54 protein-coding genes and 1 tRNA gene are annotated in these 56417 nt (G+C 48.2%); 27 read left to right on the forward strand and 28 right to left on the reverse strand.

The features are described from left to right. Window positions 1–423: 423 nt before the first annotated feature. Entirely contained in the window at window positions 424–3063 is a 2640-nt protein-coding gene (locus AC3WQT_RS19745; protein ID WP_492706297.1) for an alpha-1,6-glucosidase domain-containing protein, read from the reverse strand. 412 nt (window positions 3064–3475) lie between these two features. Here AC3WQT_RS19745 and AC3WQT_RS19750 point away from each other — a divergent pair, with 412 nt between their 5' ends. Beyond that, window positions 3476–4510: a glucokinase gene (locus AC3WQT_RS19750; protein ID WP_492706298.1), complete on the forward strand. Its 1035-nt coding sequence runs from the start codon at window positions 3476–3478 to the stop codon at window positions 4508–4510. Window positions 4511–4573: 63 nt separating this feature from the next. After that, window positions 4574–6208 carry an alpha-amylase family glycosyl hydrolase gene (locus tag AC3WQT_RS19755; RefSeq protein WP_492706300.1) on the forward strand — a complete coding sequence of 545 codons (1635 nt, stop codon included), beginning with the start codon at window positions 4574–4576 and terminating at the stop codon, window positions 6206–6208. Window positions 6209–6300: 92 nt separating this feature from the next. Here the strand turns inward: AC3WQT_RS19755 and AC3WQT_RS19760 are convergent, their stop codons facing one another. The 4 genes from AC3WQT_RS19760 to AC3WQT_RS19775 form a co-directional block, all read right to left on the reverse strand. Further along, window positions 6301–7362, reverse strand: coding sequence for a zeta toxin family protein (locus tag AC3WQT_RS19760; protein ID WP_492706302.1), 1062 nt, complete (start codon window positions 7360–7362; stop codon window positions 6301–6303). After that, entirely contained in the window at window positions 7359–7661 is a 303-nt protein-coding gene (locus tag AC3WQT_RS19765) for a hypothetical protein (RefSeq protein ID WP_492706303.1), read from the reverse strand. The genes AC3WQT_RS19760 and AC3WQT_RS19765 overlap by 4 nt, the downstream gene beginning before the upstream one ends. A gap of 160 nt (window positions 7662–7821) precedes the next feature. Next, complete coding sequence (gene ftrA / locus AC3WQT_RS19770) at window positions 7822–8778, reverse strand: transcriptional regulator FtrA (RefSeq protein WP_492706304.1); 957 nt, start codon at window positions 8776–8778, stop codon at window positions 7822–7824. 43 nt (window positions 8779–8821) lie between these two features. After that, window positions 8822–10102 carry an NAD(P)/FAD-dependent oxidoreductase gene (locus AC3WQT_RS19775; protein ID WP_492706306.1) on the reverse strand — a complete coding sequence of 427 codons (1281 nt, stop codon included), beginning with the start codon at window positions 10100–10102 and terminating at the stop codon, window positions 8822–8824. A gap of 294 nt (window positions 10103–10396) precedes the next feature. Here AC3WQT_RS19775 and AC3WQT_RS19780 point away from each other — a divergent pair, with 294 nt between their 5' ends. Both AC3WQT_RS19780 and AC3WQT_RS19785 read left to right on the forward strand, forming a co-directional pair. Beyond that, window positions 10397–10633, forward strand: a complete 237-nt coding sequence (locus AC3WQT_RS19780) for a DUF2798 domain-containing protein (RefSeq protein ID WP_492706308.1) — start codon at window positions 10397–10399, stop codon at window positions 10631–10633. A gap of 251 nt (window positions 10634–10884) precedes the next feature. After that, a complete protein-coding gene (locus tag AC3WQT_RS19785) occupies window positions 10885–11544 on the forward strand; it encodes a hypothetical protein (protein ID WP_492706310.1) in 660 nt (219 codons plus the stop codon). 4 nt (window positions 11545–11548) lie between these two features. Here the strand turns inward: AC3WQT_RS19785 and AC3WQT_RS19790 are convergent, their stop codons facing one another. Further along, window positions 11549–11869 carry a metalloregulator ArsR/SmtB family transcription factor gene (locus AC3WQT_RS19790; protein WP_492706312.1) on the reverse strand — a complete coding sequence of 107 codons (321 nt, stop codon included), beginning with the start codon at window positions 11867–11869 and terminating at the stop codon, window positions 11549–11551. A 172-nt stretch (window positions 11870–12041) separates the two neighbouring features. On the opposite strand from AC3WQT_RS19790, the gene AC3WQT_RS19795 reads away from it, so the two are divergent. After that, the gene (locus AC3WQT_RS19795) at window positions 12042–12410 is read left to right on the forward strand and encodes a thiol-disulfide oxidoreductase DCC family protein (protein ID WP_492706314.1); all 369 of its coding nucleotides are present in this window, start codon (window positions 12042–12044) and stop codon (window positions 12408–12410) included. A 35-nt stretch (window positions 12411–12445) separates the two neighbouring features. Further along, window positions 12446–13171 carry a bifunctional 2-polyprenyl-6-hydroxyphenol methylase/3-demethylubiquinol 3-O-methyltransferase UbiG gene (gene ubiG / locus AC3WQT_RS19800; protein ID WP_492706316.1) on the forward strand — a complete coding sequence of 242 codons (726 nt, stop codon included), beginning with the start codon at window positions 12446–12448 and terminating at the stop codon, window positions 13169–13171. Between the two features lies 1 nt (window position 13172). Here the strand turns inward: ubiG and AC3WQT_RS19805 are convergent, their stop codons facing one another. Further along, on the reverse strand, window positions 13173–13787 hold the full coding sequence (locus AC3WQT_RS19805; RefSeq protein WP_492706318.1) for a DUF4166 domain-containing protein: 615 nt from the start codon (window positions 13785–13787) through the stop codon (window positions 13173–13175). Window positions 13788–14146: 359 nt separating this feature from the next. Between AC3WQT_RS19805 and AC3WQT_RS19810 the strand changes: the two genes are divergently transcribed. After that, window positions 14147–15475, forward strand: a complete 1329-nt coding sequence (locus AC3WQT_RS19810; protein WP_492706320.1) for an MBOAT family O-acyltransferase — start codon at window positions 14147–14149, stop codon at window positions 15473–15475. A 51-nt stretch (window positions 15476–15526) separates the two neighbouring features. Further along, window positions 15527–16729, forward strand: a complete 1203-nt coding sequence (locus AC3WQT_RS19815; protein ID WP_492706322.1) for an alginate O-acetyltransferase AlgX-related protein — start codon at window positions 15527–15529, stop codon at window positions 16727–16729. A 26-nt stretch (window positions 16730–16755) separates the two neighbouring features. On the opposite strand, the gene AC3WQT_RS19820 is transcribed toward AC3WQT_RS19815, so the two are convergent. Beyond that, window positions 16756–17760: an FkbM family methyltransferase gene (locus AC3WQT_RS19820; RefSeq protein ID WP_492706324.1), complete on the reverse strand. Its 1005-nt coding sequence runs from the start codon at window positions 17758–17760 to the stop codon at window positions 16756–16758. Between the two features lie 304 nt (window positions 17761–18064). Here AC3WQT_RS19820 and AC3WQT_RS19825 point away from each other — a divergent pair, with 304 nt between their 5' ends. From AC3WQT_RS19825 to AC3WQT_RS19840, 4 genes are all read left to right on the forward strand, one after another. Then, a complete protein-coding gene (locus AC3WQT_RS19825) occupies window positions 18065–18661 on the forward strand; it encodes a hypothetical protein (RefSeq protein WP_492706326.1) in 597 nt (198 codons plus the stop codon). Between the two features lie 160 nt (window positions 18662–18821). Then, window positions 18822–19136, forward strand: a complete 315-nt coding sequence (locus AC3WQT_RS19830) for a BON domain-containing protein (RefSeq protein WP_492706328.1) — start codon at window positions 18822–18824, stop codon at window positions 19134–19136. Window positions 19137–19546: 410 nt separating this feature from the next. After that, window positions 19547–19729 (forward strand): CsbD family protein, encoded by a 183-nt coding sequence (locus tag AC3WQT_RS19835; protein ID WP_492706823.1) that lies wholly within the window; start codon window positions 19547–19549, stop codon window positions 19727–19729. Between the two features lie 125 nt (window positions 19730–19854). After that, a complete protein-coding gene (locus tag AC3WQT_RS19840) occupies window positions 19855–21078 on the forward strand; it encodes an AI-2E family transporter (protein WP_492706330.1) in 1224 nt (407 codons plus the stop codon). A 122-nt stretch (window positions 21079–21200) separates the two neighbouring features. Here the strand turns inward: AC3WQT_RS19840 and AC3WQT_RS19845 are convergent, their stop codons facing one another. Next, window positions 21201–21665: a glycine zipper 2TM domain-containing protein gene (locus tag AC3WQT_RS19845; RefSeq protein WP_492706332.1), complete on the reverse strand. Its 465-nt coding sequence runs from the start codon at window positions 21663–21665 to the stop codon at window positions 21201–21203. A gap of 453 nt (window positions 21666–22118) precedes the next feature. Here AC3WQT_RS19845 and AC3WQT_RS19850 point away from each other — a divergent pair, with 453 nt between their 5' ends. After that, window positions 22119–22835, forward strand: coding sequence for a Crp/Fnr family transcriptional regulator (locus AC3WQT_RS19850; RefSeq protein ID WP_492706825.1), 717 nt, complete (start codon window positions 22119–22121; stop codon window positions 22833–22835). Window positions 22836–22919: 84 nt separating this feature from the next. On the opposite strand, the gene AC3WQT_RS19855 is transcribed toward AC3WQT_RS19850, so the two are convergent. After that, window positions 22920–24284, reverse strand: a complete 1365-nt coding sequence (locus AC3WQT_RS19855) for a sensor histidine kinase (protein ID WP_492706334.1) — start codon at window positions 24282–24284, stop codon at window positions 22920–22922. Window positions 24285–24624: 340 nt separating this feature from the next. Here AC3WQT_RS19855 and AC3WQT_RS19860 point away from each other — a divergent pair, with 340 nt between their 5' ends. Further along, a complete protein-coding gene (locus tag AC3WQT_RS19860) occupies window positions 24625–25005 on the forward strand; it encodes a response regulator (protein WP_492706336.1) in 381 nt (126 codons plus the stop codon). Window positions 25006–25078: 73 nt separating this feature from the next. On the opposite strand, the gene AC3WQT_RS19865 is transcribed toward AC3WQT_RS19860, so the two are convergent. The 4 genes from AC3WQT_RS19865 to AC3WQT_RS19880 form a co-directional block, all read right to left on the reverse strand. Further along, a complete protein-coding gene (locus AC3WQT_RS19865) occupies window positions 25079–25711 on the reverse strand; it encodes a response regulator (RefSeq protein WP_492706338.1) in 633 nt (210 codons plus the stop codon). A 440-nt stretch (window positions 25712–26151) separates the two neighbouring features. Next, a complete protein-coding gene (locus AC3WQT_RS19870; RefSeq protein ID WP_492706340.1) occupies window positions 26152–26532 on the reverse strand; it encodes a hypothetical protein in 381 nt (126 codons plus the stop codon). Window positions 26533–26617: 85 nt separating this feature from the next. Next, window positions 26618–26821, reverse strand: coding sequence for a hypothetical protein (locus AC3WQT_RS19875; RefSeq protein WP_492706341.1), 204 nt, complete (start codon window positions 26819–26821; stop codon window positions 26618–26620). 74 nt (window positions 26822–26895) lie between these two features. After that, window positions 26896–27111, reverse strand: coding sequence for a hypothetical protein (locus tag AC3WQT_RS19880; RefSeq protein WP_492706343.1), 216 nt, complete (start codon window positions 27109–27111; stop codon window positions 26896–26898). 677 nt (window positions 27112–27788) lie between these two features. On the opposite strand from AC3WQT_RS19880, the gene AC3WQT_RS19885 reads away from it, so the two are divergent. The 7 genes from AC3WQT_RS19885 (at window position 27789) to AC3WQT_RS19915 (ending at window position 32522) form a co-directional block, all read left to right on the forward strand. After that, window positions 27789–28247 (forward strand): PA2169 family four-helix-bundle protein, encoded by a 459-nt coding sequence (locus AC3WQT_RS19885; protein ID WP_492706344.1) that lies wholly within the window; start codon window positions 27789–27791, stop codon window positions 28245–28247. Window positions 28248–28915: 668 nt separating this feature from the next. Beyond that, window positions 28916–29446, forward strand: coding sequence for a cupredoxin domain-containing protein (locus tag AC3WQT_RS19890; RefSeq protein ID WP_492706346.1), 531 nt, complete (start codon window positions 28916–28918; stop codon window positions 29444–29446). A gap of 20 nt (window positions 29447–29466) precedes the next feature. After that, complete coding sequence (locus tag AC3WQT_RS19895) at window positions 29467–29808, forward strand: copper-binding protein (protein WP_492706348.1); 342 nt, start codon at window positions 29467–29469, stop codon at window positions 29806–29808. A 101-nt stretch (window positions 29809–29909) separates the two neighbouring features. Continuing rightward, complete coding sequence (locus AC3WQT_RS19900; protein WP_492706350.1) at window positions 29910–30338, forward strand: YybH family protein; 429 nt, start codon at window positions 29910–29912, stop codon at window positions 30336–30338. A 201-nt stretch (window positions 30339–30539) separates the two neighbouring features. Then, on the forward strand, window positions 30540–31160 hold the full coding sequence (locus AC3WQT_RS19905) for a LemA family protein (RefSeq protein WP_492706352.1): 621 nt from the start codon (window positions 30540–30542) through the stop codon (window positions 31158–31160). Further along, the gene (locus tag AC3WQT_RS19910; RefSeq protein WP_492706354.1) at window positions 31157–32014 is read left to right on the forward strand and encodes a TPM domain-containing protein; all 858 of its coding nucleotides are present in this window, start codon (window positions 31157–31159) and stop codon (window positions 32012–32014) included. The genes AC3WQT_RS19905 and AC3WQT_RS19910 overlap by 4 nt, the downstream gene beginning before the upstream one ends. Before the next feature lies 1 nt (window position 32015). Beyond that, on the forward strand, window positions 32016–32522 hold the full coding sequence (locus AC3WQT_RS19915; protein ID WP_492706356.1) for a TPM domain-containing protein: 507 nt from the start codon (window positions 32016–32018) through the stop codon (window positions 32520–32522). A 30-nt stretch (window positions 32523–32552) separates the two neighbouring features. On the opposite strand, the gene AC3WQT_RS19920 is transcribed toward AC3WQT_RS19915, so the two are convergent. Beyond that, window positions 32553–32987, reverse strand: coding sequence for a DUF2177 family protein (locus tag AC3WQT_RS19920; protein ID WP_492706357.1), 435 nt, complete (start codon window positions 32985–32987; stop codon window positions 32553–32555). A gap of 243 nt (window positions 32988–33230) precedes the next feature. On the opposite strand from AC3WQT_RS19920, the gene AC3WQT_RS19925 reads away from it, so the two are divergent. Next, complete coding sequence (locus tag AC3WQT_RS19925) at window positions 33231–33929, forward strand: hypothetical protein (RefSeq protein WP_492706358.1); 699 nt, start codon at window positions 33231–33233, stop codon at window positions 33927–33929. A gap of 68 nt (window positions 33930–33997) precedes the next feature. Further along, window positions 33998–34744, forward strand: a complete 747-nt coding sequence (locus tag AC3WQT_RS19930) for a substrate-binding periplasmic protein (protein WP_492706360.1) — start codon at window positions 33998–34000, stop codon at window positions 34742–34744. Between the two features lie 216 nt (window positions 34745–34960). Here AC3WQT_RS19930 and AC3WQT_RS19935 read toward each other — a convergent pair whose 3' ends face one another. The 6 genes from AC3WQT_RS19935 to mutL all read right to left on the reverse strand — a co-directional run bounded on the left by AC3WQT_RS19935 (window position 34961) and on the right by mutL (window position 45587). Next, a complete protein-coding gene (locus AC3WQT_RS19935) occupies window positions 34961–35947 on the reverse strand; it encodes a hypothetical protein (RefSeq protein ID WP_492706361.1) in 987 nt (328 codons plus the stop codon). A 119-nt stretch (window positions 35948–36066) separates the two neighbouring features. After that, a complete protein-coding gene (gene avs4 / locus AC3WQT_RS19940) occupies window positions 36067–40764 on the reverse strand; it encodes an AVAST type 4 anti-phage nuclease Avs4 (protein ID WP_492706363.1) in 4698 nt (1565 codons plus the stop codon). Window positions 40765–41205: 441 nt separating this feature from the next. Beyond that, window positions 41206–41282: transfer RNA gene (locus AC3WQT_RS19945), tRNA-Met, on the reverse strand. A gap of 192 nt (window positions 41283–41474) precedes the next feature. Continuing rightward, window positions 41475–42422, reverse strand: coding sequence for a tRNA (adenosine(37)-N6)-dimethylallyltransferase MiaA (gene miaA / locus AC3WQT_RS19950; RefSeq protein ID WP_492706365.1), 948 nt, complete (start codon window positions 42420–42422; stop codon window positions 41475–41477). Beyond that, entirely contained in the window at window positions 42419–43639 is a 1221-nt protein-coding gene (locus tag AC3WQT_RS19955) for a multidrug effflux MFS transporter (RefSeq protein ID WP_492706367.1), read from the reverse strand. Before AC3WQT_RS19955 ends, miaA begins: the two co-directional genes overlap by 4 nt. 34 nt (window positions 43640–43673) lie before the next feature. Further along, window positions 43674–45587: a DNA mismatch repair endonuclease MutL gene (mutL, locus tag AC3WQT_RS19960; RefSeq protein ID WP_492706369.1), complete on the reverse strand. Its 1914-nt coding sequence runs from the start codon at window positions 45585–45587 to the stop codon at window positions 43674–43676. Window positions 45588–45681: 94 nt separating this feature from the next. Between mutL and AC3WQT_RS19965 the strand changes: the two genes are divergently transcribed. Next, a complete protein-coding gene (locus AC3WQT_RS19965) occupies window positions 45682–46335 on the forward strand; it encodes a VTT domain-containing protein (RefSeq protein ID WP_492706370.1) in 654 nt (217 codons plus the stop codon). A gap of 15 nt (window positions 46336–46350) precedes the next feature. Then, on the forward strand, window positions 46351–46698 hold the full coding sequence (locus AC3WQT_RS19970) for a hypothetical protein (RefSeq protein WP_492706372.1): 348 nt from the start codon (window positions 46351–46353) through the stop codon (window positions 46696–46698). Between the two features lie 3 nt (window positions 46699–46701). Here the strand turns inward: AC3WQT_RS19970 and AC3WQT_RS19975 are convergent, their stop codons facing one another. Together AC3WQT_RS19975 and AC3WQT_RS19980 are read right to left on the reverse strand one after the other, a co-directional pair. Next, complete coding sequence (locus tag AC3WQT_RS19975) at window positions 46702–47322, reverse strand: hypothetical protein (RefSeq protein WP_492706373.1); 621 nt, start codon at window positions 47320–47322, stop codon at window positions 46702–46704. Between the two features lie 96 nt (window positions 47323–47418). Continuing rightward, window positions 47419–48042, reverse strand: coding sequence for a LysE family translocator (locus AC3WQT_RS19980; protein WP_492706375.1), 624 nt, complete (start codon window positions 48040–48042; stop codon window positions 47419–47421). 99 nt (window positions 48043–48141) lie between these two features. Here AC3WQT_RS19980 and AC3WQT_RS19985 point away from each other — a divergent pair, with 99 nt between their 5' ends. Beyond that, the gene (locus tag AC3WQT_RS19985; RefSeq protein ID WP_492706377.1) at window positions 48142–49467 is read left to right on the forward strand and encodes an aminotransferase-like domain-containing protein; all 1326 of its coding nucleotides are present in this window, start codon (window positions 48142–48144) and stop codon (window positions 49465–49467) included. A 16-nt stretch (window positions 49468–49483) separates the two neighbouring features. Here the strand turns inward: AC3WQT_RS19985 and AC3WQT_RS19990 are convergent, their stop codons facing one another. Together AC3WQT_RS19990 and tsaE are read right to left on the reverse strand one after the other, a co-directional pair. Continuing rightward, the gene (locus AC3WQT_RS19990) at window positions 49484–50899 is read right to left on the reverse strand and encodes an N-acetylmuramoyl-L-alanine amidase (RefSeq protein WP_492706379.1); all 1416 of its coding nucleotides are present in this window, start codon (window positions 50897–50899) and stop codon (window positions 49484–49486) included. Next, window positions 50863–51348, reverse strand: coding sequence for a tRNA (adenosine(37)-N6)-threonylcarbamoyltransferase complex ATPase subunit type 1 TsaE (gene tsaE, locus AC3WQT_RS19995; protein WP_492706381.1), 486 nt, complete (start codon window positions 51346–51348; stop codon window positions 50863–50865). The genes AC3WQT_RS19990 and tsaE overlap by 37 nt, the downstream gene beginning before the upstream one ends. Before the next feature lie 80 nt (window positions 51349–51428). On the opposite strand from tsaE, the gene queG reads away from it, so the two are divergent. Then, the gene (queG, locus tag AC3WQT_RS20000; protein ID WP_492706383.1) at window positions 51429–52511 is read left to right on the forward strand and encodes a tRNA epoxyqueuosine(34) reductase QueG; all 1083 of its coding nucleotides are present in this window, start codon (window positions 51429–51431) and stop codon (window positions 52509–52511) included. A gap of 331 nt (window positions 52512–52842) precedes the next feature. Here the strand turns inward: queG and AC3WQT_RS20005 are convergent, their stop codons facing one another. From AC3WQT_RS20005 to AC3WQT_RS20015, 3 genes are read right to left on the reverse strand one after another with little or no spacing between them, the layout of a single operon-like run. Beyond that, window positions 52843–53733: an AEC family transporter gene (locus AC3WQT_RS20005; RefSeq protein ID WP_492706385.1), complete on the reverse strand. Its 891-nt coding sequence runs from the start codon at window positions 53731–53733 to the stop codon at window positions 52843–52845. Between the two features lie 6 nt (window positions 53734–53739). Then, window positions 53740–54330, reverse strand: coding sequence for a response regulator transcription factor (locus AC3WQT_RS20010; RefSeq protein WP_492706386.1), 591 nt, complete (start codon window positions 54328–54330; stop codon window positions 53740–53742). A gap of 28 nt (window positions 54331–54358) precedes the next feature. Then, window positions 54359–56347 (reverse strand): sensor histidine kinase, encoded by a 1989-nt coding sequence (locus AC3WQT_RS20015; RefSeq protein WP_492706388.1) that lies wholly within the window; start codon window positions 56345–56347, stop codon window positions 54359–54361. Window positions 56348–56417 lie beyond the last annotated feature (70 nt).

The following is a 56417-nucleotide window of genomic DNA, read 5'->3' on the forward strand; positions in this document are numbered from 1 at the left end:
GTACGTGAAATGCGATAACCAGCCCTAAGCCTATAAACTTCTTCCCCGGCTCTTGCTGGCGATTTGAAAAATCCATTCCGGCTGTCTCCTCGATCTTAGAATATGAAGGCGGTAATAATAACCGCTGTTGGTGTTAAATTTGCGTTTCTTGACTGAAAACTTTTCATATTTTTTGTAGCAAGCATATGAATCCCTTTCCTGGACAATTTGCAGTGCCTGATTTATGTCTCAACATGAGCACCCAGTTTGTATTTCATCGACAAAATAGCTAAGCAATAAGCAATATTTGAACCATGTTAAAGACTCATTCATATAGTAATAAATTACCCATATGAAAAGTTTTGCACTACATGGTGTCTATTGCGCACCATAATCAATATTGCTCTGCTCAAGTCTTGTTCCAAAACAGAGCTTCGCAACCTCCTATTGTCCTACAAAGACTACTGCACTCAGGGCTGGAATCGTAAACCGACCGCTGATATTCTCATACTTCGCTTCTGCTGCAACACGTTTATCTGCTGCTTGTGTAAGCAAATGTGTAGGATGCAATTGATAGTCGCGCTGACTTTGTTCGCCTATCTGTATTGATTGCGTCTGTGGACTGATATTGATGAAGTACATGACTGAATCAAAATTCGCCCCTGCCAATTGCTTGCCATCGAGATGCGCCGCAATCAGCACGGGATTTTGCGCTGCTCCCGTATTATAGAAATGCAGGCGCTGTGCGATATCGGACGCAGTGGATAATCTGAACAGGCTGGAGCTGGCTCTGATCTGCAATAAATCACGGAATTGATCACGACAGTAGGCAATATCTTCGCGCGTCGGTTTAATATTTGCCTGCTTCAGCACGGCCTTGATGTAAGGGTAAAATTGCGCATTGTCTTTTTCTGGCGGTAAGCCAGTGGCAAAATAATTGTCGCCATAACTCCAGTCCAGCCGGTTGAACCAGTCGCCAGAATTGAAGCTATTGCTGTCCATGGATTTCGAGCGCAAGATATCTACGCCAGCATGGTAATAGGCCACGCCCTGACTGAAAGCGGTTGTTGCCAATGCCAAAGCCTGGATGCGGGCGCGGTCCGCGCTGCTGGTATTCAAGGGCAGGCGATAGGCATTGATATCGAACAGGGTCTGGTTATCGTGGTTTTCTACATAGTTGACGACTTCGCCGGGCTGACTGGCATAGCCTGCTGGCTGACCACCATAATCAATCTCCTGTAATTGCCTGGTCTTGCCGTCAAAGGTTTGCATGCTGAAGCTGCGTACTGAGCCTGCCAGGCCCAGCCTTGTCATATCGGCTGCGCGCAAAAGATCCTGTTGTGGCCTGGCTTTGTCTGCCAAGGCATTTGGCATGTGGATCAGGCCATTGATATAACCCTGATTTTTGACTACGCCATCGCCTGCATCACCATGACCGCCACCACGCAAGGCGTCACGTGCGCGGTCGCTGAAGCTGCCTATGCCGCTGCCGTTCAGGGACAGTTGTGATGCCTGAACAAAGCGTTTGCCATCGGCAATTTCACCAAAATTCCATCCCTCACCCAGGAATTGAATCTGGCGTCCGGTTTCTTGCCGCAGCCTGGCTTGCATCTCTTCCATGACTTGTCTGGGTTGATGCCCCATCAGGTCAAAGCGGAAAGAGTCAATTTTGTAATGCTGTGTCCACAAGCTTACGGAATCACTCATGAGCTTGGCCATCATGGTGTTTTCTGTGGCAGTGTTGTCGCAGCAGGTAGAGCGTTCTATCTGTCCAAGCAGGTTCAGGCGCTGGTAATAGCCTGGGACTATACGGTCCAGCACCGAATACCGGGTTTGGCCAGCGCCCGCAGTATGGTTGTAGACCACATCCATGCCCACACGCAGGCCTGCATTATGCAAGGCCATGACCATTTTCCTGAATTCGATGATGCGCTTGCTGCCATCGCTGGCATCGGTCGCATAACTGCCTTCAGGTGCATTGTAGTGATAAGGTTCATAGCCCCAGTTATAGCAATCCTTATCGGCATGCTGCGTAGCCAGTTTTTGTTGCTCTTCACCATCTGCTTTACCCTTGATGGCGGGGGTCTGGCAATGGGCTTCGGACACAGTGGCAAAGTCAAAGACCGGCAGTAAATGGATATCTGTCATGCCGGCTGTGCTCAGCGCCTGCAAATGCTGCATACCATTTGAATGTGCTTCGGTAAAAGCCAGATACTTGCCGCGCCAGGCAGGTTTTACCGTGGCGTCATTAATGGAGAAATCACGTACATGCAATTCATAAACTTGCATATCGGTCTGATTTTTTACTTTATCGCTCAGTTTTTGCTCGTCCCAGCCCCTTGGTTTTAATTTGCCGGAGGATAGATCAGCTATGTAACTGCGCTTTGAATCTGTAGTAAGACTGATGGAGTAGGGATCCGTGACACGATTGCGCACGAGGCCCTGGCCCGGTACGTAAACATCAACCAGGTAAGTGTAGTACTTGCCCGACAAATCAGCCTTATTGCTGGCCTGCCAGACACCGGTATTGGTATCTGATTGCATGGGCAGTATGGCCGTGGCTTTGGCCTTGCCATCCAGATACAGGCAAACCGAGACTCGTTGTGCCGTGGGTGCCCAGACCTTGAATTGTGTCTGAGTTGTTTTAGTAATTGCTGCTTTGCTGATGTTTGCGCCGTAATCATTCAGACTGCCGGCGCTCTTATACAAATCGTCCAGGGCGCCAGCGATTTGCAGGCTGGTGTAATCAAGAACCTGGCCTTCGCTATCTTCTGTAGTGATCACTACTTGCGCTTGCTGCAATGATCGCAGTTGTTGCAGTCCGATATTTGCAAGTTCATATTCTTTGCCGGATCCGATGTAGGCAAAGCGCTTTGCAATGGTGGTGTCCAAAATTTTGTCGGTCTCGGTCAGTGTAAAAGCCTCATCAAAGCCGAATGGCTTGCTGCCTTTGCCTAGTTTGAGTTGCCCGGTTCTCGATGTATAGAGCCTGGTTTTGCTTCCCGCTGTCACGCCTGGCCAGCGTATCAATTTGCTGGAGAGCCAATAGGCGCGCGCTTCTTTTGACATTATTGCAGAAGACATCAATGTGGTTTCGAATGGTTCTCCATTGCATGCCGTAATGGACGTGGCTGGGGCATTGTCGGCACTTGCCTGGGTGGCATAAACCAACAGACTGCACGAGAGCAAAAAGCTGGCGCAGCTTCTTGTATGTGTAATAGCTTGCTCAAAAAACAAAACAGTCTCCTGAGTAAAACAAGTTGCCGAGTTCTGATTTTAGAAAATTTCAGTCACAAAAGTAGTGTGACTACATAATTAAAATCGTGTTTACAGCCAGTTTTACCGGTTTAATTGTGGCTTAAGCCAACATTTTTTTTAATTTTAACTCAATAATCGTAAATTTGTTAGACATGGGCTGTTGATATATGTAGTATTGCTACATAAAATCTGGCCGCGACTTATTATCTTGTATTAGTCAGACTCCGGCGCAAAAAATATGAATGGTGAGATGTTGAGCAATAATCCAAAAAAACCAGACGGTGTTATCCCTCGCTTGTTGGCAGATATAGGCGGTACCAATGCGCGTTTCGCATTGGAAATGCGTAGCCACGAATTTACCGCTATTGCCGTATTGCCATGTAATGCCTACCCCGACCTGCAATCTGCCATTGCGGCCTACTTATCCAGTCCTGAAGTGTTGGCTGTATGTCAGTCGGCAGTCAAAAATGCTGCGATAGCGATAGCTAATCCTGTGGATGGCGATGTAGTGCGCATGACCAATCATCATTGGACTTTTTCCATAGAAGCTTTGCGGCAGGCTGCCGGGTTTGATAATCTGGTGGTCGTCAATGATTTCACTGCATTGGCGATGGCATTGCCACATCTGGCTGCACACGAGCGCGTGCAAATTGGCGGTGGTCAGTCGCAACCCAACCGTGCCATAGGTTTGATAGGCCCAGGCACTGGCCTGGGCGTATCTGGCATCATCCCATCTGGTGCGCACTGGGTGCCTTTATCCAGTGAAGGTGGACATGTGAGTTTTTCTCCCAGTAATGAAATCGAGATTCAAATCTTGCGCCAGGTCTGGAAAGAATATCCGCATGCGTCTGCTGAACGATTGATTTCCGGCATGGGGCTGGAACTGATGTACCGTATCCTGGCGCAAATGGACGAGCATGCAGATGCTGCAGAAATGAATGCCGCCGATATCACCCGCCGTGCACTCGATGGCAGTTGCGCTATCTGTACCCGTACTGTGGAATACTTTTGTGCCATGCTGGGCACGATTGCCGGTAATCTGGCTGTGACTCTTGGTGCGACAGGTGGTGTATATATAGGTGGTGGCATCGTGCCGCGCCTGGGTGATTTTTTTGCACAATCTGCTTTTCGCAAACGCTTTGAAGCGAAAGGCCGCTTTGCCGATTATCTGGCACAAATACCGACTTACCTGATCACGGCAGAGTATCCTGCATTTTTGGGTGTGTCTGCGATATTGAATGAACGTTTGTCCTTGTCAGACAGTGTCGCCTGAAATTTGAAAAGACCTTGCAGCGCAGAGGTCTTGATTTTGCAGTCAAAACGAAAATACAAATCCATGAATAATTTTTTGGAAGTGCAAACAAGTGACTGGTGGCGTGATGCTGTTATTTACCAGGTTTATCCGCGCAGTTTTTCAGACAGCAATGGCGATGGCATAGGTGATTTGCCCGGCATTACTGCGAAACTTGATTACATCGCCAGCCTGGGTGTCGACATCGTCTGGATTTCGCCTTTCTTTACATCGCCGATGAAAGACTTTGGTTATGACGTGGCAGATTATTGCGATGTCGATCCCATCTTTGGTACGCTGGCTGATTTTGATGACTTATTAAAACGTGCGCATGAACTGGGTTTGAAGATCATGATAGACCAGGTCTTGTCGCACTGCTCGGAGCAGCATCCATGGTTTATTGAAAGTCGCAAGAGCCGCGATAATCCCAAGGCCGACTGGTATGTCTGGGCCAATCCCAAGGCAGATGGTTCGCCCCCCAATAACTGGTTATCGGTATTTGGCGGCTCTGCCTGGCAATGGGATGCACGCCGCCGTCAATACTATATGCATAATTTCCTGGTCAGCCAGCCTGACCTGAATTTCCACAATCCTGAAGTGCAGCAGGCGCATCTGGACAATATGCGTTTCTGGTTGCAGCGTGGTGTTGATGGTTTTCGTCTTGATGCCTGCAATTTTCATTTCCATGATCAGGCTTTGCGTGACAATCCACCCAGTCAGGTGCGTGATAACAAAACAGTACAGGACAATAATCCCTACGGCATGCAGGCACACGTCCACGACAAGACGCAGCCGGAAAATCTGGTCTTCCTGGAAAAAATCCGCAGCCTCTTGAATGAATTTGACGCGATCGCCATCGGTGAAGTCGGGGCCGATGATTCCCTGGCTGTCATGGCAGACTACACGGCGGATGGCAATAAACTGCAGATGGCCTATAGCTTTAATTTGCTGACGGCGACGTATTCTGCTGCCTATATACGTCAACAAGTCGAGGAATATGAAGCGCGAGTCAAAGGCGGCTGGGTCTCCTGGTCGGTTGGTAACCATGACTCGGTGCGTGTCATGACACGCTGGGGTGGCGCAGAGGCGACACCTCAATTTGCCAAGATGCTGCTGGTCATGCAGATGGCCTTGAAGGGTACACCTTGTCTGTATCAGGGTGATGAACTGGCACTGACAGAAGCCGACATTGCCTATGAAGATATACAGGATCCCTATGGCATTACTTTCTGGCCAGAATTCAAGGGCCGCGATGGCTGCCGCACGCCCATGCCATGGCAGGCAGATCAGTTAAATGCCGGTTTTAGCACTGGCAAACCCTGGTTGCCAGTGCCGCCTGAACATGCAGCCAATGCGGTTTCTATACAAGATCAAGACGATCATTCCGTGCTGAATTTTGCCCGCAATATTCTGGCCTGGCGCAAGAAATATCCACAACTTAGCAGGGGGGAAATCAGTTTCTTTGATGCCCCCGAACCTGTATTGGCGATATGCCGTGATCTGGCTGGTCGCAATAGTTTGCTGGCAGCATTCAATCTCGGAAATGAACCCGTCAGTTTTAACTGGCCTGCGACAGTGGATGCTACGCAATTGAAGGATGCTGGCTTGCCGGGACAGGTCAATGGTGGGATTGTGGAGCTGCCAGCCTATGGTGCCTGGTTTGGGGAAGTGATCAAGTAAATGTAATGCAGAGCGCTTGACAGGGCTGCACGATGTTCGTGCAGCCCTTTTTTTATTTCTCTTCAAGATAAAACTTGATTTTTTAAGTCAGGCTATTTCACTTTAAGATTGCTGGATTCATTGGCCGCAGGCGAAGGTGGTTCGGCTATTTTTCCAAGCAGCTTGCTTGAAGGTGTCGCTGGCATGCTTAATGAATCGAGAGTATCAGCAGTTTCATGCTTTGTGCTTTTCTGTGCCAAATCCGGATTCGCTGTTTTGCTTTCAATTGATACTGTTCCTGCAACTGATAATTTTTTATCAGGGCACATCTGTTCGGCCAGCTTTGTTGCTTCCTTTATTTCTTGCGCAGGTGCTTGACGTTGTGCCATGGATGTAATGACCATGTCCCAGTCTTTGGAATAAGATTGCTGCTCGCTGGCATTCAGTGGACGCTGCCGTTCAGTTTTTAAGGTTTGTTCTGCCGTGGTTTGTGAGACGATTGATGTTTGGCGATTATCATAAAGTTTACTTTTATTGCGGTCAAAAACTTGTACCTGTATTGATGTGTCAGTTTGCTTGCTTTCCACCAGTTGCAAGGTTTTGGGTAAGCCCTTGTAGGCCGAGGCTTCTACTTCACGAGGGACCCAGCGTGGCGCACCCTGTTGCACACCTTCTTCAAAGCGCTTCAGTACACCAAGATGGCTCACTTCTGGCTGTACTGCCAGAGCACGGACTACCACTTCATATCCAGCGTCTTTGAGCATATTGATTTGTTTTTCAGTACTTTGAGGATTGCCCAGCGTGCCATCAATCATGATATTGCGCCGATTGACGATGGCGGAAGAAAACAGCGACTTACCCCATGCGCTGGCATCTGCATGAGAAAGATCTGCAGCGATTTTTTCGGTTGCAGGATTGCGTTGCCATGAACGATAAGATGGATGGTTTTCACGCAAATTGTCGACATCTATATGCACTGTTTTTTCAGTCGATAATTCTTCCATCGTTTTTCTTGCGAGGCCCCCTTTGCCTGAGCCAGGCTGTCCGCCCAGAAAAATAGCAACTGGCTGCTCTCCAGATTCAAGTGCGCGTGTGCTGGCGAGCATTTTTGCTTCAATTCTTTGCTTGAAGATTTTTTCATGAATCTCTGAAGATAGTTTTCCTTCGTCGCTCATTTTCCATCTTTCGACGCCAGATACGTATCGCGCTCAGCATCTTCAGTTTTGAGTTGCAGCGTGTATGTCTGTATCAGTTGATCCAGTTCTTCCAATTCCAATGTGTAAAACGTGTTGCGCTTCAGTTCCAGCGCCATTTGTTCCTTGAGCAGGACGGCCAGCCTTGCCTCGTCAGGACTATCCTTGATATCTTCGTCGTGCATCCAGGCAGAACGGATCGCGATCAGGCTGCCGACGATGTCCCCTGCCAGTTCAGCTTTTTGTTCTTTCCTGTGAATTGCCTCATCGAAATTGCTCATGGATATCCTTCAAAAAATTTGTTCAAAAATTAATTTAATTTTACGACGATTTGCTATTGCGATAATAATTTTCCGAGACTGAATTGTTTCTACATATGACAGACGTTCAGCCATATCAGCCTAGTGTGAATACTCAGGCCAGGCTGTGAAGGGATGTCGTTTACACATCATTTGAGAATTGCTTGCGATAATTGCCAGGGCTGTTAGCGACGATGCGACGGAAGTGCCGGCGCAAGGATTCTTCTGAGCCAAAGCCTGCCAGCTCAGCTATCTGTGACAAGCTGCTTGCTGGTGACTCCAGCAATTCCTTGGCGATGGCGACGCGCTCACGTATCAGCCATTCACCCGGTGCCATACCTGTGCTGTCCTTGAAATGACGTTGCAGAGTGCGGATACTCATGGTGGCTTTTTCTGCCATCGACGCCAGATTGTGTGGCAGGGCAGGGTTGGATCTGACCCAGTCCATCAATTTTGCCAGACGCGCATGCTCATCACTGGGCATGGGGCGCGGTACAAATTGCGCTTGCCCACCTTCTCGATGCGGCGGTACTACCAGACGCTGCGCCACCAGATTGGCGACCTTGGCACCATAATCTTTGCGCACCAGATGCAGCAGCATATCCAACCCGGCAGCTGAACCTGCAGAAGTCATGATTTGCTCCTGATCCACATACAAGGCGTTGGCTTGAACCTGAATTTGTGGATAGCGCTTGAGCAGTTTTTCAGCATAGCGCCAGTGGGTAGTGACGGTTTTGCCATCAAGTATGCCTGCTGCAGCCATGATGAACACGCCAGAGCAGATAGTGCAGATGCGTGCGCCGCGTGCATAAGCCAGCCGGACTTTGTCTAGTAATGCCGCTGGTGGTACTTCATCAGCATCACGCCAGCCGGGGATGATGATAGTGTCTGCCTGATCCAGCATGTTCAAGTCATGCGGCACCTCTACCGTGATACCGCCTGCGGCCCGCAATTTGCCAGGTTCGGCGGCACAAACGGCAAAGTCATACCAATCCACGCCAAGTTCGGGGCGGTTCAGGGCGAACAATTCGACGGTGCAGCCAAATTCAAAGGTGCACAATTGATCATAGGCAAGGGCGACGACAAGATGCGGTTTCATGGCTTAATCTTACAATACCTTGCACATCACGACAGAGGAAAATTCATTCACGTAGCCAGTCACGTAATTCGTAATACCAGTACGCACATTGTGCTGCCATCAAACCCAGGCCCCCAAAGCTGGGTGGCAAACCGTAATGATCCAGGCCATCGGGTAAGGCCTGATTAGTGGCAATCGCCTGGGCCACTACTTCCCCAGCCAGGGTGGTCGGTGCCACACCGTGGCCGCCAAACCCCATGGCATACCACACTCCATTTGACAGACATCCAATTTGCGGCATCTTGTGCTGGGCGTAGCTCATCAGGCCACTCCAGGCATATTCCACTTTTGTTCCCGCTAATTGCGGGTACACTTTGAGCATGTCCTTGTACAATAATGCGGCAACTTCAGCAGGCTGCTTTTCGCGTATGGAAATACGTCCTCCCCAGAGAAGGCGGCTATCTGCCAATGGGCGGTAATAATCGAAGGCGAAGCGGGTGTCATAGACGGCAGCTGCGGTTTGCATGGCTGTTGGCAGTTTATCGCCAAGTTTTTCTGTCGCCATGACGTAGGTCGCGATCGGCAATACCGAGCGGGCCAGTTTGGGATAAAGTTTTTCAATATAGCCGCCACAACACACGACTACATGCTTTGCCCTCACGGCGCCATTTGCTGTGCGTACTAATTTTTCCTTGCTGTCGGTTTCAATGGCGCTTACCCGGCTTTGTTCAAACACGCGTACGCTTTTAGAACTCAATGCCTCGGCTAAAGCACGGGCATACTTCAAAGGGTGAAAATGAAAGGCATTTTTTTCATGCAAAGCGCCAAAATACCTGTCGGTGTGCAAGGTTGCACGGGTTTGTTCACGTGACCATGGTTCCCATTCCACGTCAAATTCACACAGCATGAATTCTCTTTGCTGCTGGAGTTTTCGCTCATCGTCAAACCAGTTGGCCAGCAAGACACCACTTTCATTGATGTCACAATCCATTTGATATTTCGCGACGCGTTGCCGTATCAGGGCCACTGCATCCAGCGTCAGCTGGTATAGATTTCGTGCAGGTTCGCGGCCTATTTGTTTGATCAGCTCTGCATTGTCTAGACTGAAGCCGCCAAACACAAATCCGCCATTGCGGCCGGATGCCCCATGCCCAATCTCTTCAGCTTCCAGTAAAACGATATTGCTGACACCACGTTCCATCAACCCCAACGCTGTCGACAAACCGGCAAAACCCCCACCGATGATACAGACTTCACAGTCCAGGTTTTCTTGCAGACGTGGATAGTGAACAGATGCAGCACTGGCCTGATAAAAGGTTTGTCTCAGATTTTCTTGGGGAATCATAGGCTCGTATCTTAAACTCTTGGTGCGACAGAAAAGCCGTCAAATTACACGCAACAGCTCTGTCAAGGCAAGCCTGACTTTTTATTGCCCTCTTGTTTACTTTTGTTTTATTGCCAATTACACTGGGCGAACAGACTTCCTATGAGAGTTGTCGTAAGCGCTTATGTCGGTCTATGCGCCTGTCTCGCCGGGGCAGGGTTCATGTCTGGATATATACGTAAAGAACAGGCGTTAGTCTGGTCGGTTTATGAAATTTTCGTGAAAACTCAAAAAAACTCTTCCCCTGGTTAGCAAATGCGTAAATTGCCGGCACGTTATGCAGGATTGGTCATGCCCTTCCTTTTATCGATACTGATGACCTTTATCGTCTCGCTGATCAGTACATTGCGCAGTGTTGGATTGGTGGATCATTTTCTGCAAATCTGGATGGGTTCCTGGGCCTTGTCCTGGGTGTTTGCCTTCCCCACACTGCTGCTTGTCTTACCCTTGGTCCGACGTATGACCAGCATGCTGGTTGAAACTCCGCGTTAAGCGGGATTCAGTGCTTTTCCAGCGCAGCTGCACTGCGCTGGAAGCTATGTTTTTACGTCAAACCTTGCTCTTGTTTTCTTGCCGATCTCTGCTAGCCTGATTGCTGAAGGGCTGTCTTCGATATCGAAACATCTGCTTACAAGTATTTACTATTTATCACGTACAAATCATTGCGAATTTTATATTATTGCTCTTTGTAAATATATTCTTTGATGGTGCAGGATCTTCACCCACTATCTTGATTCGTAACAATGAACACCGCATTTCTACAGGTAGTAAAAGACCGCAAACTTGCTCACGACCTGAGGCAGGTCGCAGATGATTTTGAAATTCTGGATTTTTTCAAACAATATGGCAGTTGCTGTTTTGCGATGTCCGCCATGCTCGCGCAAATACTGACAGAAAAGGGTTATACAGCCAGGGTTCAAGGATGCTATGCTGAAATCAAACAAAATAACGGTATTTTTTATATAGGCTACAAGGGCTTTGTTCACGAGCAGCAAAAAGAAGGGCATGCAGTGTGCATAGTCGATGAACAATACCTGATCGATTTTGGACTGGGTACTTTAAAAAAATTTTATGCAGAAGATTTCAGCCACGCACTGGCTTGCGAAATCTCTGACAACAACCCGGTTCTTGGTTATCTTGACCTGGATAGTGGCGCAACTATTACCTGGCGTACAGACTGGGTTTCACCTATGGTTAAATTGGAGTTGGAACATCAGCTTGCTGCAGTGGAACGCATAATAGGCGGTTATTACGACTTCCAAAAAAACCGTATGGCGTACCTGATCAAGAAGCTATTTGTAGGCAAAAACACTCCGATACCTAATCATGCCTTGCTGGCAAAAGTCAAAGCGCCGGCATCTGCGCAAACGCAAGACGAAAAATTGTCTGAGTTGATTGATTAGAGTTTTATCGGTTTTCGACGGATTTTTTCGCCGCCAAAGCCTTGCTTTCTTTTTTCAGGGCTTTGGATACCGGGCATACAGCCTGCATGAACGAAGCCAGGGTGTTTGCCAGATTGTCACCCTGCAGACGATAGAAAACAAATTGCCCGCGTTTGTCGCTGGCAATCAGCCCCGCCGATTCCAGTATGCGCAAATGCTTGGATAAGGAAGGCTTGGTCATCTCAAAACGCGCAGCAATTTCACCGGCAGACAATTCTGTCTCCGATAAATAAGCCAAAATTTTCCGGCGTGGCGTCGATGCCAGGGCTTCAAATACTTTTTCCATAGCGAGTAAATCAATGGTGATAATTCATCATAGCATTTTGTCGTCCGATCGTGAAGTTAATTAGATAATTAGACATTTAGCTAAATAAGGTATATGCTTGTTTCATCAACCTATGTTCATCAGCTTATGTTGATGAGCTTGTTTCAAGAGTGCTGACGGGTAATCAAATATCATGGAATCTGAAAAAGGTACTACTACGGTCTATTACAACAGCGCCTGTCCGGTATGTGATGCGGGCATACGTGACCAGCGTGGGCGTATGCAGGCATGCAATATCAACTGGATTGACGTGCATGCTGAACCTGACGCAGTGAAAGCAATCAATAGCGAGCTGGAAACTGTACGTGAACGCCTGCATGTGCGCAATGCCAATGGCGAGCTGCTGGTAGGTGAGCAGGCACTGGCTGCCTTGTGGGCACAAACCAGTGGCCGACGCTGGCTGGCCTGGCTGACATTACGCCTGAATTTTCTGACCCGGCCATTGTATAACTTCATCGCCAGACACCTGTACCGCTGGAACCGCAGGCGCGGTCACTGGTAAGCCAATTCATACACCATCAATCAATAGAGAATGCCATGAGTACTATTCACACTATGGAAAACAACGCAGATCCGGCTGAACTGGCACGCTTCAATAGCCTGGCGAGCCGTTGGTGGGATGAGAGTTCAGAATTCAAACCCCTGCACAGGATTAATCCACACAGGCTGGAATGGATAGACAGCCTGGCTCAGCTTGCTGATAAACAAGTCCTGGACGTAGGTTGTGGCGGCGGCATCCTGGCTGAATCAATAGCGCGCAAGGGAGCAAAAGTGACGGGCATAGACCTTGCCGACAAGCCCTTGCAAATCGCGCAATGGCATGCGCAAGCTCAGGATGTGGATGTGCACTATGCTAAAAGCAGTGCAGAAACCTGGGCTGAGCAACATACCGGGCACTACGATGTCATTACCTGTATGGAAATGCTGGAGCATGTGCCATCTCCGGCAGCCGTCATTCAAGCATGTGCAGATATGGTCAAACCTGGTGGTTGGGTATTTTTCTCAACGATCAACCGCAATCCCTTGAGTTATGCACTGGCTATTGTGGCGGTGGAATACATCATGCGTATCCTGCCGCAAGGCACGCATCAATATAAACGCTTTATCAAACCGGCAGAATTACTCGCAATGGCAAACGCAAGTGGCCTGAAATTGCAGGACAAGCATGGCCTTGGTTACAACCCGCTGACCCAGCGCTTCCGCCTGCATGGTTTTATGGGTGTGGGTTATTTATTGGCGATGCAGAAGCCATTGCAGGCTTAGTTCAAGGCTTGGTTCCGTGTTCTATTACAGGTTTTAAATCCAGCACGCCTGAATAGCTGAGCAACAAACCCAGGCCAGGCATGACAAAGCCCACATAAAAACGGTAACGTCCGTCTTCTATGCATTTATAGGCTTGTGATTGAGGGAATAGCCGCACCGGTAAAGGTATGCCATGCAGACTGGCGCCGAGGACGAGCCAGTTCCAGCCACCACCTTCCAGAATGTCTACCGTGAGACGGAACTGCATGAGCCCCGTACTTTCTTGCCAATGACCATGCGGATAGTTGCCATGTGGTGCAAACACGGTGATCAGTTCTTGTGCCACACCATCTGGCGCTAAGAATTCTCTGGCCCAGATTAATTTGCCTGCTGCATGACTGATACTGACTTTGTAGCCGGACCGGGCGTGTCTGGTTGGCACACCCAGCTTTTTTGCCAGCTTGCGGCCCAGTACGCCAGCCAGACCCTTGCCCAGTTTGATATCTATTTCACCTTGCAAGGTGCCGCCGTGTATATGTATTTGCTGCAATAGTGGGTGCAAATCCTTAAAAGATTTACCAAACCAGGCTTGGGCCGAGGTAACTGGAGGAGTCTGAAAGAAGGTTTCCGTAGTCATGGACGCCATTGTAAACCCTGCAAATCCTTGCAAATTAAAAAAACGTAGTGCGAATACCAGCTCAAGCCGCAATCGCTATTTCATTTTCCTCAATTTAGCGCAGTAAAATGCCTGCTCGCATGAGAAAACCAAGGTTCTGCTTCTTTTTTGCAGCCCGTGGCATTAAAATCCCGCACCAAACATCCATTTTACTGACGCCATTGCTTCATACATGCAGGCGCTGTGATAAAAACATACAAGCGGCCATACAAGCGAACGTACAAGAGAAAGCACAAGACATGGTTTTTAGTACGGTTACCTTTTTATTTTATTTTTTACCTGCCTTTCTCGTTTTGTATTTTGCGCTGCCGTTTAGCCACATGCGTAATATAGTGTTGCTGGTCGCCAGTCTTATATTTTATGCCTGGGGTGAGCCGAAAAACCTGCCTTTGCTGTTGATTTCTATCTTGCTTAATTATCTGTGTGGATTGGGCATGGGGAAGGCGCAAGAGAAAGGTGGCACAGGCAAAACCGTTTTTATGGCAGGTATAGGCTTCAATCTCTTATTGCTGGCCTATTTTAAATACTTCAATTTTGCATTGGGTAGTGCGATTGCCGTGCTTGGCAGGGCGGGTATCAATATGCCTGAGGTGGAGGCGGTCACACTGCCCTTGGGTATCTCTTTCTTTTCCTTTCATGCGATCTCTTATCTGGTGGATGTGTATCGTAAAAAGACCGCGCATGAAAAGAATCTGTTTGCCCTTGCCATGTATATCACCATGTTCCCGCAATTGATTGCCGGGCCGATTATTCGCTTCTCTACCATTGCCAGGCAATTGCACCAGCGTCAACATACCTTGCGCAGAGTGGAGCTGGGTATCAAAATTTTCATTCTTGGCCTGGCGCAAAAAGTGTTGATTGCCAATAGCGTCGCTCTGCCAGCCGACCAGATATTCTCATTGGCACCAGAAGCATTAGGTATTGCCAGTGCCTGGCTGGGTATCACTTGCTATACCCTGCAAATCTATTTTGATTTCTTTGGTTATTCAAATATGGCGATAGGATTGGGCCTGGTCACTGGTTTTAGTTTTCCGCGCAATTTCAATTACCCCTATGTCGCGCAGTCGATTACAGAATTCTGGCAACGCTGGCATCTGAGTCTGTCGCGCTGGTTTCGTGATTACCTTTACATACCCCTGGGTGGCAACCGGGGCACCAGCCTGGTCACTTACCGTAACCTGTTCATCGTGTTTTTCCTGTGTGGCCTCTGGCATGGCGCGAACTGGACCTTTGTGGTCTGGGGGCTGTATCACGGCACTTTTTTGGTACTGGAGCGTATCGGTCTGCAAAAAGCCATGGCGAGTTTGCCAAGGCCATTCAGGCATATCTATACTATCCTGATCGTGATGACAGGTTGGGTATTTTTCCGATGCGACAGCTTTGCCCAAGCTTTGCATTATCTGGCTGCCATGGCCGGAGGCATGCCTGCAGATAATGCCATGGCTCCCGTCATGAGCTTTATGAGTGGCACGGTCATCACGGCCTTGATAGCAGGCATACTGGTATCCACTCCCTTGCTGCAGGTACTGAATAAGCCACGTGCAGCAACTCGTATCTTTGCACCTGCTATCAGTCTGATGCTCTTTATTTTGTCGGCTGTCAGTTTGGCGACGGGGGCTTACAATCCATTTATTTATTTCCGTTTCTGAGGCTGGATCATGACTATGAGCGATTCCGGCACATCAAATTTGCAGGCGGCCATGAAAAAGCGCCTAAACGGACGCATTATCTACGGGCGCATCACTTTTATTATCGCTTTCTTTGGCATCTTGCTGATGCCAGCCCTTGTCCAATTAAGTGGAAAATTACAAGGTCCCAGTATAGAAAACCGCGCACTCGCCAGCAAGCCGGAATTGCCTAAAACATTCGCAGAAACCTTGAAATTCCCTGCGCTGGTTGATGCCTATCTTAATGACCACTTCGGCTTCAGAAATAATCTGGTGGCATGGAATAATAAATTGCGTTATTACTTGCTTGGCGACATCAATGCCGTACAACTGACGGCTGGTAAAGATGGTTATATCTTCTTCAACTCGCACGCGGCCAATACTCCCTTGGCCATGATACATTTTTTGTGCGGGAAAAACGTCGCAGAGAAAGACCGGGCAGAGATAGTCAGGACTGCATCTGACTTCATGCACATGGCGGTACAGCTTAAGCCGGAAAGTTATCTGTTGCTGGTGCCGACCAAACCGGTCGTTTATGCAGATAAATTGCCAGACTGGTTGCAACAGCAATGTGCGCAATATACCCCCAGCTTGCCTGACGTCGTAGCCACACTCAAGTCTTTGCCAGGACTAGAAGATAAAATTATTTATCCGCTGACAGAAATGCAGGCACTCAAGAAAAGCATAACCGTATTTCCAAAAAATACTTTTCACTGGACAGGTAATGGACCTGAGCCGGTGGCGCAACTGGTTGCAGAAAATTACCTGCATCGCAAAAAATTAACGACACTGACAAGCAATCTGCATGACGTCGCATCCGACATACAGCAATTCTTGCCGGGCGTGGCATTGACTGTGCCTACTCATGATCCTGATTATGCCAAGGCTGGCATTACTGCCTGCCTTGGCGTTGCCTGTTTTCCTGAGTTTGCCGACACGGCGGGAAAAATTGGTGATGTCTCACGCTATCGCCATAGCAACAGAAAAGGTCCAAAATTACTCGTGATCTCAGACTCATTCGGCCAAGGAATTGCAGGCTTTTTTTCAGAATACTATAGCGAAGTCTGGCATATCTCTTTGAATAGCATCAATCGACTCAGTGATAAAGAGCAAGCCAGATTCAAACAGATTTTGCTCAACGAGTATGCACCTGACCAGATACTGTATGTATTCCATGATGCAGCAGTATCCTATTTTGAGAGAAATAGCAGCATTCTGTTAAACGCTGGTCAGTGATTTCTCCCATGCCTCTGGCTCCTGACCTATGCAGCTGTAGTGTGTTTAAACAAAAGGTCGATATGGTCTTCACCAACGTCCTTATAGAAACACATCACTTTATCGACATCGTTGCCGACTTCAAACAATTCACCATTTTTTTGGATGACGGCAACTGTATAACCGAGGTCAAATAAAAAACGCAAATAGGTTGGACCATCATTGCCACCAGTGAGTGGCATGAAATCAGGGCTGAATTCGCTAATGATAATGGGATGCCAGTTTGATAGTAGGCGCTTGGCTCCCAGCAAGGCGCGATATTCAAAGCCCTCAATATCAATCTTGATGAGATCAATTTTTCGGTCCGCCGGAATAAGATTGTCCAGCGGCATGCAGGCTACAACTGTGCTCTTCATCAACGTCTGCTGATTTGATGACAAATGGGCTGTCGTGCCGTTGCTGTACGAACTATTCAGGCTCAGTATGTCGAAATCTTCACCAGCCGCGCTATTGATGATTTTGATATTCTTGAAATCATTTTCTCTCTTGCTGAGCTCTATGAATTTGACATTATTGGTATTCGGCTCAACCGCATAGACCATGCCTGTGTCGCCTACTAGAGATGCGGCAATCATACTGTAGTAACCAATATTAGCGCCGATGTCGAGCACACCCATGCTAGCCTGAACATGTTCCTTGAAGACTTTTGTCACATGTGGCTCATATTCACCATGTATCAGTGGTAATCCCAGGTCCAGGTCTTCTGGGTCGACAAACATGGGCAGGCCGCCAACATTGACTTGTTGGATCCTGCTAACGTCACGCTTAACGGTCAACTTTTCCTGTCTTTGGGTAAACTCCAGCGAGTTCAAATAGGAAGCAACGACAGCATCAAGGGATTTGCCAGCCTGAGCGCCATGACCTGGCCATTCTTCAGGATTAGGCGAGCGCCCTAGAATCAGGCGAAAGCAATGAAAAATGTCTTCAGTCGTAGTGTGCTCACTGTAGGTCCAATCACCAAATTTTTTAATTGGATTTGCGCCGACATGCATGGCTTGTGCTTCTTGTTGACTCTCCACGATTGTGAGTGGGGCTGGTTTGGAGAATAGTTTTCTAAGCATTATTCGATTTACGCTATTTTAAATGGGTGTTTGCAAGGGTAGCTCATGATTGAGTTTCTTTTCCATTCAGAAAGAGTATTGACATGATCGACATCAAATAGTTCAGTGAGGAACTGCCAGCAGGGTTCAAGCAGATGTTCCGGCTTATTTCTTCTAGTCCTACAAATCGGCGGTCCCGTGTCCTATATCTGGCTACCTGGGGCGCTGCTACGATACAGTCCATGCCTCTGCATTAGTGGTTCAAAAAATTAATCAGGCTAATCAGTTCTTTTTAAATAAAGGAAATATCATGAAAAAAATAATTTCTGTCTTAATGATTTCTGCTGCAGGCTTTACTGCAAGTTCCAGTTTTGCCGCCGCTGACGTAGCAAAAGCAAACTTCAAGGCGACGGAAGAACGTGCCGAAGCAGACTTCAAGGTGGCCAAGGCAAAGTGTGATGCATTGAAAGACAATGCAAAAGACATTTGCGTAGAAGAAGCTAAAGTCGCACGTACCCGTGTCAAGGCAGAAGCTTTGGTGAACTATGAAAACACTCCCAAAAATCACGTCAAAGCAGCAACGGATGTTGCCGATGCAGAGTACGCACTGGCTATTGAAAAATGTGACGATAAATCCGGCAATGATAAGGACGTCTGCAAGAAAGAAGCCAAGGGCACTCAAAAAATAGCGATTGCTGATGCCAAGGCAGGTAAGAAGATTTTTGATGCCAAAGTGGATGCTCTCTCGACAGCACTTGATGCCAACTACAAAGTTGCAATTGAGAAGTGCGATGCCATGTCTGGTCCGTCCAAAGAGAACTGTATTGCTGCCGCGAAAAAACAGTATAAATAATATTGATCAAATTTTGAGCTGGTTCCATGGTGTTTCTTTCAGCTAAATGCCAGCCCGTTGCACACATCAGGTTTGTAGTGCAGTTTTAAAAGCAGTCCCCTAAGGTATTACCTTCCATCTGAAACATAGATATTAAAAATTTACACTAGGAGTATAAAAAATGAATAACTTAATTAAAAAAATCATGGGCATTTTCCTGGCAACAATGATGGTCACCATGCTCGGCTGTGCTTCAACCAGTAAGCAAGAAAGCACTGGTGAATATATTGATGACACCCTCATTACCACTAAAGTGAAAGCTGCTATCGTCAATGAGCCGACTTTGAAAGCAAGTGAAATTAATGTCGAAACTTTCAAAGGCATAGTGCAGTTAAGCGGCTTCGTTGCTGATCCTGCCTCTGCCAGCAAGGCTGTCAGTGTGACGTCTGGAGTGAAAGGCGTGAAATCGGTTAAAAACGATATACGCGTGAAATAGACGTATGCATGACGCGAGTGCTGTGCAAATTTGCGAAGCACTCGCGTTTCGCTTGAGTCGTGCTTATTGTCTTACTTATTGTCTTACTTATTAGCCTAAATAAGTACCGGAGTCGGTGAATAGCAGGATGCCATCAATTTGCCAGCGTCCTCCAAATTATTCGCTTGCCGGCGATCACGTGACAGCCAGACGTGATTGCCATCTGCTCCGCAAACAGGAATCTTACTGATTGTGGAGTTTTTTTATTTGTGTTCGCTAACGCACTGAAATAGTTTTTCCCTCACCTTAAACTCAAGTTACTTTTATCAGGCGTTCGTTAATAAACCAATTGCAATCTGATTTGCAGTGCTTCCAGTCTGATGCAAGTACCCAATTTTTGTAGACTTCATTTTTTATACAGGAGCTTCATGATGAATTCAGATCAAGTCAAAGGCGCAGCAAAAAAAGTGGCAGGTAAAGTCCAGCAAGAAGCAGGCAAGCTGGTCGGCAGTAAGGAACAGCAAGTCAAGGGAGCTGCAAAGCAAGTTGAAGGCAGCATGCAAAAAGCCCTGGGCAACGTCAAGGAAGCATTCAAGGACAGTCATAAGCATTAAGTGACTGACATTTTTCGGGCTGGTGTACCAGGAACAATGGTGCCAACGCCCGAAAATTTTGTCGGCTGCAACACGCAAATCGCTTATTACATAATTAAAAAAATTCAGACAAGTGGACAAAAGCGATGGATGTACCTCTACCAAATACCCCTTCTGGCAGGGGTTGCAGTGATGACAGCTTAGCCGCCAATACAGCCGATACTGTGCTGCCCGATGTCAAAACGGCTGCGCTGATTGATAATTCATCCCAACTGTTTCCCGGCATTCATGTCAACGCCCGTGGCCTCGCCTTGACGATACTGGCAACCGTTGCTCTTATTTTCGCTTTACGTGCAGCGCAGCGCTTTTTCATTCCCCTGATCTTTGGCATTTTTATTGCCTATACCTTATCCCCCTTGGTCGGCGCATTGCAGCGTGTGCGTATGCCGCGTCTGCTTGCTGTTACCGTGGTGATGATCAGTATGCTCACTATCATAGGTACGCAAGTCAATTCCTTGCATACGGAATTTGATGCAATTCTTGACCAGTTACCGGTAGCGACCCGTAAGTTTTCCAATGAAATGAGCAAGCTGAAAATTGGCCAGGCCAGTATGATGCAAAAGATGCAGACTGCAGCTACGGAAATAGAAAAGGCAACCAACCAGGCAACGACAGGTACCCAACTGAATATGAAGAAGGCAGTGGTCAATGAAACACCTGTGCTGAAATTGCGTGAACTACTGCTGGCAGGATCTCTGGGTATCATGGATTTGCTGGGGCAGACAGTCATGATGCTGTTTCTTATTTTCTTCTTGCTCTTGTCAGGCGATAAATTTAAACGAAAACTGGTCAAGATTACCGGTCCGTCGCTGACGCAGAAGCGCATTACCGTGCAAATTCTCAGCAAGATTAATACATCGGTACAGCAATATATGTTCATGTTATTGATCACCAACGGCCTGCTGGCTTTGCTGACCTGGATTGCATTTCATTTGATAGGGCTGGATAACGCTGGGGCCTGGGCAGTAACCAGCGGCCTGCTGCATATCATCCCTTACTTCGGTTCGATTTTAATGGCTCTGGCAGTCTGCCTGATTGCCTATGTACAGTTCGGTACTATCTCCATGGCTTTACTGGTAGCGGGTATCTCAATCGTAATTGCAACACTGGTTGGTACCGTAGTCACAACCTGGATGACAGGTCGCATTACACAGATGAACACAGCAGCCGTCTTTATCTCACTCTTGTTCTGGGGCTGGTTATGGGGGGCATGGGGTCTATTGCTGGGCGTGCCGATTATTGTGATCGTGAAAGTTGTGTCCGAACATATAGACGGCATGCAGACCGTTGCTGAGTTATTGAGTGACTGAGTGAGACGAATGAAAAGTGACGGGCAGTTCGGTAAAAAAAATCATTCCCAATTGCGGGAATGATTTTTTTTACCGAACTGCATATCATAATTTTGACTGCGATAATTTTGACTGCGATAATTTTAATTGCGATAAACGTGATTGTTTTTTACGTAGACTTGTGCACCGACTCGCAGATCGACAATATTATCCTGCACGATGGTTTGATAAACGCCATTGTCGAGGCGCACACTGATTTGGTATGCCTCACGTAACTGCTGGTTGCGATTATTTTTTTCTATGTTGTTACCGACGATAGCGCCGCCTACTACACCCGCTGCTGTGGCGGCTGCATTGCCCAGACCACCACCTACCTGATTACCCAGGATACCGCCGACAATGCCGCCAACGACAGCACCGGCACCGGGCCCTTTATTTTCACTGCTGACCTGTACTACCTGTATTGATTCAATCACACCATAGCTGCTGTAGGCTACCTGCGAGGCAGGGTAACCCGCTGTGGTGGATGGTGAGCTGCTGCCGCATGCAGTCAGCATCGCAGATGCAGCAAGGGTTACGACAATGAGAGTTTGCTTGCCCATATTCATGATCATTCTCCACTGTTAGTGATGAGGGCGATCATAAATTTTATGACTTCATCAGTCGGTGCGATAACGCACCTTATTCTTAATACAAGCGAATATACATGCAACAGGACATCCCTCTTGTAGGACTAGTCCCACATTGTGCAGCGCGTTCAGCGTACAAGCGGCTGCCAGACTCTCTGATGCCTGTTTTAAGAAGAACAAACTAAAGTGTAATCAGTTTGACGGACATCAGTAGCGCTAATAAAAGCAGGTGATGTCAATATCAGGAAAATAAGGTTTGCACCTGACGATTATCGCAGGGACCAAACGACATTGGATGTCTTTGAAAAGAGGAAAAAAATGAATATCACTCAAACACAGGTTTCTATGACCGCGCATCCGTCGCTGATTTCTGGTGGAACACTGCATCGCAGATATTCAGTTGATTATGCTCCGGCTGTCAGCGCGACAGATATGGGTTTGCTGGATGAAGCCATACAAAACGATATCCTCGCTGCTCTGCCTGAAGATGAACTTGCATTTCTCCTGCCACACTTGGAACTGGTACATCTGCCATTTGACAAAGAACTCTATGAATACGGCGCCAAGCTGTCCCATGTCTATTTTCCTACCACCGCAGTAGTAGCCCTGCTGTATGTGCTGGCTGATGGCGATGTGACTGAAATCGGTGTGACTGGGCACGAAGGCATGCTCGGCATTTCTGCAGTAATGGGTGAACGTGCTTTGGGCACAGCCATGGTGCAATGCGCAGGCGATGCGTATAAGCTCAAGGCTTCGGTATTGAAGGAAGCTTATGCCAAAGGCGGGAAACTGCAGCAAATACTGATGCGTTACACCCAGGCTCTGTTCGCACAGATGGCGCAAAATTCTGTGTGTGGGCGCCACTATTCCATAGACCAGCAATTGTCACGCTGGTTACTCGACAGGCTGGATCGCCTGCATTGCAATGAAATAAAAGTGACCCAGGAAATGATCGCCAATATGTTGGGTGTACGCCGTGAAAGCGTTACCGAAGCAGCTGGAAAATTGCAAAATGAAGGTTTGATACAGTACAAACGCGGCAATATCACCATGCTGGATCGCGAAGGACTGGAAATGCATGCCGGCGAATGTTATCGCGTATCCAAACAAGAGTTTGAACAAATTCTCTCAACCGCTATGGCACGTTAGAGTGCATTTGAGAGTCGTCATCAGGTAGGCCGGCCAGCCTTATCAGGACATTCAAAACCCCGTTGTGAGAGCAACGGGTTTTTTTTATTCTTTGAAAGGAATAAACGCCTCGACGACAGTACCGCGATTTTTCTCGCCTGGCTTCACTGAAAAACTGCCACCCAATAACAAGGCACGTTCACGCATTCCCAATATGCCATGCGATTTTGGTTTGGCAAAGGCCTCTTTCTGTATGCCTATGCCATTGTCGAGTACCTGCAGCCACAAGCCCTTGTCGGTACGTTTCAGGCTGATCTTGACTTCGGTGGCCTGCGCATACTTGATGACGTTGTTCAGTGATTCCTGGGTAATGCGAAACAAGGCTATCGACCAGGCCGGATCTATGGTATCGAAATCTTCAGTAATATCGGTCACATAAGATAAACCGGCAATTGCTGTAGCCTCTTCACAGTAGTGCTGGATAGATGCAGACAAGCCCAGATTGTCCAGCATGCTGGGGCGCAAATCTTCTATGATGCGCCGCTTCAAATCCACAGTGTCAAGCAGGGCGCGCTTGGTTCTTTGCAATTGCTTGGCGAGTTCAGGTTCTTTGTCCTTGAGTTTTTCCGTGACGACTGAGATATCCATGCTGATCGCTGTCAGATTTGAACCCATTTCATCGTGCAATTCGCGCGCCAGTTTGGCCTTCTCTTTTTCTGAAACATTCAATAAATGGTGCGACAGGACCGACAATTGCTCAGTGCGTTTTAATACTGTGCTTTCCAGATTATCATTGGCGATCTTCAAGGCATTTTCTATGCCACGTTGCTTATAAAAACTGCGGTAGATCAGGCGATAAAACAGTATCAAGACCAGTAAGGCAATGCTATTGGTTGCTGTACCAAAAAAGAGGGCGTCCTTATATTCCTTGTAAAAAGTCTTGCGCCTGGCTGCCAGCACCTCGTTTTCTTCCTTTTCCATGATGATGTCCAGCAGCCTGATTTCATCCATGACATCCCGGCCATCACCAACTTTAGATATCTCGACGATGCCTGTCAGACCAAATTCCCTGTAAGTTGACATGGCAGCTTCAAAGACTTTGGTTTTGCTGTTATACAATCTGCGCAACTCTGCCAGGTTCTTGATCTGCTCCGGATTGTTTTGCAATAGTCTTTCCAGTTCCTTGAAGTCATTTTCCAGCTTGTTCCTGGCAATACCCCAGGGGCGCAAGTAGACTTCATTACCGGACATGAAATAGCCACGCAAGCTGCTTTCAGAATCCATGATGAGCAGATTGATATTCTTGAGCTTGTCTTTGACGCTCCAGTTATGCTCTACCCAGTCATTATTGATCTTGAGTTTTTCCATATTCTGGTAAGCAGAATAGGCATTGCCGATCAAAATGAAAAGACAGGTCACAAATAAAAAAGTAATGTAGAGCGGTATCGAAGTCGATGTGTTTTTTTTCATGAAAATTTCCTCAAATAGCACCTGAATGCATCACGTGATTGATGAAGAAAAATAAAATCAGACATGCAGATTTCCATTTGTGTTCTCATTAAAACCAGGGATTTTCTTCACGTGCAGCCTATGAAAAACAATACCTGAATTGATAAATTATGTGTCGTAAATCTTGAAGAATTTTTTCTAGCCCCAGAAACTTGAGAAGGTAGGTTTATTCCTACAAGCAATTCCGCGAAAGTTTATTGCTAATCAATCTGAGTCTCCTTAAAATGAATTCTATTGAGGCCTCATCATGCGGCGGCGGTTTGAGCACAGCGAGTTTCAGTTCGTAAGAGTTTGGAACATAATGGACGACAAGAAAAAATTGAAAGTATTTTTAATCGAAGATGCGCAAAGAATTCGTTCTGTGCTGATCGAGGTATTGCAGCAGACGGAGAATATAGAAGTCATCGGTTTCGCAGAAAGTGAAAAAGAGGCTTTGTATCAATTGCGTTCTATCGAATGGGATGTCGCCATTGTAGACATCGGCTTGCGTGAAGGCAGTGGCCTGGCAGTATTGTCTGGCCTGAAGAGTGATGGCCGTCAATATGGTTCACGCCTGGTATTTACCAGTAACCCCAGCAATGCTTTGAAAACACGCACCATGTCACTGGGAGCGGAAGGTTTTTTTGATAAATCCCGTGAAATGGATAATCTGGTTGGTCACATCCAGGCGCTTGCTCATTAAGCTGTACTGGGCAACACAGAACAGCTTTATTCCCCGCAGTCGTACCTCTTCTGTCTGACTTGCCGATGCTTGTCTATTCCAGTAAATTATTTTTCATGGCGTAATACGTCAGGTCACAATTTGACTGCAAGTTCATTTTTTCCATGACACGGGTGCGATAGGTGCTGATGGTTTTTACGCTGAGTGACAATGTTACTGCTATATCAGATACAGATTCACCTTTGGCCAGTCTTAAAAATACCTGAAATTCGCGATCAGACAATTCAGTGTGCAAAGCAGTTTCTGCATCATGGTCAAAGCCCTGTGCCAGAATCTCGCCCACGTCAGCGCTCACATAACGGCGCCCGGTCGATACCGTTCTGACAGCCTTGATCAGCTCATCGGCATCACATTCCTTGTTCAGGTAGCCATTCGCACCCATTTTCAAGAGATTCACAGCATATTGCTGGGCTGGGTAGCCACTCAAGATCAAAATGGGTAAATCTGGTTGCCCTTGTTTGATGGTACGCAAAGTGTCAATACCGCTTTGGTCTGGCATACTGATATCCAGCAACATGACATCACAAGCCTCTTTCCTGGCGATCTCCAAGGCTTCACGGCCAGTCGTCGCTTCTGCAACGACTTCGAAGTCGCTGACTTCTGAAAATATCTGCTTGAAGCCGGCCCGTACAATTTGATGGTCGTCACAGACTGCGATACGTATCATTTTCTTCCTTCAAATTTGCGAGTGCACAAAATTGCGTCAACTAGTTTCTATATGGCATCACAAAAATTCATTAAACCAGAATCTGGGGAGTTTTTTAAATGCTCACCATACTTTTCCTTACCCGGGCAAGCATCCAGAATATGCCCTTATTTGTTCCTATAGCATAGCACCTCAACAGAATATGGGTGAATATCGTCGCAACTCCCTCTCGTAACCTTCTCGCAAGCCTCTTGCACATAGTTTTAGCGAAGTTCAGTCTGCTGCATTGTGTGGCATGGAATTGACCGAAAACCGGGGAAACCAGTCGAGAAATATTCTGCCTCTTTCCGCAATAAGAGCAGCAAGACAAGTCGTGCTGCTCTATGAAAGTGATGGAAGAGGAGGCCACAAAAACAGACAAAGGCCGTCCTGAGCTAGCTTTGCCCTGGCACCAGGGCCTGCTAGCGCGTCTGACGGCCGAATAAGACGCCGAGTGCCACCACGGTCGCGACCGCTATACCCAGCATGGTCATTGGCTGTTTTCTGACTTGAACACGGCAGCTATCCAGTAGTTTTACCTGTGATGTATAGAGCTTTTCGCTATGTTCACCCAGCTTTGTCACGGCCTGGCTCACGCCTGAGCTTAATTTGCTTGTGGCCTGCTCTTTGATGACAGTCAGTTTCTCTGCTACTGGTTTGACTGCTTCTGCCGTTTTTTCCTGAACCTGCTTTACCAGGGGTGGCGGGTTATCGCTGGTAGGAAAGGGGACGGAAGGGTGATTAATATTATTTGTGGTTGCTTCAGTCGCAGGGGCTGCAGCATTGCTTGGGTTGCTAGGCATGATTACTCCTTATGTTTTTGATCAAATCCAGCGCCCTGGCTTAAAAGTCGTGGGCTGGTATTGTCGGCATAGGTTTAGTGAGGTTTTACTGAGGTGTCGCGCTATCGTTTGCAACAGGGCGGCTTGCTCTTGGCGGCAAATTACCGCCTTCACCTTCCCAGGTACTGATTTCGGTTTTATGCAATTTCTTGGCAGCATGTTTTTCGTGATATCGTTTTTTGCCAAAAGCAGTCATCAAAGCCCAACTGGCAAGACCGGCGACAAGGAACAAATGTTTAGCGGCTATCATATATTTCTCCAGGTTGTATTCAATTGCTTCAAACTCATTATTTTCAAACTCAATGCTTTAGAGATAATCGGCACTCAGGACCGTGAAATCGAAGTGAGGCTATTTTGCTGGCGTTTGATGCATTGCCTGATCACCTTCTGTGCATCACCGATGGCAACCTGGCATCTGGCATTGGTCAACATTTGATACCCGCTGGCACGCAATTGTTGCTTGCCCAGCAGGTGACCTATGCCCACGCTCAATGCGCCCTGCAGAAAAAAAATCCCACTTTTAAATAGACATGTATTCATTGCGATTTCTCCAGAAAATGGTGAATCCTGATCTATGCTGCAAGTCCTTGGCCATCATTCTTATTCCGCCAGCGTGTAGCTGTATTCCTATCAACTTGCATTGCATACTAGCATCGGCCTTAATGCCTCCATATAGGACATGGACACTAGCCTTTGTAGGAATAGATGAAGTAAACAGGGGCAAATCAGAAGTAAGTCACTGTAGGCAAACTGAATTTTCGCCGAGTGAAGTTGCAGTGCTGTGGCAGCAAATATGTATTCTGCAAGCATGATGCTTCAGGGCTGTTATCCCTGATCAGACGCTGCTTTTTTGAGCCCGGAAGAAATGGGTCTGACAGGTGCCGAGCATTGTTGTAGACCGCCCGAAGTTCGCCCTGCGACCAGTACCACGTCTGGCTCTACACCTGTTTGCACCATCTGCCCCAATCAGGTTGTTAACCAGATCCTGATCTCTTGAGTTCCTACATGCCAGCAAGCCCACGTCCGATACTGCTACTTCGCTCCGGGTTTTAGTATGTGCTTATGTCAAAGAGAGACGATTTCCTTGACGAAATTCCTGTCATGCCAGTAATCATGATGACAGGCAAGTTGTCGGCAAGCTGTTCTGCCTGCACATATAGCGGGCAATCATATTCAGCATTAACGCTGGCTTATTCACTACCAATAAAGGAAACATCATGGACAACGACGACATCATTTCTACCCTTAACGACCTGATAGAAACCAGCAAAGACGGTGAAGAAGGATTTAAAGTCTGCGCCGAAGATGCGAGTGGCCGCCATCCGCAACTCAAAGCCATGCTGGCTGAACGTGGGCGCGAATGTGCTCTTGCTGCTAACGAGCTGCAGGAACTGGTGCGTAATCAAGGTGGCGATCCAGAAACCAGCAGCAGCGTATCGGGCGCATTACATCGTGCATGGACCAATATCCGCACTGCCATCACTGGCAAGGATGATGAAACAGTACTCGACGAATGCGAACGTGGCGAGGATGTCGCGGTAAAAGCTTATCGCAAAGCCCTGGAACAAGACCTGCCTACTCATGTACGTCTGGTTGTAGAGCGCCAGTATCAAGGTGTGTTGCGCAACCATGACCTGATCAAAGCCCTGCGTAATCAGGTCAGAACCCATGCCTGAGCGGGATATTGATGCACTGTGAAATTACGTTTTGAAATTGCACTGTGATAATTGATCAACCAGCCTGGTATTCTTGAATAAATCCGCTGCGGTTCAAACCCAGCGGTTTTTTTATACGTTTACCTGGATGCATTCCAGTCAGCGATAGAGTCGCGAAGCAGTAAAACAGTTATAATTCACCGCATGAAAAAGCTGTTCCGACTATTTCTGTTATGTGTGCTGATGCTGGCTGTCCCTATGCAGGCAGCCTTGGCTGCGTCCAGGGCATGTTGTGCAGCTCAATATCAGCAGACTTCTGACAGTCAACAGCATGCACATCATGCACACCATACAGATGAATCAGGCCACAAAGCTACAATTGATCATGATGCCTCTGGCGACGAGTGTTGTGTTGCTGCTGCCATCCTGAGCACACTGCTGCCTGTTGCATTACTGCGTCCCACTTCAGAAAAAATCGACCTGATTTTTTCATCCTACGCCGGCCATATCGGCGATTGCCCTGATAAACCCCCAAGGTTCTGAATCCCGTAATTGTATTTACCCCTGAACTATTCGGGGTTTAACCATCATTGCTGCCGGCTTGCATGCTGGCGGACTATGTTCGCGCATGCGATGTCTAATCATCTGCAGCAGTGTGACGCTTCCATCATTGGACAAGGACAAAATTCATGAACACTATTCTAATAGCAAGCCGTACTGTGCTTGCCAGTATGCTGATGGTATCAGGTACCTCCATCGCCATCGCATCCGGCACGCACTCAGGTGGCCACAAACACGATGACGCCGCCACAGGCAAGCCTGGCAACGCCGCTGAAGTAAGCCGTATTGTTACTATAGATATGAATGACAATATGCGCTTTAAACCCGCCAGTTTGCAGGCCCGGCAAGGTGAAACCATACGTTTCATCATCAATAATTCGGGCAAACTCACACACGAGTTTGTACTGGGCACAGAAAAAGAGCTCAGGCAACACTATGAGTTGATGAAGAAAAATCCAGAAATGGAACATAGCGACCCCAATATGGTCACCCTGGCAGCAGGGCAGAGTGGTGAAGTGTTATGGCAATTCAGCAAGGCAGGCAAGATAGATTTCGCCTGCCTGCAACCCGGGCACTACGATGCGGGCATGAAAGGCAAAGTATTGGTCAGTAAGTCAGGGGCAGCCGCTGCAAGCAAGGCTCCCTCACATCAACATTAATGAAGATGACAAGGCTCTATATGAAATCGATCAAAATATTCGCAGCGGTCATGCTGCTGGGTATGAATTTGCAACTCGCGTATGCTCAAGAAATTAAAGCAGGCAGTGCAGATAGCAGTGTGACAGCAAGCGCCATCATTGATGCCTCTGAGGGGGAAGTCATCAAAATCGACAAAAGCAGCAACAAGATTACACTCAAGCATGGCCCTATCAAGAATCTTGATATGCCCGGCATGAGCATGGTCTTCAAAATCAAGGATGCTGCCATGCTCGACAAGCTGGTCATTGGTGACAAAGTCAGGTTCAGGGCAGAAAAAGCCAATGGCGCAATTTATGTGACCGATATTCAAACCGTAAAATAATAGTCAAAACCCAGGCTGATCAGACCAGGCAAGCCAGGGCTGGTCAGCCTGATCAATCCCAACCAAGCCTAACTAAGCCTAACTAAGCCGGAGAGGTACAAATGAAAAAATACGCATTGCTGCTCTCAATAAGCATCTTCACTTCTGTTGCCTGCGCCAGTGAGGCAACAGATGCACTCGATGCATTCCATGCTGCCCTGACCAAAGGCGACAAGGAAAAAGCAGCAGATTTGCTGGCACCTGATGTCATCATCTACGAATCTGGTCATGTAGAACGCTCAAGGGCAGAATACGCAGGCCATCACTTGTCAGAAGATATAGCCTTCGCCAAAACTGCAAGCCGCAAAGTTTTAAAAAGCAGCGAACGCATAGAAGGCAAGTTCGCCATGATCTGGCAAGAAACCGAGACCAGGGCGAAGTACAAGGATAAGGACATTCACATCTTCGGTACAGAAACCAGCCTGCTCGAAAAGCAGGGTGAGCAATGGCGCATCATCCATGTGCACTGGTCTTCGCGTAAACCTAAATAATGACTTGATTTTTGCATCATCAAACTTTGATTAATATCAAAGTTTGATGTGTGATTTGTTTTAGTCTCCAATCAGCATCATTTGGCAAACTGTGCGCCAGCGCACCGAAATCATCATCGTGGCATGTCACCATGACCATCAACATGCAAGAAGTATTGCTGATGCGCTTGATGGCGCAGGTTTAATCGTGGAGAAATCAAAATGCGCAAATTAGGGTTGTTATTGTCAATGATGGCCATGCTGATGCTTTCTGGTTGTGGCTACAACAGCTTCCAGAGTGGCGACGAACAAATCAAGTCTAGCTGGTCTGAAGTATTGAACCAGTATCAGCGTCGCGCAGATCTTGTGCCTAATCTGGTGAACACCGTCAAAGGCTTTGCGGCACAAGAGAAAGATGTATTGCTGGGTGTTACCAATGCCCGCGCCAAAGTTGGCAGCATACAGGCCACACCTGAATTGTTGACCAATCCAGAAGCCTTTGCCAAGTTCCAGTCAGCACAGGGTGAATTGTCCGGTGCCTTGTCCAGATTATTGGTTGTCACTGAAAATTATCCACAACTCAAATCCGATGCTAATTTTCGTGACCTGCAAGCCCAGCTTGAAGGTACGGAAAACCGCATTGCCGTTGCGCGCAATCGCTATATCAAGGCAGTGCAAGAATACAATGTGCTGGTACGTTCCTTCCCGTCCAATCTGACAGCCATGATGTTTGGTTACCAGGTTAAACCCAATTTCGCGGTGGAGAATGAGAAAGAAATTGCCAAACCACCCAAAGTGGATTTTGCCGCACCTGCGGCTAACAGCGCTGGCAGCGCAAAATGAACATCCCGCAAAAAACAGCGACAGCATTCTTCGCGTGCATGTTGTTGTTTGCCTTTGCTGTTCACGCACAGATTGCCGTACCACCCATACAAACCCGCGTTACAGACCAGACTGCCACACTCAGTGTTGAGCAAAAAAATGCACTGGAACAGAGCCTGCAAAACTTTGAAAACAAAAAGGGCAGCCAGCTTGCAGTGTTGATAGTGCCTACCACCGCGCCAGAAAGCATAGAGCAGTACGCCTTGCGCGTGGCAGAACAATGGAAACTGGGGCGCAAGAAAGTGGATGACGGCGTCATCCTGCTGGTTGCAAAAAATGACCGCAGCATGCGCATAGAAGTTGGTTATGGCCTCGAAGGCGCACTCAATGACGCCACTGCCAAGCGCATCATTGCCGAAACTATGACACCTTACTTCAAGCAAGGCGATTACTATGCAGGCATCAAAGCAGGTACAGACCAGATCATGCGCGTGATTGATGGCGAGCCTTTGCCGACGAAAGAACGGGGGCGCACAGTTGACGCCGGTGGCTTCCAGCAATATGCGCCAATATTGTTTGTGCTGGCGCTGGTTATTGGTGGTGTCTTGCGTGCCATATTTGGTAGATTGCCAGGTGCCATCATTACTGGTGGTGTCGTCGGCGTCATCGCCTGGTTTGTCATAGGTGCTGTCTCCATGGCAGTATTGGCCGCTGTCGTCGCATTGGTATTCAGCCTGTTCAGCGGTGTGCTGGGTGCGCGCGGCATTGGTGCTTATTATGGTGGCTCGGGACGCGGTGGCTTTGGCGGTGGAGGCGGGGGTTTTAGTGGCGGCGGAGGCAGCTTTGGCGGTGGCGGTGCATCGGGGCGGTGGTGATATGAAAAAACTCAATTTCCAACGCATCGCAAAACACTTGCTGAGCAGCCAGTCACAACTAAAACGTGCCTTCCCTGAGCAGTGTCTGCATGCCATAGAACTCGCCATCAAAGAGAGCGAAGCAACACATCTGGGCGAAATTCGTTTTGTCGTAGAAAGCGCATTGGATTGCCATGCGCTTTTTGCTGACCAGACCACCCGGGCTCGTGCCATTGAAGTCTTTTCTCAACTGGGTGTGTGGGATACTGAAGACAATAACGGTGTCCTGATCTATGTGCTATTGGCAGAGCGTGAGGTAGAAATCATCGCTGACAGAGGGATCTATCGCAAAACCGGAATCGATGTCTGGAACCAGGTTTGCCATTTGATGGAAACAGCCTTCAAACTGGGGCACTATGAAGAGGGTGCAATCAAAGGCATACAGACAGTTGGCCAGCATTTGATTACGCATTATCCCGCAAGTGGTGACAACAAAAACGAAATACCGGACAAGCCTGTTTTACTCTAGCAAATCAAAAACGACATATGCGTCCTTCACTTACACTGAGCGGCTAGCACCAAAATACGCCATCGTACCAGCGACGCATGACAGCAGTGTACCCCAGCAAATATCAATCGCCGTCAACATAGGCGACCATGCCTTCAGGGTCGCCAGGTTGCTGAGGTCATATGTCCCATAAGCCACCAGACCCAGTAATGCACAAAGGCAAGCCGCTTGCTGCCTGCTACGTGCACGCAAGGCAGGCACTACGCCAAATACCGTTAAGCCCAATGAATACAGGAGATAAAACAGCGCAGCCGGTGTCAGCCTGGGCTGCTCCAGCATCAAGTCACCCAGATAAGAGCGATAGGTATCCATCATCAACAGGCCCAGCCACACAGCGTCCAGCGCAAGTACGGCGAGTAACGCAACTCCATAAGCAATCAGTATTTGCTTCGCAGATGGTAATTTAATTGCAGGCGGAACGAGCATGGCTTGTCTTTTTGGAGATTGATGTGAAGTCAGTCACTATTTTACCCATTATGGACAAAATGACGGACTCTTCCGTGCACTAGATGATTCAATAAAAACATTGTCAAATGATGAATTTTTAGTGTCTAATGTCCTCACCATGAAAAGCTGATCTCATCCGAACAGCAAGTGTTTGCGAAGGATGCATACTTTTCATCATGATTTGAAATTTCTTTCTTTATAGCCACATTGCCGCATATCGTCATGCCATCGACTCTAAAACAGTTTTTTGCTTTTCTCACCCTGTGCACCATACTTTTTTCTGGTAATGCCACTGCCATGACCATGCTCAGGTCCAACCAGACCCTGATACTGTTTGGCAAAGTCGTGCCAGAAGACAGCCAGCTATTCCGCAAAAAACTGGAAGAGGGGCCGGTCAAAACAGTAGTAGTGACCGAAAGCCCCGGTGGCAATATGCGCGCCGCCTATGACATTGCGGCACTCATTACAGAAGGCAAAATGAATACCGCAGTCAATGGCAATTGCATGTCTGCCTGCGCACTCATTTTTATGGCTGGCACAGAAAGACAAATGCTTGTCAGCAAGCACCTGGAGCGCACACGCCTGGGTTTTCACGCCCCGCACAATAAAGTCACCAAAGAAATCTCCACAGCAGCCATCCCCAGGTTCCGTGAATGGTTGCTCAAGGTAACACAAGGCAAATTCCCTGAAGAAGTGTTGGACCGCGCCATGAACATAGAAAGTGCAGGTGACATGCTGTTCTTTTATTACCCCGACGAAAACTACCTTGGTGATATCCGTTTCTGCACCCAGGGCTCGCTGCGTTGCGAAGCCATGAAAGGCTACAACATCGTTAAAATCGGTATTTTGACGACTGCTGAATTGTTGAAGGTTGAAAGCCTGGATGACACATCGCAGAGTGCCACCAAACCACAGGAGTAGCTAACACGATCATTCCGCACGATGAGTTCAACAGCAGGCTTTCCATTCACCAAATAAAAGGAAATGAAATGAAAGACGCAACGACAGTCACAACCCTGTTTCCCGGTAAATTAACCGTCTGCACTTACGGTGGGTTCGCCCCGGTTTGCTATAAAGTGGAGAATAAGAAGCTCACAGGTCTGGACGTCTTCTTCCTGAAAAAATTTGCCGACAACCTGAAGTTGGACTTAGTATTGATAGAGCATGAATTCAAGGACATTTGGACTTTGCCTGGTAAGGATGATTGCGATATCGCTGCTGCGGGTATTCAACAACGTAAGGATCGGCCTGTAGGTGACTATGCATCATGGAGTGATTCCTACTTTCATGTTCAAAGGTCATTGCTGGTGCGCGCCACGGACAAAGAGACGTTTGACAAATATGAAACCGTGGCAGGCAAAAAAATAGTTGTCACCAAAGGATCAACCGCCGATCTTGATGCACATGCGCGTTACCTTCTTTGTCTCAAAACGATCGAGTATGTCGATCAGTATGTCACTTCCGAGTCTGATGCTCAGGCTGTCATTGTCGAACTCCTTATGGGTCGAAAGATAGACGCCTTTGCCGAAGGTGATGTCAGCAACAGCTACCTTGCAAAAACATACGGAGCAGGCACTTTGGCACTGGCAGATATCCACGATATCGCTGGTACGGACAAAGAGAGCTTCAATTTCGTCACCCGCAATGCCAGTTCAGGATTGCTGGAGGAGTTGAATATCTTCATAAAAAATAACATAGACAGTTACCCATTGGGGAAGGAAGAATATACAAATTAGCCAGCAGGTCCAATGTTGTCTTATACCCCAGCTAAGAAGTATGGCAGCAACTCTTTCGTCAGGCACGCAAAGAGTTGCTGTTCGCATTTGTACAGCCTTAGCGTCTAGCTAGTACTTGCGACCTCAATATCAGGCGGTGCAATTGTTCAGTGCACTGGCTGGCAGATAGTCTTTGGAAACAGAAGGTGGGCAAGCTCCCTGCAGCCGCTTGATCGCTTACCTCTCAACGACCCCAGCAATAGTGCGCTTGCTGCCAGCCAGCGCCTTTCCTATGCCAGTAAACGACACAACATTGAGAGGCAATTCCAAAAGCACATGCAAAAGGCTCAGGAAGAATAAAACCTGCAATCCCAGATTGTAATCATAAGCATACAACGCCATCGCCAACAGCCAAATCGCCATCGTCAAAACCAGGGTCTGCCTGGGAACCTTATGCCATTTGATGACTGATGTTTTTGAAAACCAGTTCAGGTAATGATAGGTGTAGGCAAAAGCAATAAACCGCATGATCACAAAACCCGCATTGCTGGTAAAAATCTCGCTGGTCTTTTGCAGCGTATCGAGATGAAAAATATTGATCAAACTAAAATTCAATAATTCAAATTGAAAATAACTTTTGTGAACATAATCACTCACCAAATACTGCAAGCTCTCTGGCTTGACAAGAAAAAAACTTGCTGCACATACGATCAAAACCGCGATAGACAAATACCCCGAAAATGATTTTTCTTTCAAGGCACCAAACAACATAAACGCCAGGGTAAAAATAAAGACGTGAATAACGGTGGGAAGAAAAAGACCAACCCAGATTAAATAATCTGGAGACTTATTGACCAGACCCACAGCCAGCAAGGCCAACACCGCAAGCGCAATACGATAAAGCCTGTCTTCTACCAGCGCAAAAATAAGCGACAAAAAAACAGCAAGCGCAACTACGTCCGCGGCAAAAGTGCTGTCTTTAGATAGATGTAAAAAGGCCGGGAAGAAAAGCAAAACAAAGCACAAACCCATCAAGAAAATAAAATCGTATTTGCCCTTGGTGAAATAATTTTTTTTATGCAGCCAGCCTATTTCGGTCAGGTAATGCAATGGCCCCAGTACGCCGTAAGAGAATAAAAATAATTCGAAAGGAATGACGAACGCAATGACGCAGGAAAAAATAATTAGGGAGGTGTTGATGTAGTTAATGCGGTTGGTGGTCATAATTTACAACGTCGATAAAATAAGGAATTTGACGCACTCATCGCACACGCACTGATACAGACGTGTGCTAGATTTTAGTTATGTCACTGATATTACTAAACTTCTTTCTATACAGGATGCTATAAAATATTTTCCCTAACCATGTACCCGACGGTTGATTCTCTTTTTACTAAAAAATCTAATATTATGAGTAAGCGATCTCGTAATAATTTGGTTTTCCGTATCTGTTCTCGATGTTTGAATACATACTTTCGAACAAAATTTTCTATGTAATGTACTGTATAAACTTCCAATTCCATTCGTTCATAATTTTCATTTTTTTCTAAAATGTTCGAAATCCATACTAATCCATCGTCTAAATAGATACTGCCAATTCCGTCAAGTAGTTTTGATATTGAGTACAGAACGGACGGATATTGACCAAATTCATCTGAAATTTCTTTAAAAAACCTTCTATCTTCGCCTTTTAGTGAATGCCATTCCTTAATGTTTTCTCTCCACTGAATTCCCGCAAAAAGGAAGTTTTTAAATATTTTATTAAAGTATTTTTTTTCTTTATCATTTTTGCTAATCAAAAATAGCTTATGTTTAAAGGAATTCCAAACTATCCAAAAATTTTCATACTTATTCAATTGATCTTGAACTGAAATAAAATCGTTGAATAAATTTGAAAGAGCTTTAAAATTTCCGCAACAATCAATAACTGGGGCCAGGAAGTTTTGAATTTCTTTTGCGTCTGAATTTAAAATGAAATGAGCATAATTTTCCAAGAATGCTTGGGTGACTTTATAGTCAGATTGATCGTCTTGCTCATCAGATGTTAATTCTTTAACGAAGACCGAAATAATTGTCTTTGCAATTTCCTTATCTTGATCAGAGATGACTTCTTGAGGGAGTAACTCAAATGTAGTTCCAAGGATATCTAGAGCATAGTTTTTAATCACGTCAATTTCTTGCATCAGCAGAGTGTTGTTTGCAAACTGTTGCGACGCTGTTGAATTTTCTGAGAAAAGACGTTCTAGCATATTCTCCGGGAAAAAATCAGAATCATCTCCCTTTAAATTTTCCTGATAACGCAACTGACATAGTTCATCATATTTGGGCTTAAAAAACAAATATCCAAAAAAGATGCTTCTAGCGTCGTCAATGTTAATCCTCCGCAATTGTTTAACAGCATGAACTATAGCCGTTCTGATTTGCCTGTTCCCAAATGTACTGGAATATGACTCATTGAGTAAGCTGCGAAGAAGGAAAAGTTTAATTTGTGCTTTTTCTTCCGGAAATCTTGCTACTAAAATTGGAAGTATAGAAATTGCTGGCTTTATTCCCTCAGAAATCTCATACCGATAATCTAGCTTTAGCGATTGAGAAATAAAATCCAATACTACATTTTTGCAGAACGTTGCATTTTCAGCTAAATCGTCCAAATAATCCCTTAATAGAACAGAGCATACATATATAGGTATAGATTTATTGAATGAGCGAAAAAAATCGTTTTTTGAATCTTCTAACTTATCCAAAATTTCTTTCACATGGGTCAGCGCAATTAATGGGTCATTCTCGTAAATATTGGAATTCTGGTGAATATTCTCAAAATTAAGTTTGCTTTCAGCCCAAATTTTTAAAGAGCTGTAGTCCCATGGCTCTGAGCTACCTCGTGTAACTGATTCACTGTATTCTTTTAACTCATTATCTAAAGTTGGACTCAACTTTATCAGAACGCCAGAGTCAGTTTTTTCTGAAGATACTTCCATTTTCCTCCTGTCCATTCTGGCTAGGAAAATCCTCCAAGTTTTATCAGATGAGTTCTGCTTCAATGTGGGAGGTAGTCCGCTGTAGTAGGTGTCCAGAATTTCCCATAATGATTTCTGTATTTCTGATGCCTTAGCTTCGTCTGTTTTTGAACTTGCGAAGAATTGCATACTTAGAAAAATTTGTTCTAATGAGGTACTTCGATGCTTATCCTTACAGGTTTTTAATCGCTCCTCTCTGTACAAATCATCTTTCCAGTTGCCCAGCCCGAAGCTGATAGAGTATAAGGAAGTTGCGCTTTGCTCGTTAGCCATGCGTACAGTATCATTCAGAATGAATTCTTTTGTTTTAAAAAGAATTTTTGCGATGTTTAAAGTATTTTCTGGGTAGGCGAGTACTATGCTTGCCACGATTGCAGAGATTGATGCTGACTTCGAGTTCTTTAATAAATGTATTAAACACGTTTCTAAGGTCTTAGAATCTTCCGTCCGTCCAATATCCAAGAGGAATTTTTCCAAAGCCATGTGGATCGATTGAAGTAAATTAGGAGAGACAGGCGAACTTGTTCCGCGATACATAAGCCATAGGCCTTGGCTAAAATACTGATCTACACATGTATTTTCATCTATCCAAACATTAACTTTTATTACGGAATTATCTATATTAGATTGTGAATAGGATTCAATTGCGGTATTAGTAAAATCTAAGATAAAGTCGATTGTTGCCAGCGTATTTGTTTTTAGCAATAAATATATTGGTGTTTGATATGCGCTTGGCGGAAAATATTCATGAGAATCCTGCTCAACACCAAAAGCACTCTCAATTTTTTGACGAGAATAATAAGTTGACTTTACTTGTTTGGAGGGGCTTGTCCAAAATAGACTAGCCAGTTGAAGAACTGAGTTCGGAATTGCAGAACATAAAGGAGCGGCTTCCATTTTAGTTAAAATATATTTTGAAAAATCAAAATATGGATCTTTGTAAGTCCTCCAGTTGTTTTTAATGATCTTTTCTATCAAACTGGTCAGTTCTGTAGAAATCTCCGAAGCGCCATGAGCAATAGTCCCGAAAAGTTGATCTTGTTTCTCACCTCGAACAGAATTTCTTTTTTCACTGAAAGACCATACATAGTATTTCAGCGCTATAGAACTGGCTAATAGAGTTGTTTGACCAGTTTTAAATTTATTATTCCAATCGTGAATAATTGGTAAGATAAACCCAATATTTTGAATGCCAATGGCGTCAAGATTATCAAAGACAAACCTAATCACTGCTTTCCAACCATGCCCTTTGGGCTTAGTGAACACATAATGAAGCGAAAACAGATGTGTGCTTTTATAGCCTACTTGTTTTAACAGTTCGTTATCAATTTCTTTACAAGCCATCCTCAAGAAAAGAGCAATTTTTTTAAGTGGCGCTTGTCCATTGCTCAATAAATCAGACTTAAAAATGTTGAAGAATATATCGGCATAATCAGATAGTAAGACAGATACAATTATTTCGTCTTTCCAGTGAGACTTTATCTCTTCGTCCCTTACGATGTCTTCAATAAAATCTTTAATGGATTCATCAAATTGAAGCATTTCCGAAAGCCAAACTCTAAAGCATCTTCGAATCGGTAAAGACTGTCCAATCTCGTCAAAAAATTTTTGATTTGAATTCCGTTTGCTGAAAGCAATTCCAATTATTTTCTCTAATGCCCATTCTTCATAAATATCATGAGTAATAAAATATCCTGCAGATTCATGTCCTAAAACTCCATCTTTTACAAGTTCACCATCCAGGATGATGGAATCACATTCTGGAGTTACAAAAAATTGACCTTCATTCGCACGTTGCAGAGCAAGTTTTAGAAAACAAGTTTCTCTGCTTGGGTTAGATTTTTTTACGTTAATGTCCCATAATTTTTCTTTAAATGCGGCGTAATTTAATTGGTCTTTATGACTATAATATTTTAAATATTGATTTAGATAAAAAGGATTTCTAATCAGTTCCAAAAGCTTCAGATCGGAAGGAAGCTGAAAAGAATATTTATCTGCAATACTGCTGAGTTCGTTGATCTCAAGAATATCTACACTTAGGTTTACTGGGAATATTCCATAAATTTCGCAAAACTGAAAATTCAAATTTTCTAAGTAATTATTTCTAGTTGTAAAAATTATCCTCCAGCCGTCGTCAATTAAGATTTTCAGGAACTCTTTGAACGGTTCTGAATTTTTTAGATCAAGTAGTTTTTCAGCAGAATCAATTACAACAACTTTGTAAATTTCATCTTTGTGAGCTTGAGAAAATTCAGTGACTGTACAGCCTGAAAATATGGCATCTGCGTTACTTAATTCAAATTCAGTTGCTTTAAATATGAAGAAGGGAATGTGTTCTTCAGAAATGCCAAAGAATTTTTTTATCAGACCAGTTTTGCCGACACCACCGACACCGCTTACGATGGAAATTTTGAGGGATTCTTCTGTTAGTTTTTTAAAAGAATTGCTTCGATCGATTTCAATGATCTGTGAATTGAATTCTATTTGTGCATGTATAGTACTGAGCAGCGTTTTTGAATGAGTTTGCTGTTTTTTTATTACATCAAAGATGCTCGTCTCAAAACAAAAGAAGTGTTTTGCAATGGTTTCATTTTCAGAAGCAACAAATGCCGACTCAAAAAAACTGGATGTCTTCCATATTAATTTAATATTGAGCGATTCAGCTTTTGCCTCAATTTCAATCAAGCCTTTTGGCTTTTTTCCTTTAGCTTGACCCCAATCTTGATTGGAATAGAGAACTATTTTCTGAATAGTCGGATAATCGCGCTTCGCCTTTTCGATAGTTTCTAGTAATTCGTCTTTATTCTTTGAGATCGAGTCTTCATAATATTTGGCCTGCCAGCCAATTATTTCGCCCTGGAATTCAATGGGACTAGTTTCGATGGCTGACTGATTCTTGTATCTAAAAATGCCAAATCGCTGATTAAATTCCTGACAGAATAGTAAATAGGAGAACCATTCAAAGTTGCTTTGTGTATTATCACTAAATTTTGCAGCAAAAATCTTCCAATTGGGCTTTATCATTTTATGCCTATCAAATTTTATAAGGGCGATCCTGATTAGAAATCACGATTCAAATGTAACTTTTTGACTGGCGCTTAAATTTGACTAGTTGTATAAATTTTAACTCTGGAAACTTGTGATTGCATCAAGAGTCCCAATAAGAATTTATCTGGTCAATTTTAGATTAGTTAAATAGATAATATGATGATTGCTGTGAATTTACTAATTCGATTGATTTTTTCAGCAATGATTGAATTGCCTCGCAAATAACGTCTGAATTTTCTATAGATATTTAGTTGATAGTTTCAATCATTAGGAATATGGGCAATCCTTTATTCGGAGATGGAAATACGCTTTACTATATTAATGTAAGCCGTTAAGTAGAAAAAACAAAAAACCCGCTAAAGCACAAGGCTAAAAGCGGGTTCTTTGCATCTGGCAGATCGCTCTGCAAGAAAATTCTGGTGGTGATAGGTGGACTTGAACCACCGACCCCAGCATTATGAGTGCTGTGCTCTAACCAACTGAGCTATATCACCAAGAAGCCTGCGATTATGTCAGTTTGGCTTTTGGCTGTCAATATGCAAAACCAGATTTTGATGGAAACTGCGGCTATTTTTGCTTAAAAAGCAAAGCATTTCTGGTTTTGTGTCTGCATTATGCTGCGTATTGTTAAAAGTGAGATTCGCACTGAGGTTCTGACCAAAGCTCGTAGTGAGCTTGGCTGGGGTTCACTTTGGGATTGCTAATGCCTGCCTGACGCTCTCCATGATTTGCGCTTGGGCGTCGGTTGCCAGGCAGTCGATGATGATGCGGTTTGGCATGGATCTTAGCCAGGTGACCTGGCGTTTGGCGAGTTGGCGGGTGGCGATGATGCCTAGTTCGCGCATTTCTGCCAGGGTGGTCATGCCATCGAGATAGTCCCAGGCCTGGCGGTAGCCTACGCAGCGTATGGATGGCAGGTTGGCGTGCAGGTCTGGTCTTTGTTTCAAGGCTTTGACTTCATCAATAAAGCCTTGCTGTAGCATGGTGTCAAAGCGCAGGGCGATGCGCTGGTGCAGCACGCTGCGGTCTGATGGTTCCAGTGAGATGGCGTGCATGTCGAAGGGTGGGGCGGCGCGTTCCTGTTTGGCCAGCAGGGCGGACATGGGCTGGCCGGTGATGGCGATGATTTCCAGGGCGCGTTGTATGCGCTGGCTGTCTTGTGGTTTGAGCCTTGCTGCGGTTTCGGGGTCCAGGGTTGCCAGTCTGGCGTGCAGGCCGGGTACGCCTATGCGGGCGGCTTCTGCATCCAGTTCTGCGCGTATGGCGGGGTCTGCACCTGGCAGGTCGTCAAGGCCATCCATCAGGGCTTTGAAATACATCATGGTGCCGCCTACCAGCAGGGGCAGCTTGCCTCTGGCTTGTATCTCGCTGACCAGTCTTTGCGTGTCCTTGCGAAACTGCGCTACTGAATAGGACTCTGCCGGGTCGATGATGTCGATCAGGTGGTGGGGTACGGCGGCCAGTTCTTCTGCATTGGGTTTGGCCGTGCCTATGTTCATGTCGCGGTAGACCAGGGCAGAATCGACGGAGATGATTTCTGCCGGATAATGGCGCGCAATTTCCAGCGCGGCGGCGGTTTTGCCTGAGGCGGTTGGCCCCATGATGGCGATAACTTTGGTGACGGACATATTCATACAGGTTGTTCTGCCGGGATCAGCATTGGTAAGACGCGGGCGGCGATAAAAATGAGACTGCCCATGCTGCAGGCGATGATGGCGAGTGGGTAGACCGTGCCATCATGCGTGGCACCAACGATGCTGCCGACGATAAAGGCGACCAGCATATACAGCGCACCCATGAGGCCAGCCGCAGTGCCCGCCTGCTGCGGGAAAGGCGAGACAGAATTGGATTGTGAAATAGGGAAGTTAATGCCATGCGCACCCATGGTCATGAACATGATGGGCGGTATCATGGTCCAGTGTTGCACACCTGCCAGTGTCATTGCCAGAAAAGTAGCGCCCGCAGCGAGAGACAGGCTGCTGCCTATGCGCATGGTGATTTTCGTGCCAAAGCGTGCATGCAAGCGGCGGCAGATCACGGTGCCACTGAGGTAGCCGGATACACCAAAGGCAAAACAATAACCAAACCAGGCTGTTGGCAGAAGCAGCACCTTGATCAGTACAAAGGATGCGCCTGAGATGAAGACAAAGATTGAGCCATACGACAAGGCACCCGGCAATGCATATACCCAGAACACCGGCGCACCGAGCACGATACGGTAATTGCGCAGCAAGCCGCTGACGTTGGTGGCCTTGGCATCTTTATACAGATTGGTTTCTGGCAGGCGCAAGATGACCACGATGAGCAGGGCCGCTGCCAGCAGGGCATGCACAAAAAACGCTGCGCGCCAGCCTAGATTGACTTGCAAGAATGAACCCAGGATAGGCCCGAGCAAAGGTGCGGCAGATACCCAACTGCTGGCTTTTGAAATGACCTTGATACTGTCTTGTGGATCATAAGCATCGCGCACTATCGCACGCGCAATGATGACCGCAGAACAGCAGCCCAGCGCCTGCAGGAAGCGCGCAATGATCAGCATGCCCATGCTTTGCGATGCACCACACAGGAGGCTGGCCAGCAGATAAAGGCTGAGCCCGGCGATGACGACAGGGCGGCGGCCAAAGCGGTCAGATAGTGGGCCTATGACCAGTTGCGCGCCACCAAAGCCAGCTACGAAAATGGACAGCGTCAGTTGCACCGTTGAGGCAGGCACATCAAACACTGCCGCCAGGCTGGGCAGGGATGCCAGGTACAGGTCAGTCGATAGCGGTTGCAGCATCAGAAATGCGGCAATCAAAAAGAACAGCGGCGCTGTCGAGAATTGGGCGATGGCCTGGGCTGGCTGGTTCATGGCTGCTTCTGAAGTCTGCACTTTATTTAGCACGTCACTGCCCACGCAAGAACATCTTGTCGAGATCATTCAAACCCAGTTGCACCCAGGTCGGGCGGCCATGGTTACACTGGTCCGAGCGTTCTGTATGTTCCATCTGGCGTAGCAGGGCATTCATTTCTGGCACGGTCAGGCTACGGTTGGCGCGCACGGCGGTGTGGCAGGCCAGGGTGCCCAGCAATTCATTGCGTCTGTCTATCAACACGCGCGAGCCACCAAATTCACGCACTTCACGCAAGACATCGCGTGCCAGTGACTGGGCATCGGCATTCTTCAAGAGAGCTGGTACGGCGCGCACGGCCAGCGTAGTCGGCGAGATGGCGGCCATGTCAAAGCCCAGCGCCTTGAGTGTGTCCTGATGTTCTTCTACCGTGCCGACTTCTACTGCATCGGCAAAGAAGGTGATGGGGATCAGCATGGGTTGCACCGGCATGCTGTTTTCATCGAGGGCGTTTTTTAACTGTTCGTAGAGTATGCGTTCATGGGCGGCATGCATGTCCACCAATACCAGGCCCTTGCTGTTTTGTGCCAGCACATAGACGCCGTGCAATTGGGCGAGGGCGAAGCCTAATGGGTAGTCGTCATCTGGCAGGCTGTTGGCAAACTGGTTGGCGGGTGCATAGCTGGCACCTGCTTCATTGACGCCACTACTGATACCCGGGCTGAAGAAAGCGCCATAGCTTTCCATGCTTTGGGTGACGCCGCCATTGGGCTGCTGGCGGTAGGGATTTTGATAGGCATTGCCGTAGCCGCTGCCATTGCTTCCACCTCCGCCACCAGCATAAGGGGATGGATTGGCAAACTGCGATGCAAAGGTGGTTTGCTCACCGGATATCCAAGGCGTGCCTCCATTTGCAGGTGCAGCTATGCCGGAGCCAGCAGACATGGGGCCGGGGACAGTACCAAATGCCGTCGCCGATGTTTGCGCCAAGGCGCGGCTGACTGCATGGAAGACAAACTGGTGCACAGAGCGGCTATCGCGGAAGCGTACTTCTATCTTCGATGGGTGTACGTTCACATCGACCAGTGCCGGGTCGAGGTCCAGCCCCAGCACATAGGATGGATAACGGTCACCATGTAAAACGTCCTGATAGGCAGCGCGCACGGCATGCGTCAGCAGTTTGTCACGCACGAAGCGGCCATTGACGTAAAAGAACTGGGCATCGGCGCGGGCCTTGGATGCTGTCGGCAGGCCGACAAAACCGTGTATGCGCAGGGGGCCCGCACTTTCATCGAGGGACAGGCGGGCATTCGAGAATGCCTCACCCAAAATCTGCGCGCTGCGCTTGTCTATGGCGCTGACGTTCCAGTGGTCTACTGCCTTGCCATTATGACTTAGTGAAAACGAGACATCGGGTCTGGCCAGGGCTATGCGGCGCACGATCTCGGCGCAGTGGCCAAACTCTGTCTGCTCAGACTTTAAAAACTTGCGCCTGGCCGGGGTGTTGTAATACAGGTCTTGCACATCCACGGTCGTGCCTTGCGCGCCGGAAGCGGGGGAGACCTTGCCGTTTTCTATCTGCCAGGCATGTGGTGCATCGGCGGTGCGGGTAGTCAGCGTCAGCAATGATACCGAGGCGATGGAGGCCAGCGCCTCACCACGGAAGCCAAGAGTGGCGACATGTTCAAGCTCATCCAGGCTGGCAATCTTGGATGTTGCATGGCGGGCCACGGCCAGCGTTAACTGGTCTGGCGGTATGCCGCGGCCATTGTCGGTGATGGCAATGCGCTTGACGCCGCCTTCTTCCAGACGGATGACGACATTGCTGGCACCGGCATCGAGGGCGTTTTCCAGTACTTCCTTGACGACGGCAGAGGGCCTTTCAACGACTTCGCCAGCGGCGATCTGGGAAATCAGGTTGTCGGGCAGGGCCAAGATGGGGCGATGGGTAGCAGGGTTCGAATTCATGCCATGATTATACCTGTCAGGCGTCTCAGACATTGCCGTCTGGTGTATGATTGCGGCGGCTTTATGTACAGACTATCTAGACCCTGGGACAATAATGGATTTTATGCAACTCCTCGACGTGATTTTGCACGTCGATAAAATGCTGGGCAGTTTCGTTACGCAGTATGGTGCACTGGTGTATGTCATTTTGTTCGCCATCGTGTTTTGTGAAACGGCCTTTGTGGTTTTCCCATTCTTGCCTGGGGATTCATTGTTATTCATTGCAGGTGCCCTTTGTGCTGCGCCTGATTCCCCCATCAATGTCTGGGTGCTGATCGCCTTGCTGGTGATCGCCTCTATCACTGGTAACTCCATCAATTACTGGATAGGCAGTCTGCTGGGTCATAAGGTCATGGAAAAAGATTTCCGCTGGATAGACCGCAATGCCTTGATGAAGACGCATATGTTTTATGAAAAACATGGCGGCAAGACAGTAGTGCTGGCGCGCTTTATTCCTTTGGTGCGTACCTTTGCCCCTTTTGTGGCAGGTTTTTCCGAGATGACGCACAAGACTTTCCAGCTCTACAATGTACTTGGTGCCTTTTTGTGGGTATTCAGCGTGGTACTCAGTGGTTACTATTTTGGTAATATCCCTATTCTGCGCGACCATTTGAATACCGTCGTCCTGATTGGTGTTGGTGCGGCGGTTGTGCCTGTCGTGCTGGGTGGCCTGTGGAGACTCTTCAGGGGCAAACGCAAACCTTCTTGAAAGCGGGTCTTTATCTTGAAGCCCAGGCAGATTTCATCCACGGTTATCTGGCTACATGCCAGTGCACCAGTCAAGCCTGCCCAGGGTCAGGCCTGTAATGGTTGTGGAGTTTGCTGTGCGGCTGAGCCTTGCCCGGTGGCGTGGGTGTTTTTATGGCAGTTTCGTGGCCGTTGCCGGGCGCTGGAATGGCATGCGGATGTGCGGCAATATCGCTGTGGGATGCTAATCCAGCCTGCGAATTATGTGCGTTTGCTGCCGCGTGCATGGCAGGGCTGGTTTGCCAGACGGGTGAGGCGGTGGATAGCGGCGGGGACGGCTTGTGACTCGGATGTTAGTGTAGCTGTCGCGACCGAGGGTGAATAGCTATCACAAAAACTTCGCACAAATAAACACAAGCACAAAATTGCCGCCCACCAGCATGGCCGGGATGCGCAAATCTGGTTTTAAATCATCCGTATTAAATTCTGCCTTGATCGCGGCGGCGATACCATTTACGGTTTCTTCACGGCTGCCATTTGCGACGGCTGCATTTTTTTCCATGACACGTGCTGCGACGGCGACAAAGTCGAATTTGCTCATCAAACCGCTGAAAATGGCTTTGTTGATTCTTGACTGCTCGCTCAGCGTGGCGATCAGGGCGCTGAGTTTTTCCTGGATGACGGCACTTTTGGCTTGCGCGGTATCGAGTATGTTTGGATAGGCATCGAGCAACTTGCCCATGACAAAGCGGGACAGGTCTTCACCATGTTTTTCTACGATGAAATGAAAGGCAGCGGCTGCACCCTGTTTTTGGCCTATGAAAAAATAGACGATAGGGGCGAACAAGGTCAACGCCCCCATCAAGCCACTGTGGCGTGACCCGCTGTTGGAGAAATACAGGAACAGGACGAGATTGAAAATCAGGCCAAAAACCGTGTATCCAATAATACGGCTGGTCAACTTGACGCCTGCCAGCGCTGTGACGTTCAAAATACTTTTAATTGCCATGTCTGCTGTTCCGTCTGTATGAGGTAAGAAATTATCAACAAATCATAGCACACGAGAAGTTTCACAAAGTAAAAGTAAGATGCAGTACTCAGAGCCTTAGCGCGTCATCAATAGCAAACGCAAAGCCAGCAAGGACAGCACTGCCGCCAGTATGCGCGCCTGCAATTTTGCGGCTTTGGCATGGCGCATCAATGCATGCCGGATGACATGGCCAAAGCTGCCCAGCAAGGCATGAAAGACTGAGCTGATGATGGTCAGTGTTAGACCGAGTAACAGCAATTGCTGTGTGACTGAGTCTGTTTGTGCATCGACAAATTGCGGCAAGAACACCATGAAGAATAACAAGGCCTTGGGATTGAGCAGGCTGTTCAGGCAGGCACGGGCAAATACCGTGCGCAGCGGCACTGCCTGAGCAGTAGCTGGTATTGCTGAACCAGGATTACGTAGCGCCTTGTAAGCCATCCACAGCAAATACACCGCACCCGCATAACGTATCAAGTCAAACGATGGTGGCCATGCCGTGATGATGGCAGTGATACCGCAGGCGGTCAGCAGCGTGAGGATGATGTCTGCTGCACCTATGCCCAATGCGGCAGCGATGCCGCCACGCACACCATATTGCATGCCGCAAGTCATGACAAAGGCCATATTCGGGCCGGGTGAACATAGTAAAAGCAAGACAGCAATGCTGAAGGTGGCGAGGGTAGTCAGGCTGATCATGGTAGCTGTCCTGGTGGTTGCTGAAAAGATGCAGGCAGTGTAGTCTTTTGATCTGATACAGTAAAAAAATTGTTCTAGATACTTTCTTGTTCCTGTCTTATGGCCCTGGCTCGCTACAAATCCATCGTTGATGATTATGCTGCCCGCATACGCAGCGGCAAATTGCGCCCCGGCACGCAGTTGCCGACCCTGCGCAAGCTCATGCAGGAGCATGGCATTGCGCTGGCAACGGCGTCACGTGTCTACACTGAACTGGAGACGCATGGTCTGGTTGCCTGTGAAATGGGACGGGGGACTTTTGTGCGCGATACCAGTTTGCCGCGTGGACTGGGACTGGAACAGCAGACCTTGCAATCTGGTGCGGTGGATTTGATCTTTAATTACCCGTGTTTGCCAGGGCAAGATGAAATGCTGCGCGAAGGCTTGCGCGCAATCGCTAGCTCAGGTGACCTGGATGCCTTGCTGCATGCTGCGCCCCAAGGTGGCCGCCCGCATGAAAGACAGATCATCGCCCGCCATTTACGCAACCGCGGTTTGCGTTTACCTGCAGAGCAGGTACTCATCGTCAACGGTGCACAGCAGGCGCTGGCGGTGACTGTGCAGGCCTTGCTGGCACCGGGAGATATTCTGGTCATGGATGCGCTGACTTTCCCCGGCATGAAAACCCTGGCGCAATCTGCACGGCTGGATGTAGAAGCCTTGCCGCTGGCAGAGGGCAAATTGAACTTGCCAGCCCTGACTGCGCTGTGCAAACGACGGCCAGTGCGTGCCGTGTATGTCATGCCCACCATGCACAATCCCATGGGCACGGTGATGACAGATGCGGAACGCAAGCAACTTGCGCAACTGGCGCAAAAGTATCAATTTTTGATCATAGAAGATGGGGCATATGCCTTCCTGGCAGAGCCTGCACCCAAACCTGTTTTCACTTATGCGCCTGAGCAGACCGTGTATATTTCTGGCCTGTCAAAAAGCGTGGCATCGGGTTTGCGCATAGGTATGCTGGCCGCACCGTCAGCATTGATACCTGCACTGGAAACTGCCATCCGCGTCACCTCAGGCAACACGCCATCATTGATGATCGCACTGGCCTGCCTGTGGATAGAAACAGGTGCAGTCGATGAACTGGAAATAAGAAAGCGCAAGGATGCCAGACAGCGTCAACGCCTGGCACGCACAGTTTTGCAGGGCTGCGATGTCAGGTCGCATCCTTCGTCATATTATTTATGGCTGAGTCTGGGTGAAGGCGTGCGTGCTGACCAAGTTACCGTAGAACTGGCGAAGCAAGGCGTCATGGTCAGCACGGCAGATGCTTTTTCTGCTGGAGCCAATGCGCCGCAAGCCTTGCGCCTGGCACTGGGTTCCATACCGCTGGATGCGCTGGAAAATGCGCTGCATAAGGTACAAAAGCTTTGCAGTTATTAAGTACCTGCACAACACATCAGGTCATGCGGTTTTTTGCCAGTGGCGGGTTCTTGGAAAAATATTTCTTGATGCCCTTCATGACGGCATCTGCCAGTTGATCCTGGTAGGCATTGTCGGTCAGCTTGGCTTCTTCTTCCGGGTTGGAAATGAAGGCGGTTTCTATCAGGATGCTGGGGATATCAGGGGCTTTCAATACCGCAAAGCCAGCCTGTTCAACCGAACCCTTGTGCAGCCTGTTGATACCGCTGATCTCACTGAGTACGACCTTGCCCAGCTTCAGGCTGTCATTGATTTGTGCCGTTGTCGATAAATCGAGCAAGACGCTGGCAAGTTGTTTGTCGTGGGTCTTGATGTTGACGCCACCGATCAGGTCGGCGGCATTTTCTTTATCTGCCAGCCAGCGGGCAGCAGTCGAGCTTGCGCCTTTTTCTGACAAGACAAATACGGAAGAACCACGTGCGCTGGAATTAACAAAGGCATCTGCATGCACTGACATGAACAAATCTGCCTGCACGGCGCGGGCTTTTTGTACCCTGACGTTCAGTGGCACAAAATAATCAGAGTCACGTGTCAGCATGACACGCATATTCGGGTGTTGCTCTATCTTGGCCTTGAGGCGTTTGGCAATCGCCAGCACCACGTCTTTTTCACGGCTGCCGCCACGGCCTATGGCGCCGGGATCTTCCCCACCATGACCGGGGTCAATGGCGATGGTGATCATACGTGTCAGTTGTACCGGTTTTTCCTGCTTTTCTATGGCTGGCGCACCGGGTTTGATTTCTGGTTGTGGATCAAGTTTGACTTCTGGCTTTGGTTCAACTTTGGGCTCACTCTTGCCCGCCAATATATCTGCCGGGTTGGCGGTCGCCACCGGAGCCTGGTTGATGGCACCGGGTTCCTTGTTCCATTCCCCTTTTTCTATCAATGCCGCCAAAGGGTCAGTAGGGTTGGACGGGTAAAGATCGAATACCAGCCTGTGCTTGTAATTACCCACCGGTGGCAGGGTAAATACCTGCGGGCTGACTTCTTCTTTGAGGTCGAACACCAGGCGCACGACGTTGGGGCGGTTCTGGCCTACGCGCACTTGCTTGATATAGGGGTCATTCGACTTGATCTTGGCGACCAGCTCCTTGAGTTTGGCATTCAGCTCCAGGCCTTCGATATCGACAAACAGGCGATACGGGTCTTTCAGCACGAAATGATTGGTTTTCAGCTCGCTGTCATTTTCCAGCGTGACGCGGGTATAGTCTTCTGCCGGCCAGACACGCACGGCCAGTATCTGCGCCGCATTGGCAGCAGGTGCCAGGACAGAGAGCAGCAGAGTACCGCCTGCCTTGAGCAGGACGCGGCGTTTTTGGGAGCGCACTGTATCAGTACCAGACGTACTTTCAGGGCTTACAGATTCGGGGCGAACTTGAGTGATGCGAGACATGCGATACCTTTAGCAGACAACGCGTGCAATTCTACCTCACGACCGTTACCGGCGACGCGCAAAAATACATTCAAATCGGGTTCTGGCAGTACGCCATCGGCTTTTTCTGGCCATTCAACGACGCAAATATTGCTGTCATTAAACTCTTCCCGGAAGCCTGCTTCGGCAAATTCATCTGCACTGATCATGCGATACAGGTCAAAATGCATGATGGTGACAGCCTGGCCCTTGAGTGTGACCTGGTAAGGTTCGGCCAGGGTATAAGTCGGGCTTTTGACGTTGCCATTGTGGCCAGCTGCATGGATCATGGCGCGGGTCAGGGCAGTCTTGCCTGCACCCAGGTCGCCATGCAAAAAGATGCTCATGCCCGGTGTCAGCGCATGCGCCAGGCATTTACCCAGTGCCTGGGTCGCTGCTTCATCGGCGAGTGTGGTCTTATAATGTGACATTTCCTGCAAAGTTTCCTATTCATGAATCTGCCTAACATAGCACAACACCCTCAATCTGTGTACTACAGAGGGGCGGGCGCGTGAGTCTGGACAGCACAGCCCTCGCCGACCTGGCCGGGCAAATACGCCTGTGGGGCAAGGAGCTGGGCTTTGCCGAGCTGCGCATAGGTGATGTCGATCTGTCGCATATAGAAGGCAGCTTCCAGGCCTGGCTGGATGCGGGCTACCATGGTGAAATGGCCTATATGGCAAGTCATGGGACTAAACGCACCCGTCCGGCAGAGCTGGTACCAGGCACGGTCAGGGTGATTTCTGCCCGCATGAATTATTTGCCCAAGACAGAAAGCTGGCGCGCTGAAGAGCAGGGGCAGGCGGCAGACAAGGCCGTGATTTCACTGTATGCGCGTGGCCGCGACTACCACAAAGTCTTGCGCACCCGTCTGCAGCAACTGGCTGAACGCATAGAAAAAGCCATAGGCCCCTTCGGTTACAGGGTCTTTACCGATTCTGCCCCCGTTATGGAAGTGGCGCTGGCAACTAAGGCTGGCTTGGGCTGGCGCGGAAAACATAGTCTGTTACTCAGCCGCGAAGCTGGTTCCATGTTCTTTCTGGGGGAAATCCTGATTGACATTCCCTTGCCTGTCGATGAGCCGGTAGGCGAGCATTGCGGCCAGTGTAGCGCCTGTATGGATGTCTGCCCGACCAAGGCCATCGTTGCGCCTTATACCGTTGATGCGCGCTTGTGCGTGTCTTACCTGACCATAGAGTTGCACGGCAGCATACCAGTGGAATTGCGCCCCTTGATCGGCAACCGCGTCTATGGCTGCGATGATTGCCAGTTGGTGTGTCCCTGGAATAAATTTGCCCAGGCTGCCGCCGTTGACGATTTCTCTGTCCGCAATGGCCTCGACAATGCCCGCATGGTGCACTTGTTTGCCTGGACGGAAGAACAATTCCTGCGCATGCTGGAGGGGAGCCCGATACGGCGCATTGGACATGAACGCTGGTTGCGTAATATTGCGGTTGGCTTGGGGAATGCAGCGGTTAGTATGCCGGGGAATGTTGAAATCGTTGCGGCCTTGCAGGCACGCTTGACTCATCCTTCAGAGATGGTGAGGGAGCATGTGGTGTGGGCTTTGGAGCGGCATAGAGTAGATAGTTAGTCCATCGTATCCAGAGCTAATAAACCGTAATGGTAATTTCGTCGCTCCTGCGAAGGCAGGAGCCCAGTGGCGTTTGTTGTGTACTTTTGTCGCGTGTAAAACGATTGTCCTTCGTGGACACAAGCCGGGTCTCGACCCGGCAATCGAGATACTTTCTTTTGCTTCGCCAAAATAAAGTATCCAAAGAAAAGGCGACCGAGGCGTCGCTGCCCCTCCGGGGTCCCCTTTGCTGCAAGTCAAAAACAGCAACAGAGTCAAAAACAACCCCAAAGTCAACAGCAACGTCAATGCGGCCGCTCGGTATATTGCTGCTTTAATTTTTCCTTGACGATCACCTCACCAAACTCAACCACACCGGCAAAGTCAGCACTGACAACACCGTACTGGCCGAAATCAAAAACGCTACAAACGGCCCGTTCCCACCCATGCGCGCTGCCAGTACATAGGCACTGGATGCCGTAGGCAGTGCGCAGAAGACCACGGCGATTTGTAATTGCAGTGGTGGTAGTTCCAACCAACGCCCCAAAAACAGGGCGATTAGGGGAAGGGCCAGCAGCTTCACCGATAAGAAGTAGGCAGCGATGCCCTTGGCTTCACGCAGGCCGGACAGACGCATGCCTGCGCCAACTGCCAGCAGACCCAACGCAATCGAGGCATTGCCAAGGCGCGACAGGGTGGCGGCTATACCTTCGGGCATGGGGATTTCGAGCACGCTGAACAGCACGCCGCTGGCGGTGCCGACAACAAGCGGGTTGCTTGCGATTTCTTTCATGAGCCTGCCGCTGTTGTGGGCGAGGGCATACACGGCGCCCATATTACAGAGTGGTACGAGGAAACCAATCAGCAAGGCCATCAATGCTGTCCCTTCTTCACCCGCGAGGCGCGAGGCGATTGCCAGGGCGATATAGGAATTAAAGCGAAATGCTGTTTGCACACCGGATTCAAATATCCTGGGCGCTGTCTTGAACATGAATTTGGCCAGCCAGCCCAGCAACATGCCGCAAGCCGTGGTGATCAAGGCGACCTGTAGCAAATGACCCGTTGAATGAAAATCAAAGCGGGTGCGTGATGTCGTATAAAACAGCAGGGCGGGGAACATGATGAAGTAGACGATTTTTTCCACCCCGGCCCAGAAATGCCCGCCCCAGTGCGCATGACGCGCCAACAGAAAACCGATGAGTATCAGACTGAAGTCGGGGAAGAGCAGGGTGAAAATCGACATCGTTCTTTATTTCAGCAATCCCGCCAGTTCTACTGCAGTCTTGACCTGCATCTTGTCAAAAATATGGGCGCGGTGTACTTCTACAGTACGCATGCTGATGCCTAACTGATCAGCGATGACCTTGTTCATTTTGCCCAGCAAGATCAGGTCAAGCACTTCTTTTTCCCTGGCCGACAGGCTGGCCAGGCGGTCGTGCACCAGTGCGGCTGAACCTGCCTGGCGCGAGATGGCCAGGGCTTCTTGCACTCTGTCCATGAGTTTGTTGTCATTGAAGGGCTTTTCAAAAAAGTCAAAGGCACCACGTTTGAGGGTATCTACTGCCATAGGTACGTCGCCATGGCCGGTCAGAAATATGACGGGCAGGCGTTTGGTCAATTGTCTGGCTGCCAGCATCTCAAACAGATTGATACCAGTCAGGCCGGGCATGCGCACGTCCAGCAGGATGCAATCGCCCTGGGTGTCAAAGATCAGGGGCTTGTCGAGTGCGGTCAGGAATTTTTCTGCGCTTTCGTAGCTGTGCGCGGCAATTTGCCTGGACCTGGCCAGCCAGGATAAAGAGTCGCGTATGACCTCTTCATCATCAATGATATGTAACATGTGATCTCCTGTTTATTGTTTGGCGCACTCATGTTGCTGCGCTCGGATAGTCTTGGATTGGCAAAGCGAATTGGAAAATAGTACCACCGGCTGGATTTTCATGATGTGAGAGCTTGCCGCCATGGAATTCGATCGCGGTGCGGCAGATATTCAGGCCCATGCCCATGCCGGCAGATTTGGTGGTGAAAAACGGTGAAAACAGTTTTTCTGCCACTTCAGCCGGTATGCCGTGCCCTCTGTCGGTTACGCTGACGATAACTTGCTGGCTGCTTTCATCCAGCGCCGCCTCCACCCGCAATATGCGTTTTTCTGGTGCGGTGGTTTGCATGGCTTCTATGCCATTCCTGGTCAGGTTCAGCAGCACTTGTTCCAGCAGGACACGGTCAGCCAGTACCAATGGCAGCTTGGGCCTTACCTTCCATTGCAGGGCGACATGGCTGGCCTGCGCCTGTAATTCCACCAGCGGCATGGCGCTCTGTACCAGGTCGGCAATTTGCAGGGGCTCGCGGGCGGCTTCGCGTTTTTTTACGAATTCATGCACGCTGCGTATGATCTGGCCTGCGCGCTGGGCCTGGGCATTAACTTTTTCCAGCGCACTCTGAAACAGGCTACGGTCTATCATGCCAGCCTGCAAGAGATTGACCGCGCCAGTGGTGTAACTGGAAATCGCTGCCAGTGGCTGGTTCAGTTCATGCGCCAGCATCGATGCAATCTCGCCCATGGTGGCCAGTTTGGCGCTGGTATGCAGTTTCTCTTCCTGTTGTCGGGTCAGTTCCTGCGCCCGTCTGAGTTCAGAAATATCGAGGATAGAACTCATCCAGCCCGCCTGCTTGCCCTGCTCATCAATCAGTGCAGATTCATAGATCAGTACCGGAATACGCTCGCCGCTGGCATGCTGGTACGTAGTTTCGAAACCTTCTGACGGCACTGTGCCAGCCAATAATTGGGTAAAGCGCTGCTGGTATTCTTCTATGGCTTCCGGTGCCCAGTAAGGCATGGGCGGCATGCGCCCTATGATTTCTTCTGCCGGGAAACCCACCATGCGGCAAAAAGCCGGATTCACATAAGTCAGGCGGCCTTCCATATCGCGGGCCCGCAAACCGGTGACCAGGGAATTTTCCATGGCGGTACGGAAGGTGACTTGCTTGCGTAATGCACCTTCAGCCGCCAGCCGCCGGTTGATATCGCGCCACAGGGCCAGCAGGCTCCAGATCAGGCCTATCGATAGCAAAATGACCGACAGCACCAGCAGGTTCGACAAGAGCTTGGGTTCAGTCTTGATGCTATTGGTACGCAATACCAGGCTCAGGCTGGGCAATTCCCAGGCACGGCTATGGGTGTAGACGTTTTTACCGCTGCCACCGGCACTGCGTTCCGCCAGGATGCGGTCGTCGATATCAGTGATGGTGATCTGGTTGTCCTGGGCAAACCACCAGGGCACTAGTTCTTCCAGGATGGCATTCATGCGATAACTGATCATCATGCTGCCTATCCTGCGATCGTCCTTGATCAGGGGGATCTGGCAATGCATGAGATAGGCATTCTTGGCATTGATTTCCAGCACAGGCTTGCGGCAGATGGTTTCCTCACTGACATCGAGTTCACCAAATTCAAAATGGGGCAGGGGCAGCCTGTCATTATTTGCTGGAATGACTTCGCGGGTATCGACCAGTATTTTATTATTGGCGTCGTACCAGGCTATGCGCTGGATTTCGCGGTTATTCTTGAGTATGGTACGGAAGCGCTCTAGCACTGCATCTTTTTGCAGTTTGGACGATTTGATTTCATTGCCTATCTGGCGCAAGACTTCGTCATTGCGGTTAAGCTGGAATTGTATGGCCTGTTCCACCCACAGCGAATCAGCGATCAGTTGTTCCTGACGCTCATTGGCTTCCATGCGTTGCGCCTGCCACGGTAACCAGATCAGCGTGGACAAAAATAACAGCAACAGCAAAATAGGAATAATCCAACGCCATTTTTGATTGGGCCAGGATTGGGAACGGTGGCGACTTTTCATAAAAACGAGTTTATCGCAGCCAGGTAATTGCTGACAGGGTTAATTGATGCATGTTTAAGGCTTGTTGTTT

This window comes from Undibacterium sp. FW305-107 (assembly GCF_058788535.1).

What these genes read in the sequence shown, in the direction of transcription:
- AC3WQT_RS19745 (WP_492706297.1), bottom strand. Translation starts at nt 3,063, where the DNA reads ATGTCTTCTGCAATAATGTCAAAAGAAGCGCGCGCCTATTGGCTCTCC.
- AC3WQT_RS19750 (WP_492706298.1), top strand. Translation starts at nt 3,476, where the DNA reads ATGAATGGTGAGATGTTGAGCAATAATCCAAAAAAACCAGACGGTGTT.
- AC3WQT_RS19755 (WP_492706300.1), top strand. Translation starts at nt 4,574, where the DNA reads ATGAATAATTTTTTGGAAGTGCAAACAAGTGACTGGTGGCGTGATGCT.
- AC3WQT_RS19760 (WP_492706302.1), bottom strand. Translation starts at nt 7,362, where the DNA reads ATGAGCGACGAAGGAAAACTATCTTCAGAGATTCATGAAAAAATCTTC.
- AC3WQT_RS19765 (WP_492706303.1), bottom strand. Translation starts at nt 7,661, where the DNA reads ATGAGCAATTTCGATGAGGCAATTCACAGGAAAGAACAAAAAGCTGAA.
- ftrA (WP_492706304.1), bottom strand. Translation starts at nt 8,778, where the DNA reads ATGAAACCGCATCTTGTCGTCGCCCTTGCCTATGATCAATTGTGCACC.
- AC3WQT_RS19775 (WP_492706306.1), bottom strand. Translation starts at nt 10,102, where the DNA reads ATGATTCCCCAAGAAAATCTGAGACAAACCTTTTATCAGGCCAGTGCT.
- AC3WQT_RS19780 (WP_492706308.1), top strand. Translation starts at nt 10,397, where the DNA reads ATGCGTAAATTGCCGGCACGTTATGCAGGATTGGTCATGCCCTTCCTT.
- AC3WQT_RS19785 (WP_492706310.1), top strand. Translation starts at nt 10,885, where the DNA reads ATGAACACCGCATTTCTACAGGTAGTAAAAGACCGCAAACTTGCTCAC.
- AC3WQT_RS19790 (WP_492706312.1), bottom strand. Translation starts at nt 11,869, where the DNA reads ATGGAAAAAGTATTTGAAGCCCTGGCATCGACGCCACGCCGGAAAATT.
- AC3WQT_RS19795 (WP_492706314.1), top strand. Translation starts at nt 12,042, where the DNA reads ATGGAATCTGAAAAAGGTACTACTACGGTCTATTACAACAGCGCCTGT.
- ubiG (WP_492706316.1), top strand. Translation starts at nt 12,446, where the DNA reads ATGAGTACTATTCACACTATGGAAAACAACGCAGATCCGGCTGAACTG.
- AC3WQT_RS19805 (WP_492706318.1), bottom strand. Translation starts at nt 13,787, where the DNA reads ATGACTACGGAAACCTTCTTTCAGACTCCTCCAGTTACCTCGGCCCAA.
- AC3WQT_RS19810 (WP_492706320.1), top strand. Translation starts at nt 14,147, where the DNA reads ATGCGTAATATAGTGTTGCTGGTCGCCAGTCTTATATTTTATGCCTGG.
- AC3WQT_RS19815 (WP_492706322.1), top strand. Translation starts at nt 15,527, where the DNA reads ATGAAAAAGCGCCTAAACGGACGCATTATCTACGGGCGCATCACTTTT.
- AC3WQT_RS19820 (WP_492706324.1), bottom strand. Translation starts at nt 17,760, where the DNA reads ATGCATGTCGGCGCAAATCCAATTAAAAAATTTGGTGATTGGACCTAC.
- AC3WQT_RS19830 (WP_492706328.1), top strand. Translation starts at nt 18,822, where the DNA reads ATGAATAACTTAATTAAAAAAATCATGGGCATTTTCCTGGCAACAATG.
- AC3WQT_RS19835 (WP_492706823.1), top strand. Translation starts at nt 19,547, where the DNA reads ATGAATTCAGATCAAGTCAAAGGCGCAGCAAAAAAAGTGGCAGGTAAA.
- AC3WQT_RS19840 (WP_492706330.1), top strand. Translation starts at nt 19,855, where the DNA reads ATGGATGTACCTCTACCAAATACCCCTTCTGGCAGGGGTTGCAGTGAT.
- AC3WQT_RS19845 (WP_492706332.1), bottom strand. Translation starts at nt 21,665, where the DNA reads ATGAATATGGGCAAGCAAACTCTCATTGTCGTAACCCTTGCTGCATCT.
- AC3WQT_RS19850 (WP_492706825.1), top strand. Translation starts at nt 22,119, where the DNA reads ATGGGTTTGCTGGATGAAGCCATACAAAACGATATCCTCGCTGCTCTG.
- AC3WQT_RS19855 (WP_492706334.1), bottom strand. Translation starts at nt 24,284, where the DNA reads ATGAAAAAAAACACATCGACTTCGATACCGCTCTACATTACTTTTTTA.
- AC3WQT_RS19860 (WP_492706336.1), top strand. Translation starts at nt 24,625, where the DNA reads ATGGACGACAAGAAAAAATTGAAAGTATTTTTAATCGAAGATGCGCAA.
- AC3WQT_RS19865 (WP_492706338.1), bottom strand. Translation starts at nt 25,711, where the DNA reads ATGATACGTATCGCAGTCTGTGACGACCATCAAATTGTACGGGCCGGC.
- AC3WQT_RS19870 (WP_492706340.1), bottom strand. Translation starts at nt 26,532, where the DNA reads ATGCCTAGCAACCCAAGCAATGCTGCAGCCCCTGCGACTGAAGCAACC.
- AC3WQT_RS19875 (WP_492706341.1), bottom strand. Translation starts at nt 26,821, where the DNA reads ATGATAGCCGCTAAACATTTGTTCCTTGTCGCCGGTCTTGCCAGTTGG.
- AC3WQT_RS19880 (WP_492706343.1), bottom strand. Translation starts at nt 27,111, where the DNA reads ATGAATACATGTCTATTTAAAAGTGGGATTTTTTTTCTGCAGGGCGCA.
- AC3WQT_RS19885 (WP_492706344.1), top strand. Translation starts at nt 27,789, where the DNA reads ATGGACAACGACGACATCATTTCTACCCTTAACGACCTGATAGAAACC.
- AC3WQT_RS19890 (WP_492706346.1), top strand. Translation starts at nt 28,916, where the DNA reads ATGAACACTATTCTAATAGCAAGCCGTACTGTGCTTGCCAGTATGCTG.
- AC3WQT_RS19895 (WP_492706348.1), top strand. Translation starts at nt 29,467, where the DNA reads ATGAAATCGATCAAAATATTCGCAGCGGTCATGCTGCTGGGTATGAAT.
- AC3WQT_RS19900 (WP_492706350.1), top strand. Translation starts at nt 29,910, where the DNA reads ATGAAAAAATACGCATTGCTGCTCTCAATAAGCATCTTCACTTCTGTT.
- AC3WQT_RS19905 (WP_492706352.1), top strand. Translation starts at nt 30,540, where the DNA reads ATGCGCAAATTAGGGTTGTTATTGTCAATGATGGCCATGCTGATGCTT.
- AC3WQT_RS19910 (WP_492706354.1), top strand. Translation starts at nt 31,157, where the DNA reads ATGAACATCCCGCAAAAAACAGCGACAGCATTCTTCGCGTGCATGTTG.
- AC3WQT_RS19915 (WP_492706356.1), top strand. Translation starts at nt 32,016, where the DNA reads ATGAAAAAACTCAATTTCCAACGCATCGCAAAACACTTGCTGAGCAGC.
- AC3WQT_RS19920 (WP_492706357.1), bottom strand. Translation starts at nt 32,987, where the DNA reads ATGCTCGTTCCGCCTGCAATTAAATTACCATCTGCGAAGCAAATACTG.
- AC3WQT_RS19925 (WP_492706358.1), top strand. Translation starts at nt 33,231, where the DNA reads ATGCCATCGACTCTAAAACAGTTTTTTGCTTTTCTCACCCTGTGCACC.
- AC3WQT_RS19930 (WP_492706360.1), top strand. Translation starts at nt 33,998, where the DNA reads ATGAAAGACGCAACGACAGTCACAACCCTGTTTCCCGGTAAATTAACC.
- AC3WQT_RS19935 (WP_492706361.1), bottom strand. Translation starts at nt 35,947, where the DNA reads ATGACCACCAACCGCATTAACTACATCAACACCTCCCTAATTATTTTT.
- avs4 (WP_492706363.1), bottom strand. Translation starts at nt 40,764, where the DNA reads ATGATAAAGCCCAATTGGAAGATTTTTGCTGCAAAATTTAGTGATAAT.
- miaA (WP_492706365.1), bottom strand. Translation starts at nt 42,422, where the DNA reads ATGAATATGTCCGTCACCAAAGTTATCGCCATCATGGGGCCAACCGCC.
- AC3WQT_RS19955 (WP_492706367.1), bottom strand. Translation starts at nt 43,639, where the DNA reads ATGAACCAGCCAGCCCAGGCCATCGCCCAATTCTCGACAGCGCCGCTG.
- mutL (WP_492706369.1), bottom strand. Translation starts at nt 45,587, where the DNA reads ATGAATTCGAACCCTGCTACCCATCGCCCCATCTTGGCCCTGCCCGAC.
- AC3WQT_RS19965 (WP_492706370.1), top strand. Translation starts at nt 45,682, where the DNA reads ATGGATTTTATGCAACTCCTCGACGTGATTTTGCACGTCGATAAAATG.
- AC3WQT_RS19975 (WP_492706373.1), bottom strand. Translation starts at nt 47,322, where the DNA reads ATGGCAATTAAAAGTATTTTGAACGTCACAGCGCTGGCAGGCGTCAAG.
- AC3WQT_RS19980 (WP_492706375.1), bottom strand. Translation starts at nt 48,042, where the DNA reads ATGATCAGCCTGACTACCCTCGCCACCTTCAGCATTGCTGTCTTGCTT.
- AC3WQT_RS19985 (WP_492706377.1), top strand. Translation starts at nt 48,142, where the DNA reads ATGGCCCTGGCTCGCTACAAATCCATCGTTGATGATTATGCTGCCCGC.
- AC3WQT_RS19990 (WP_492706379.1), bottom strand. Translation starts at nt 50,899, where the DNA reads ATGTCTCGCATCACTCAAGTTCGCCCCGAATCTGTAAGCCCTGAAAGT.
- tsaE (WP_492706381.1), bottom strand. Translation starts at nt 51,348, where the DNA reads ATGTCACATTATAAGACCACACTCGCCGATGAAGCAGCGACCCAGGCA.
- AC3WQT_RS20005 (WP_492706385.1), bottom strand. Translation starts at nt 53,733, where the DNA reads ATGTCGATTTTCACCCTGCTCTTCCCCGACTTCAGTCTGATACTCATC.
- AC3WQT_RS20010 (WP_492706386.1), bottom strand. Translation starts at nt 54,330, where the DNA reads ATGTTACATATCATTGATGATGAAGAGGTCATACGCGACTCTTTATCC.
- AC3WQT_RS20015 (WP_492706388.1), bottom strand. Translation starts at nt 56,347, where the DNA reads ATGAAAAGTCGCCACCGTTCCCAATCCTGGCCCAATCAAAAATGGCGT.